We start from the raw sequence: 48196 nt of genomic DNA on the forward strand, positions 1-48196 counted from the left end.
ACAGGGCGCGGGGCCGCATGCGCGTCGGAGCGCGCATGCTTCGTGGTCTGACTTGCTGCGGTTGTCCGAGCGGAGCGCGCCTTGGCGCGCGGAGTCGAGTTCCGCAGCAGGCCCCGCGCCCGCGCATCGCAGGTTGCCCCAGCGCCTGCAGGCGCTGGGGTCACGGACAGCAGGGCGTGCTTCTTTTGCCTACTTTTCTTGCACGCGCAAGAAAAGTAGGTCGCCCGCCGGGGCGAAATCCCGGCCTCTGTCCTTCAACCCATCAGCCTGCCAAAAATCACCAAAGCAGGATGCACCTGGCATCCTGCGCCCCCTCACTTCACCGGCACGATCCTCACACTCGCCACCCCACCCGCATCCGCCGCCACCGCCGCAAACACGCGGCGATGCAGCTCGTCGTAGGCCACGCCGATGATCTTGGGCCAGCCGCTCACCAGCACGCTGGTCTCGCCCTTGGGGCTGACCTGGAACAGCTTGCCGCCCGAGCCGCCGAAGAACAGCGTGCCGTCCGATGCGGCGGTCATCAGGTCGATGCCGTCGAGCGTGGTGAACGTGGCCACGACCTTGCCGTCGGCCAGGCCCGCCGGCTGCGCGCGCACCTTGCTCAGGGCGTAGGACAGCACATTGCCGCTGTTCTGGTCGCTGACATACAGCGTGTCGCCCACCACCGCCAGGCCCACGGGCTTGCCCAGGCCGGTGACCAGCTCGCGCTCGCTCGCCTGCGTGCCGTTCAGAGCCAGCTGGCTCACCGCGCCCGTGCCGCCCTTGATGAACCAGCCGTCCAGCAAGGCGCCGTCGGGCGCCGTGGTGATGCCGATGCGGCGGCGCTGCGGGTCGGTGCCCGCCAGGTTGACGGCATTGCCGCCCTTGGGCACGGCCACCACCGCGCCATCGGTGCCGAAGCCGAAGCGCGTCACGTAGAAAGTGCCGTCAGGCGTGCGCGTCAGCTGCCCCAGCGTGGCGCCGCTGGCCGGCGCCGCCGGCAGCGCCGCATAGGCCGGGAAGGATTTGCCGCCGTCCCACACGCGGATGCTGTTGGCCGTGTCGTCGGTCAGGTACAGCTTGGCTTCGGACTTGTCCCAGTAGAGGCCGTTGAGCTTGGCCGCCACCGGCAGCGTGGTCGGGCCACGGTCCACATCGCTGCCCCCGCCGCCGCAGGCCGACAGCGCGACGAAGCTGGACGCCAGGCCTGCCAGCAGCCAGCGGCGCAGCACGGAGGGGGAACGCCGGATCGAAATGAATTTCATAGTCTCCTCAACAATTTGAATTTGGTTCCTAAAATGCCATCGTTATTATATTTTGGAATAGCGATGTTGCCCCATGATACCGTCGATACGAAGCGCCGCAACAAGGCGCGCGCATCCCGCCTGCGATGGCGCTGGCTGGCCTGCTGGCCCATCGCGGTGGCGGCCATCGCGGGCTGTGGCGGCGGCTCCGGCCCCGCAGCGAACCCGCCGGCCGCCGAACCCTGGAGCTGGAACCTGCCGGCCGGCTGGAACCCGCCCGTGGTGCCGCCCGACAACCCGATGAACGCTGCCAAGGTGGAGCTGGGCCGGCGCCTGTTCCACGACGTGCGGCTGTCGGGCAACGGCACGCAGTCCTGCGCGAGCTGCCATGCGCAGGCCAGCGCCTTCACCGACAACCGGGCGCTGGCGCGCGGTGCCACCGGCGAGGTGCACCCGCGCAATGCCCAGCCGCTGGCCAACGTGGCCTACCACACCACGCTGAACTGGGCCGACCCCACGGTGACGACGCTGGAGCAGCAGTTGCTCGCGCCGCTATTCAACGCCCACCCGGTGGAGCTGGGCGTGAACGATGCCAACCGCGCCGAGGTGCTGGCCCGGCTGCGCCGCGACCCGGACTATCCGCCGCGCTTCGCGGCTGCGTTCGCCGGCGCGCCCGAGCCGCTGAGCTGGGACCATGTGGCCAAGGCCATCGCGGCCTTCGAGCGCACGCTGGTCTCGGCCGACAGCCGCTACGACCGCCACCTGGCCGGGCAGGCCACGCTGACGGAGGCCGAGGCGCGCGGCATGCGCCTGTTCTTCGGCGAGCGGGCGCTGTGCTCGCGCTGCCATGGCAGCCCGAACTTCAACGACCAGTTCAGCACGGCCGCGGCGCCGGCAGGTACCGCGCCCTTCCACAACACGGGCCTGTTCAACATCGGCGGCACCGGCGCCTACCCCGAGCCCAACCGCGGCGTCTACGAGCTCACCAAACAGATCGAGGACATGGGCCGCTTTCGCGCCGCGAGCCTGCGCAACATCGAGCTGACCGCGCCGTACATGCACGACGGCAGCCTGGGCACGCTCGAGGCCGTGCTCGCGTTCTATGCCGACGGCGGCCGCAACGTGGGCAATGGCCTGTATGCGGGCGACGGCCGGCTCAACCCGTACAAGGACCCGCTGATCTCGCAGATCCGCATCGACGCGCAGGACCAGGCCGACCTCGTGGCCTTCCTCAAGACGCTGACGGACCACACGTTCGTCAGCAACCCGCAGTTCTCCGATCCCTTTGCCGCGCGGTCATCAAAAAGATGAGCTGCTGGCGCTTGCTATTTCTTGGATTCAAATATATTTCATATTGAATCCATTGAAATAAGAGCGCTAGAAGCTCTCATTTTTGAAGTCCACCGGCCCGCGCTAGACTGCCCCGCATGCAGCACATCCTTGTCTATTCCGATTCGCTGTCGTGGGGCATCGTCCCCACCACGCGGCAGCGCCTGCCCTTCGACCAGCGCTGGCCGGGCGTGTTCGAGAACACGCTGTGCGCCGCCGGCGGCAGGGTGCGCGTCATCGAGGACTGCCTCAACGGCCGCCGCACCGTCTGGGACGATCCCTTCAAGCCCGGCCGCAACGGCCTGCAGGGACTGGCCCAGCGCATCGAGATCCACTCGCCGCTCGCGCTGGTGGTGCTGATGCTCGGCACCAACGACTTCCAGTCCATGCACCCGCACAACGCCTGGCACGCGTCGCAGGGCATCGCGGCGCTGGTCGCGGCCATCCGCGGCGCGCCCATCGAGCCGGGCATGCCGGTGCCGCCCATCCTGGTGGTGGCGCCGCCGCCCATCCGCACGCCGCAGGGCCCGATCGCGCCCAAGTTCGCCGGCGGCGATGCCAAGTGCCAGCGCCTGGCGCCCGCCTACGCCCAGGTCTGCGAGCAGCTCGGCTGCCCTTTCGTCGATGCCGGCGCCATCACCAACTCCAGCAAGGTGGACGGCGTGCACCTCGATGCCGACCAGCACCTCGCGCTGGGCCGGGCGCTGGCCGAAGCGGCCCGGCCGCTGCTGGCCGCGGGCTAGGGCCTGTTAACACTAAAACCGGGAGTGCGAAGGATGAATGCCGGGATGCAGCGCTAGGCGCGGCACCCCGCCAATAGCGAGCTATTGGCGGGGTGCCGTAAAACCGCGATCCGCCGGGGCCGCCCAGGTCGGCATTCGTCCTTCCCTTCGGGTTGCCCCGCCGTGGGGCGTCTGCTTTGTCGCTCGGCATCCCCAATAGCTGCGGCTATTGGGAATACCAAGCTTCGCGCATCCATCCCCACGGCGGGGCAACGCATCTCCCGGTTTTAGTGTTAACAGGCCCTATTCGCGCCCGTCCCCGCGGCCCGAGGCCAGCAAGGCCGCCACGCCCAGGGCGCCCACCGACAGCAGCCCCAGCGCCTGCCACGGCGAAACGGCGCGGGACAGGTCAGGGCCTGCCTCGTCCGCTCCACCCGGCGCGTAGACCTCCCGGCGCTTCCACATCTCGCCATAGGCATTGCCGCCGGTGACGCCTATATCCCGCAGGCCGGCGGCCCCGAAGGGCTTGCGCTTGATGGCGACGACCCGCTCGCCCAGCGTCAGGCAGTGGATGGCGGGCGATTCGGGCAGCGACAGGCCGGGACAGAGCCTGCGCACGGCTTTGGCCTCCATCTTTACCGCCGAGCCGGTGATCAGGTCCTCCGCCTCGCAGGTGCTGGCCAGCGCCTTGCCGAACAGCGCCGGCCCGGTCGGGCACAGGGCCGTGGCGCCGTAGTACGAGCGCTGCACGTTCGCGCACACCATCTCGATGGCCCGCGCCAGCGCGGCATGGCGGGGCGGCATGAAGAACAGGCCATTGCTGGCATCCCAGGGCGAGGACCACAGGAAGTCGCGGAACACCACGGGCTTGCCCGCGGCGATGGGCAGCGGGTGCAGCAGGCAGTACGAGACATCGGCATAGATGCCGCCCGACTCATGCAGCAGGCAGTAGCGCGCCAGGTCGGCCTGGTAGGCATAGGGCCTGAGCGCATCGAAGGCGCGCAGCACCTCGGCCGAAAAGCGCTGCCGCAGCAGCTCGCGAATCTCGTCCCGGCCCCAGATGCGCTGCGCCAGGCCGGGATGCGCCCGGGCGAAGGACGCGGTGTTCTCCCGCACCAGGGCCGGCAGGCTCCGCGCCTCATGCCGGCGGTCGCGGATGAGGATGTGGGTCAGCTCCATGCGGGCTCAGGCCGCCACCGGCTGGCAGTGGCGCTGGTTGCGCTGCTCCCAGTCGCGCAGCCGCTCGGCGTTGCCCGCCTCCATGGCGGCAGTCAGCGGCTGCGAGGCCGCGCCCACCACGGTGGACACGAGGATCTTGGGATGGCTGAGGCTGGCGGCGTTGTCCAGCTCCGCTTCGCTGGAGCCGCGGTGCGGCAGCCGGATGTCCATCAGCACGATATCGCCGGCCTGCACGCCGACGGCGCGGATGTCCGCCCCCGGACCGGGCTCGGCGCAGGCGTCGTCGTCCAGCGCGATGGGAACCAAGTGCTGGCCGGGCCGCACCCGCAGGCTCTTGCCGTCCTGCAGGTACCAGAGGATCTTGTAGACGCCGCCGCCCGCGTCGCCCCAGCACATGTCCGCCGTGAGGTAGCGCTGGTACCGGCCCCGCAGCAGGTCGACATGCCATTGCTGCGAGCGGTTGACGGTGATGTCGCTGAGCCCGATGGCGCGCATGGAGCCGGCCGCCGCGGCCGCGCAGAGGATCTGCTGCAGTCCGGCATGACCGCACAGCAAGGGCTCCAGATGGGCCAGCTCGGGATAGCGGTGGAAGCCCGCCAGATGGCCGGAGGCCGGATGGGGCCGCGTGTTGCGCAGCAGGTGAAAGTGATCCAGCACGCTCGCCCGGGCCTGCTCCACGGCGGCGGCCGGATAGGCGCCACGCACCACCACATAGCCATCGCGCACCAGTTGCCGCGACGCCGCATCGATGTCGAATGCCTGCATGTACCCCTGCCCGACCCTGTCTTGCCCTGTGTGACCGGCACACACCGCCGATGGTCGCGGCCGGTTTGCAGGCCGGGCCGCGCGCATGGTGCAATTTTAGGGTGCGCGCCCGTATTTTTTACAATTTGGCACGTCTTATTTTGAGGGCGGATGGGACTGCCGCGCCATGGCCCGCCAGGCTCAGCGGCCAACTGCAAAAGCAAGAGCTGCTCGCGCTTTATCCATCTGATCTTCTGATATTTTTCATACCAGAATAACCATCGGACAAGCGCGAGCAGCTCTCTTTTCGATAGCACGTCCCGCCCGGCAGGCGGCCGCCGCTATTCCACGCGGAACACCGCGTTCGGCTTGAAGCCCAGGTCGGCCGCCTTGCCCTTCTTGGCGCGGCTGGTCTTGGCGTTGTTCAGGCTGCGGATCTCCAGCGTCTCCTCGCGCGCCTTGCCGCCGCGGCCCATGCCTTCGATGCGGATGCTGCGGGTGTACGCCGCGGCGCCGGCCAGGCGGTCGCTGCCCTCCAGGTCGATCAGCTTCAGGCCCTTGCCGCCGTTGGCCATATGGTTCAGCTCGGCGATGTCGAAGGTGAGGATGCGCCCGCCCACCGAGGCGCAGGCCACGTGGGTGGCGTCGGGCAGCTCCACGCTGCCGTTGGTGCCGGCCACGTGCGAGGGGCGGCACAGCTCGTCGCCGTCGGCCAGCGTGACGAAGGCCTTGCCGCCCTTCTGGCGCGAGACCATGTTCTCCACCAGCGCGGTGAAGCCGTAGCCGCCGCTCGATGCCAGCAGCAGGCTGGCCGACAGCGGGCCGGCAAAGTAGTAGAGGATGCGCGTGCCGGCCTCCAGGTCCATCAGCGTGGTGACGGGCTGGCCGTCGCCGCGCCCGCCGGGCAGTTGCGCCACGGCGATGGAGTACACGCGGCCGTTGCTGCCGAACACCAGCAGCTGGTCGACCGTGCGGCACTCGAAGGTGCCGTACAGCGCGTCGCCCGACTTGAAGCCGAAGCTGTCCGGCGCATGGCCGTGGCCGGTGCGCGCGCGCACCCAGCCCTTCTCGGAGACGACGACGGTGACGGGCTCGTCCACCACCTTCACTTCGGCGACGGCCTTCTTCTCCTCCTGGATCAGCGTGCGGCGCGCGTCGGCGAAGGTCTTGGCGTCGGCCTCGATCTCCTTGACCATCAGGCGCTTGAGCGAACTCGGGTTGGCCAGGATGTCGTCGAGCTGGCCCTGTTCCTTGCGCAGCTCCGACAGCTCCTGCTCGATCTTGATGGCCTCGAGCCGCGCCAGCTGGCGCAGGCGGATTTCGAGGATGTCCTCGGCCTGGCGCTCGCTCAGGTCGAAGCGCGCCATCAGCGCCGGCTTGGGCTCGTCGCTGGCGCGGATGATGGCGATCACCTCGTCGATGTTCAGCAGGATGAGCTGGCGGCCTTCGAGGATGTGGATGCGGTCCAGCACCTTGGCCAGGCGGTGCTGCGAGCGCCGCGTGATCGTGGTCTGGCGGAAGGCGATCCACTCCTCCAGCATCTGGCGCAGCGACTTCTGCGTGGGCCGGCCGTCCAGGCCCACCATCGTCAGGTTGATGGGCGACGAGGTCTCCAGGCTGGTGTGGGCCAGCAGGCAGGTGATGAGCTCGGACTGCGGCGTCCTGCCGGTCTTGGGCTCGAAGACCAGGCGCACCGGCGCGTCCTTGCTGGACTCGTCGCGCACGCCGTCCAGCACCGACAGCACCGTGGCCTTGAGCTGGTTCTGCTCCTGCGTCAGCGCCTTCTTGCCGGTCTTGATCTTGGGGTTGGTCAGGTCCTCGATCTCCTCGAGCACCTTCTGCGACGACACGCCCGGCGGCAACTCGTTGACCACCATCTGCCACTGGCCGCGCGCCAGCTCCTCGATGCTCCAGCGCGCGCGCACCTTGATCGAGCCGCGGCCGCTGCGGTAGGCGTCGGCGATGTCGCCGGCCGACGAGATGATCTGGCCTCCGCCCGGGTAGTCCGGGCCGGGGATGATGGCCAGCAGCTCCTCGTCGCTCAGCTGCGGCTTCTTGACCAGGGCCACGCAGGCGTCGGCCACCTCGCGCAGGTTGTGGCTGGGGATCTCGGTGGCCAGGCCCACGGCGATGCCGCTGGCGCCGTTGAGCAGCGCGAACGGCAATCGCGCCGGCAGCTGGCGCGGCTCGTCGGTGGAGCCGTCGTAGTTGGGCACGAAATCGACCGTGCCCATACCGATCTCGTCGAGCAGCAGGCTGGTGATGCGCGACAGCCGCGCCTCGGTGTAGCGCATGGCCGCCGCGCCGTCGCCGTCGCGGCTGCCGAAGTTGCCCTGGCCGTCGATCAGCGGGTAGCGCTGGTTGAAGTCCTGCGCCATGCGCACCAGCGCGTCGTAGGCCGACTGGTCGCCGTGCGGGTGGAAACGGCCCAGCACGTCGCCGACCACGCGCGCGCTCTTGACGGGCTTGGCCGCGGTGTTGCGGTTGGGGCCGCTCCAGCCCAGGCCCATCTGGTCCATCGCGAACAGGATGCGGCGCTGCACGGGCTTGAGGCCGTCGCATACGTCGGGCAGCGCCCGGCCCTTGACGACGGAGAGCGCGTATTCGAGGTAGGCGCGCTGGGCGTATTGCCCCAGGTCGAGGCGGTCGCCGTCGTCGGGCGCAGCCGGCGCGGCCAGGTCCAGGATGTTTTGATCACTCATGATTTGATAGCTGTTAGCGCTTGCTGTGCTTGCGCCAGAGTGGATTTTTATTCAAACTTTGCTGGTGCACGATCAGATGTCGACTTCCACGTCGTCGCCATGCAGCTCCATCAGGTCGCGGCGCGCGGCGGCCTCGCCCTTGCCCATGAGCTGGGTCATGACGAGCTGGGTCTGCACCAGGTCGGTGGCGCCCAGCATGATGGGCAGCAGGCGGCGCGTGTCGGGGTTCAGCGTGGTTTCCCACAGCTGCTCGGCGTTCATCTCGCCCAGGCCCTTGAAGCGGCTGATCTGGCATTTCTCGCGCGCCACGCCGTCCTTCTCGGCCTTGTCGAGGATGGCGACGAGCTCGCCGTCATCCAAGGCGTAGAGCTTGGCGGCCGGCTTCTTGCCGCGCGCGGGCAGGTCCACGCGGAACAGCGGCGGCCGCGCCACGTAGACATGGCCGGTGTCGATCAGCTTGGGGAAGTGCTTGAAGAACAGCGTGAGCAGCAGCACCTGGATGTGCGAGCCGTCCACGTCGGCATCGCTCAGGATGCAGATCTTGCCGTAGCGCAGACCGCTGAGGTCGGGTTCGTCATTCGGGCCGTGCGGATCGACGCCTATGGCCACCGAGATGTCGTGGATCTCGTTGTTGGCGAACAAACGGTCGCGGTCCACCTCCCAGGTGTTGAGCACCTTGCCGCGCAGCGGCAGCACGGCCTGGGTTTCCTTGTCGCGGCCCATCTTGGCGCTGCCGCCGGCCGAGTCGCCCTCGACCAGGAAGACCTCGTTGTAGGCGATGTCGCGGCTCTCGCAGTCGGTGAGCTTGCCGGGCAGCACGGCCACGCCGCTGCCCTTGCGCTTTTCCACCTTCTGGCCGGCCTTCTGGCGCGTCTGCGCGGCCTTGATGGCGATCTCGGCGAGCTTCCTGCCGTAGTCCACGTGCTGGTTCAGCCACAGCTCCAGCGCCGGGCGCACGAAGCCGCTGACCAGGCGCACCGCGTCACGCGAGTTCAGCCGTTCCTTGATCTGGCCCTGGAACTGCGGGTCCAGCACCTTGGCCGACAGCACATAGCTGGCGCGGGCGAACACGTCCTCGGGCATGAGCTTGACGCCCTTGGGCAGCAGCGAATGCAGCTCGATGAAGCTCTTGACGGCCTGGAACAGCCCGTCGCGCAGCCCGCTCTCGTGCGTGCCGCCGGCGCTGGTCGGGATCAGGTTGACGTAGCTCTCGCGCACCGGCTGGCCTTCCTCGGTGAAGGCCACGCACCAGGCAGCGCCCTCGCCCTCGGCGAAGTTGTCGTCGTTCTTGCCGGCAAATTCCTCGCCCTCGAACAGCGGGATCACCGGGTCGCCGTTCAGCGTCTGCAGCAGGTAGTCCTTGAGGCCGCCCTTGTACTGCCAGGTCTGGGTGTCGCGCGTCTTCTCGTTGATGAGCGACACGCTCACGCCCGGCATCAGCACCGCCTTGCTGCGCAGCAGGTGCACCAGCTCGCCCATGGGCAGGTGGGCGGATTCGAAATACTTCGCATCGGGCCAGACACGCACCGTCGTGCCCTGCTTACGGTCGCCCGCGGCCTGGACGCGCTTCTTGAGCGGCTCGACCACGTCGCCGCCCGAGAAGGCCAGCGTCGCCGCCTGTTCCTCGCGGTAGCTGGTCACTTCGAGCCGCGTCGCCAGCGCATTGGTGACCGACACGCCCACGCCGTGCAGGCCGCCCGAGAAGCTGTAGGCGCCGCCCTGGCCCTTGTCGAACTTGCCGCCCGCGTGCAGCCGGGTGAAGACCAGCTCCACCACCGGCGCCTTTTCCTCGGGGTGCAGGCCGAAGGGAATGCCGCGGCCGTCGTCCTCCACGCTCACCGAGCCGTCGGCGTGCAGGCAGACGCGGATCTTCTTGCCGAAACCGGCCAGCGCCTCGTCGGCCGAGTTGTCGATCACCTCCTGGATGATGTGCAGCGGGTTGTCGGTGCGGGTGTACATGCCCGGCCGCTGCTTGACGGGCTCCAGCCCCTTCAGCACGCGGATCGAGGCTTCCGCGTAGTCACTGGTCTGCGTAGTCTTGGTTGCCATGGGGCGGCATTGTAGTGGCTTCCTTGGCGAATAGCTGTATGGAAAACCAGTTAACAATTCCCTGGCGACAGCAGATTTGTAGGGAAGCAGCAACAATCCGCCCATTCACCTTCCGATGCTGATAGCCATGTCCCATCCGACACCCCAACTCTCCCTGGCCCGCGTGCTGCTGTGCGGCGGCGCCGTGGTCACGCTCTCGATGGGCATCCGCCACGGCTTCGGGCTGTGGCTGCAGCCCATCACCCAGGAGATGGGCTGGACGCGCGAGTCCTTCGCGCTGGCGCTGGCGATCCAGAACCTGTCCTGGGGCCTGATCGGCATCTTCACCGGCATGCTGGCCGACCGCTTCGGCGCCACCCGCATCCTACTGGCCGGCGCCCTCTGCTACGCGCTGGGGCTGGCGGGCATGGCCTGGTCGCCGAACACGCTGGTGTTCTCGCTCACCGCGGGCCTCTTGATCGGCATGGCGCAGACGGGCACGACCTATTCGGTGATCTACGGCGTGATCGGCCGGCAGATCCCGGCCGACAAGCGCTCCTGGGCCATGGGGGTGACGGCGGCGGCGGGCTCGTTCGGCCAGTTCTTCATGGTGCCGGTGGAGGGCCAGCTCATCGCCGGCCTGGGCTGGCGCAACGCGCTGATCGGCTGCGCGGTGATCGTGCTGGCCATCGTACCGCTGGCGCTGGCGCTGCGCGAGCCGGGCTTCCAGGCGCGCCGCGCGGCCGCCCACAGCGGCCCGCGCCAGTCCATCGCCCACGCCTTTGCCGAGGCGCTGCGCAACCCCAGCTTCCTGCTGCTGACGGCGGGCTACTTCGTCTGCGGCTTCCAGGTCATGTTCATCGGCGTGCACATGCCCAGCTACCTCAAGGATTCGGGCCTGCCGCCGCAGGTGGCCAGCTACTCGCTGGCGCTGATCGGGCTGTTCAACATCTTCGGCACCTACCTGGCCGGCTCGCTGGGCCAGCGCGTGCCCAAGCGGCACCTGCTGTCGACCATCTATTTCACGCGGGCGGTGGCGATCGTGCTCTTCCTGTTGGCGCCGCTGTCGCCGTGGTCGGTCTATGCGTTCGCGGCGGTGATGGGTTTCCTGTGGCTGTCCACCGTGCCGCTGACCAACGGCATCATCGCCCAGGTCTTCGGCATCCAGCACCTGTCCATGCTCAGCGGCATGGTGTTCTTCAGCCACCAGATCGGCAGCTTCCTGGGCATCTGGCTGGGCGGCTACCTGTACGACCACACCGGCAGCTACGACTCGGTGTGGTACGTGGCGATCGCGCTGGGCGTGTTCGCCGGCCTGGTGAACCTGCCGGTCAAGGAAGCGCCTGTACAGCGCGTGCCGGCCGCGGCATGATGCGGCCATGAGCACGCCCACCACTTCGCCCCCGCGCTGGCGCCGCGCCGCCGCAGCGGCCGCTATCGCACTGGTGCTGGCGGGCGTCTTCCTGCTCTACACCCGGCCCGAGTTCATGCTGCGCATGGCCGACCATGTCTGGGCCTGCTTCTGAGCGGATTTAGATAAAAACAGGCTCCAGCGCTTACCAGATAAGCGCAAGTAGCTATCAATTTCAGAGAAATGCATTCCCACCCCGTGCCCTCGCCCTGGATCGTCCGCTTCGCCGCCCAGTTACCGCCGCAGGGCCGGGTGCTGGACGTGGCCTGCGGCAGCGGCCGCCATGCCACCTACCTGCAGGGCCTAGGCCACCACGTCACCGGCGTGGACCGCGACGCCGCCGCCATCGAGGCGCTGCAGGCGGGCCTGGCGGGGCGCCTGAACCGTTTCATCTGCGCCGACATCGAGAACGGCCCCTGGCCCTTCGCCGGCGAGCCGTTCGACGCGGTGGTCGTCACCAACTATCTGTGGCGCCCGCGGCTGCCTGACGTGCTGGCCGCGGTGGCGCCGGGCGGCTGGCTGCTGTACGAGACCTTTGCCCAGGGCAACGAGGCCTATGGCAAGCCCTCGCGCCCCGACTTCCTGCTGCGCCCGGGCGAATTGCTGGAGCACTGCGCCGCCGCGGCCGGCTGGCAGGTCGCGGCCTACGAGCATGGCCATCTGCCGTCGCCCGACCGCGTCGTGCAAAGGATTGCCGCCAGGCGCATGCAAAATGGCCGGCCATGAACTTCCGCACCTTCCTGATCGCCATGGCAACCCTCCCCCTCGCCGCCTGCGCCGTGCAGCCCGCAGCACCCGCGCAGCCCCTGTCGCCCAAGGTGGGCATGGCCAATCCCGCGTCGGTGTACTGCCAGCAGCTGGGCGGCCGCTCGGTGACCGTGAAGGAGGCCGCCGGCGAGCGCGGCGTCTGCCATCTACCCGACGGCACGGTGATCGACGAATGGGAGCTGTTTCGCCGCGACCATGCCCAGGACGGCAAGCGCTAGGGCGGCGGAGCCGCTATCTTCTTTACCCGCCTGCTGCTCACCGTTACGCCAACCAAGGTTTGAAACACATGTACGGCACGCGCCACTCGTTAGAATGCGCTTTTCTGTAGAACCACTGTGGACATGACCTCTTCCAGCGTTCCCCTCACCGGCAGCATAGTCGCGCTCATCACTCCCTTCCTCGCCGATGGCAGTGTCGACTACCCGAGCCTGCGAAAACTGATCGACTGGCACATCGCCGAGGGCACCGACTGCATCGGCGTCGTGGGAACGACCGGCGAGTCGCCGTCCGTCACGGTGGAAGAGCACATGGAGATCATCCGCGTGTCGGTGGAGCAGGCCAACAAGCGCGTGCCCATCATGGCCGGCTGCGGCGCCAACTCCACCCACGAGGCCATCGCCCTCGCCAAGTACGCCAGGAGCGTGGGCGCGGACAGCCAGCTGCAGGTGGTGCCCTACTACAACAAGCCCACGCAGGAAGGCCAGTACCAGCACTTCAAGGCGATTGCCGAAGCGGTTGGCGACCTGCCCATCTACCTGTACAACGTGCCCGGCCGCTCCGTGGCCGATATGCAGCACGACACCGTGCTGCGCCTGGCCGAAGTGCCCGGCATCATCGGCATCAAGGAAGCCACCGGCAACATCGAGCGCGCGCAGTGGCTGATCCGCGACGTGCCCGCCGGCTTCGGCGTGTACTCGGGCGACGACCCGACCGCCGTCGCGCTGATGCTCTGCGGCGGCCACGGCAACGTCAGCGTCACCGCCAACATCGCGCCCCGCGCGATGAGCGACCTGTGCAAGGCCGCCATCGCCCGCGACGCGGTCCGTGCCATGGACATCCAGAACCGCCTGCTGCCGCTGCACAAGGCGCTGTTCCTCGAAGCGAACCCGATCCCGGTCAAATGGGCCGCGGCCCGCATGGGCCTGTGCGGCCCGGCGCTGCGCCTGCCGATGACCGAGCTGAGCGCCGCGCTGCGCCCCGCCGTCGAGGCCGCCATGCGCGAGTCGGGGCTGCTGTAAGCCCTGGGCATCGCCTACCGTCCCCCCTCACAAGGATGAGAGAAGTGAAACCGATTGCGAAACTGGGCCTGCTCGGCCTGACCCTGAGCCTGGCCGCGTGCGGCAGCAGCAGCTTGCTGGAAGGCGAAAAGATCGACTACAAGAGCGCGAGCAAGGCGCCCTCGCTCGAAGTCCCCCCCGACCTGACCCAGCTCTCGAAGGACACGCGCTACGTCGTGCCCGGCGGCACGGTCTCGGCCGCCGCCTACCAGGTGCAGCAGGACAACCGTCCCAAGGGCGTGAGCAACACCGCCGTCAGCAACCTCGGCGACGTGCGCATCGAGCGCGACGGCAACCAGCGCTGGCTGGTGGTGGACCGTCCCGCGGACGGCCTGTGGACGCCGGTCAAGGACTTCTGGCAGGAAAGCGGCTTCAACCTGGTCATCGACAAGCCCGACGTCGGCATCATGGAGACCGACTGGGCCGAGAACCGCGCCAAGCTGCCGCAGGACTTCATCCGCCGCTCGATCGGCAAGATCTTCGACTCGGTCTACTCCACCGGCGAGCAGGACAAGTTCCGCACCCGCCTGGAGCGCCGCGCCGACGGGAAGACCGAGATCTATGTCAGCCACCGCGGCATGCAGGAGGTCTATACCAACCAGCAGAAGGACAGCACGGTCTGGCAGAACCGCCCGACCGATCCCGAGCTGGAGACCGAATTCCTGCGCCGCCTGATGGTCAAGCTCGGCGTGAGCGAGGAGCAGTCCAAGGCCATCGCCGCCGCACCGATGGCACCGGTCTCCACCGCCACCATCGGCCAGGCCAATGGCGCGCCGGTGCTGCAGATCAGCGAATCCTTCGACCGCGCCTGGCGCCGCGTGGGCCTGGCGCTGGACCGCACCGGCTTCACCGTCGAGGACCGCGACCGCAGCCAGGGCACGTACTACGTGCGCTACGTGGACCCGACCACGTCCAGCAAGGAATCCGGCTTCTTCTCGAAGCTGTTCAAGCGCAGCGCCGATGCGCCCGATCCGATCAAGTACCGCATCCTGGTCAAGGACGCGGGCGGCAACAGCACGGTGTCGGTGCTCAACGCCACCGGCCAGCCCGAGACCTCGGCGAACGCGCAGCGCATCGTCAAGGTGCTGGCGGACGACATGAAGTAAGCCCCAGCGGCACCCGCCCCCACCACGCCACGCACTTCGGTGCGTGGCGTTTTTTCATCAAAAAGCAGAGCGCCTGGCGCTTGCTGGTGTTGGGTCAGAGGCCGATTTGATGAATATTTCGCCCAAAGAAAAGCCCGCGCAATGCGCGGGCTTGTGCAATCCAGGGGCCCTGCGGCCCCGTTCGATCACTTCTTCTCGGTAGCTTCCTTGGCGGCGTTCGCAGCGTTGGCGGCTGCATCGGCAGCGGCCTTGGCGGCGTCAGCGGCAGCAGCACCTGCGTCCTTGGCGGCTTCCTTGGTGGCGTCCACGGCAGCGGCGGCAGCATCCTTGGTGGCTTCAGCAGCGTTCGAAGCAGCAGCGGAGGCATCCTTGGCTGCGTCCTTGGCGGCATCGGCAGCGGCGTTTGCAGCGTCCTTGGCAGCTTCGACGGCAGGTGCGGGAGCCGCAGCAGGTGCCGGTGCAGGAGCAGCAGCTTCTTCCTTCTTGCCGCAAGCGGCCAGGGCCACGGCGGTGATCAACGATGCGAGAACGAGGGACTTTTTCATTGCATTTTTCCTAGTGACGATGAGATTCCGAAGTACCGACCCCAGCGTGCTTGCGGCGCGCTGGGGTCTGCATACGGCTCGCTGCAAATTATAGGGAGGGCGCGTCAATTCCGAGTATCACCATGTTTGAAAAATTGTTGCCTCAAGCCAACAGAACCAGGGGCGCGAGCCATTGACCTGCAGGGCCAAGGCTCGCTGCAAAGCGGGTGTCATGCCGGCACGGCATGCGCCCAGCCGTCCTCGCACCATTGCGACAGCAGCGACAGCGCATCGTCGCTGGCGCCGGACACATCGCTGCGCGACAGCCGGCGCTGGTCGGCCAGCCGGCGCATCAGCGCGAAGTCGCGGCCCGCGGCGCGGTAGCTCTCGCCGTTGATGAAGACATGGTGCTCGTCGTACATCATGCGGGTGCGCCGGTCCAGCTCCACCGCCTCGAGCATGCGGGGCGAATCCTCGGGCTCGAACCAGACGTTGAACTTGGGCTCGGTCAGCGATTCGCCCAGCGCCCGGGCCAGCGCCAGCGGCTCGGCCAGCTTCTTCTCGAGCGCCTGGCGGGCAAAATCCAGCATGTCGGCGGGAATCTCCCCCGGATTCGCCACCGCCGGCTGCTTCGGGTCCTTGTACAGCGCCGACGCGGGCAGCGCGCCCGGCTCGCCGTCGCCGTCGTCGTCCGACAGGCGCGCCAGCAGGTCGCCGGCCAGCTCGTGCTGGGCAGGCGCGCGAAAGCCGATGGAATACGTCATGCACTCGCCCTCGGCCACGCCGTCGTGCGCATAGCGCGGCGGCAGGTAGAGCATGTCGCCGGGTTCGAGCAGGTACTCCTCCTCGGGCTCGAAGTCGGCCAGGATCTTCAGCGGAATGCCCTCCTTCAGCGCCAGCTGCTTTTGCTTGGCTATGCGCCAGCGCCGCTGGCCGTGCGCCTGCAGCAGGAAGACGTCGTAGCTGTCGAAGTGCGGGCCCACGCCGCCGCCGTCCGACGCATAGCTGATCATCAGGTCGTCGAGCCGCGCCGCGGGCACGAAGGCAAAGCGCTGCAGCAGCTGGTGCACCGCGGGCCGGTGCAGGTCCACGCCCTGCACCAGCAGGGTCCATTCGCGGGTCTTGAGCGCGGGCAGCGCCTTGCGGCCCAGCGGCCCGTGCTTGACGCTCCACTCGCCGCCGCGGTTCTGGATCAGGCGCGACTCCACGCCCTCCTCGCCCGCCAGCGCGAACAGCTCGGCGCGCGGCAGCGGCAGGTCCAGCGCCTTCCAGTCGGTGACCGCGCCGCGCACTAGCAGGGGCTTCTTCTGCCAGTACTTGCGCATGAACTGCGCGGGGCTGATGCCGCCGAGCAGGGGCAGAGCTTGTTCAATATCCATGGAAATCTTTCGTCATCACCGGCCAACCACGGCCGAACTGCGACAATTCTCCTATGGAAATCACTGAACAATGCGTGGTCGCGCTGACCTGGACCCTGAAAGACAGCCTGGGCGAGGAACTGGACGTGCTGGACGAGCCGGTCGAGTTCCTCGTGGGCGGCAACGACCTGCTGGCCCGCGTCGAAGAAGCGCTGCAGGGCCACGCCGCGGGCGACAGCCTGCAACTGAACCTGGAGCCCGAGGACGCGTTCGGCGACTATGACGAGGAACTGGTCTTCCTCGAGTCGCGCACCCTCTTCCCGCCCGAGCTGGAGGAAGGCATGACCCTCGAAGGCCATGCGCTGCCCGCCGGCACCAACCCCGATGCGCCGCGCGACGCGCTCTTCACCGTGACCGAACTCTACCCCGAGCACGTGGTGCTGGACGGCAACCACCCACTGGCCGGCATCGGCCTGCGCCTGGCGCTGAAGGTGGAAGGCGTGCGCGAGGCCACCGAGGCCGAGATCGGCGCCGGCACCTGCGGCACGGGCTTCTTCCGCGTGGCGCCGCAGGCCCCGGGCAACGATCTACTTCACTGAACCCACCGCGGGCGCATGCGCCGCAAACCAGGCATCCACCTCGGCCTGGAATGCCGGCTGCACGGCCATCTGCGGCTCGGAATGCAGGGCCTGCGCCGCGGCATCGCCCCCTTCGGCGGGCGCCAGCTCCTGCTCCCACTGCCGCACCAGCCGGCTGGCCTGCCCGAAGGCCGCCGTCAGGCTGCTGCTGCGCGGCAGGCTCTCCTGGAACAGCGCGCGGCCGAAATAGGTGAAGTCGTTCTCGTCGGCGCAGCCGAACGAGGTGCGGTCGGCCCGTGAAGCGGTGATCACCCAGGTCGTCGGCCCCTGCAGCGGCGCGATAAAGCCGCCCGAATAGCAGGCCGACACCACGACCACCCGTTTGCGGATGCCGGATGCCTTGAGCAGGTCTGCGAGCTTTTGCGCGGACAGCTGCGGCAGCCGCATCCCTCGCATGCCGATCTGCAGCTCGTGCGCCTGCGAGCCATGGCTGGTCAGGAACACGAACAGCAGGTCGCGCTCGCGGTCCATGTGCTGGGCCAGCGCGCCCAGCGCCCGCTCGATGCTGGCATTGGTGGCCAGCGGTAGGCGCCGGACCGAACTGCGGCTGTTGGCCAGCACCAGGCTGCGGCCCTGGGTATCGAAGCGCCGGGCGAACGCCTGGTTCACATACTCCACCTCGCGCCGGAACACCTCCTGCGTGCCGTCCCCGGCCACGAACAGCGCATACATCTCCACCTGCGCCGGGTCGTGAGGCCGCAACGTGGCCATCTGCCCCGCCAGCAGCGCATTCTGCGCATACAGCGCGGCCTGGTTGTTGGCCTCGGCCTGCGCCGGGCTGTCGTCCTCTTCCGGCAATTCCGCCCCGACCGCCGCCACGCGCCGGCTGCCCCGCCAGCTGCCGGACTGCGCCGGCCCGCCTTTGGCGGGCGTGAGCGTGCCCCGGCCCTGCGGCTCGCCGCGTGCGAACTCGCCGCGGTACACATCGCCGTTGGCGCGCGCCAGCACTCCGGAGCCATGGGCCTTGCCAGCCACCAGCGGGCCCGTGTAGCGGTCGCCATTGGGATAGGCCACCGTGCCCTGTGCAGGCATACCCGCGCTGAAATCGCCGTGCAGCACCGTGCCGTCGGGCAGGCGCAGCTCGCCCTCGCCCTTGGGCCGGTTGCCCAGCATCTCGCCCTTGAACACCGTGCCGCCCGGGTAGTGCGCCTCCATCACGCCGTCGGGCAGGAAGTTCTTGAACGGGCCGCTGATCACCAGCCCGTCGGCATCGGTCAGCCGGCCGGGGCCGGTGAACTGCCCCTGCCGGAAGCTGCCCTGGTAGCGCAGCCCGAAGCTGTCGGTCAGCACGCCCTGGCCGTCGTATTCGCCGTCGCGGAACCCGCCCTCGTAGCGCGTGCCATCCTGGCCCGCATAGCGCCCCGGGCCATTGAGTTCGCCGTCGTGGAACTGCCCTTCATACACGCCGTAGGCCACCGTGAGCTTACCCGGGCCGTCCATGTGGCCCCGGTGGAACCGCCCCTCGAAGCGGCGCGTGCTGCTCCACTCAATGCGCCCCTCGCCCTCCAGCAGGCCGTCCTTCAGCCCGCCGTGGTAGCGGCCGCCATCGGGCAGGACCACCGCGGGCGTGGCGACGCCCGGCGCTGGCTGTGCCGGCGCGGCGCCCATGGCACAGAGCAGTGCCACCGCCAGCGCGGCGTGGCGCAGCCAGGGCCTGCGGACAGGCTCGATCAATGCATGCATGAATACTCCTCGGACCTCTCGCCGGCATTGTGAGCGATCTTCGCAAAACCAGGGAAGCGCATTAATTTCTGTATTGACAGAAATTAATGACCGCTTAGAATCAGCCGCATGGAACTGAGTTCGATCCAACGCCAATTCGTGCTGCACTGGGGTGAGATGGGGTCGCTGTGGGGCGTGAACCGCACCGTGGCGCAGATCCATGCGCTGCTCTTCGTGCATGGCCAGCCGCTCAACGCCGAGCAGCTCAGCGAGACCCTGGGCGTGGCCCGCTCCAACGTGAGCAACAGCCTGAAGGAGCTGCAGGCCTGGAACCTGGTGCGGGTCACCCACATCCTGGGCGACCGGCGCGACTTCTTCGAGACCAGCGTCGATGTGTGGGAGCTGTTCCGCACCATCGTGCGCGAGCGCAAGGAGCGTGAGTTCGACCCCACGACGCGCATGCTGGCGGCTCTGGTCAACAGCCCCGAGTTCGCGCAGGAGAGCGCCGACGCGCAGGACCGCATCCGCTCCACGCTCGACCTGATGCACAAGCTTGGCAGCTGGGCCGACGAGATGCTGCGGCTGTCGCCCGGCACACTCGACAAGATCCTGAGCCTGGGCGCCAGCGTGCAGCGCTTCGTGCGGGGCAGCGGGGCGAACCCGGCAGCCGCCGCCGAGCTGCGCAACGAATAGGACGATGGAACCGGCAGGACGCATCCTGCCCTTTTTTTACGTATTTATTTCTGTTTTGACAGAAATAACAAAATGAAAGGAATGGACATGCGCACCACCCAGTTTCCGCTGACCGTCTACTACGACGCCGGCTGCCGCTTCTGCAATGCCGAGATGACCAACCTGATGCTGCGCAACGTGCAGGACCGGCTGCGTTTCGTCAACTGCGCCGAGCCGGGCTTTGCCGGCGGCCCGGCGCCGCGCGACGAGCTGATGCGCGCCATCCACGGCGTGGATGCGCAGGGCCAGGTCTTCATCGGCGTCGAATGCCTGTCGCGCGCCTACCAGGGCGTCGGCCTGCCATGGGTGCACAGCCTGGTCAACCTGCCGGTGCTGCGGCCGCTGCTGCAGCGGCTGTACCCCGTCGTGGCGCGCAACCGCTACCGGCTGCCGCAGTGGCCGATCGCGCTGGTCTTCGAGGTGGCCGCACGCCGCGCCGCCGAACGGGCTGCCCGGCGCGCCGAGCGCTGCGCGCAGGGGCGCTGCGATATGGACGACGGCAACACGTAAGGAGATTGCCATGACTGATACCACCTCAACTTCCGCCGGCCGCACCGTGCTGCTGTGCGGCGCCCAGGGCTTCATCGGCCATAACCTGGCCCGCCGCCTGCAGCAGCGCGGCTACCAGGTACGCGCAGCCAGCCGCCGCAGCCAGCCGCCGGTGGACTTTGCCCGCATGCGCAGCGCCGCCGACTGGCGCCCGCACCTGCAGGGCGTGGACCTGGTGGTCAACGCCGTCGGCAGCCTGCGCGGCACGGCGCAGGCGCCGCTGTCCGCCGTCCACGCCCAGGCGCCCATGGCCTTGTTCGACGCCTGCGCCGAGCTGGGCATCCGGCGGGTGCTGCAGCTGTCGGCGCTGGGCGTGGAAGGCAACGACACCGACTACGCCCGCACCAAGCGCGAGGCCGACCGGCACCTGCAGGCGCTGGTGGCCGCCGGCCGGCTGGGCGGCGCCATCGTGCGCCCCAGCATCGTGATGGGTGCGGGCGGCGCGAGCACGCAACTCTTTATGCGGCTGTCGCTGCTGCCGGCGCTGCTGCTGCCGCAGCCCATGCTGCACCGGCAGATCCAGCCGCTGGCCGTGGGCGACCTGGCCGATGCGATGCTGAACCTGCTGGAATCGGGCCACACCGGCCTGGTGGAGCTGGGCGGGCCCGAGCGCCTGTCGATGGCCGGGCTGATCGCCAGCCTGCGCCGGCAGCGCGGCCTGCGCCCGGCCCTGGTGCGCGCCCTGCCCGACTGGATGAGCCACACCACCGCGCGGCTGGGCGACGCGGTGCCGGCCTCGCCCTGGTGCAGCTCGGCGCTGGAGCTGGCCTCGCACGACAACTGCTGCGACCCGGCGCCGCTGCGCGAATGGCTGCGGCGCGAGCCCCTGGCGCCCGCCGAGCTGCTGCGCAGCATGCAGCATGATTAAAAACCGGCCCTAAGGCTTATCCAACAAGCGCAAGCAGCTATGAAAAACAGAGTACCCGACGAGCTGCGCTGGCTGCACGGGAGCGTGGTCGCGGTCTGGCTGACCACCGCCGCAGTCAGCCTGCAGCAGTGGCACGGCCAGAGCAGCGCGCTGCTGCAAGCGGCCGGCGTGCCAGGCCAGTGGCAGGGCTGGCTGATCGGCGGCGGCGCGGCCGTAGACCTGCTGCTGGGCCTGTGGCTGTGGCGGCGCCCGTCGCGCCTGGCCTGCGGCGCCGCGCTGGCCGGCATGGCGGCGATGACGGTGGCCGCCACCGCGCTGCTGCCCGGCCTGTGGCTGCACCCGCTGGGGCCGCTGACCAAGAACCTGCCGATCGCCGCCGCCTTGATGCTGTTGATGAAGAAAGCCGAACCATGAACGCCTACCTGCTGCTCAAGACCCTGCACATCCTCTCCAGCGTGCTGATGGTGGGCACCGGCTTCGGCTCGGCCTTCTATATGTTCTTTGCCAACCGCAGTGGCAGCGTGCAGGCGCAGGCTGTGGTCAGCCGCCTCGTGGTGCGCGCAGACTGGTGGTTCACCACGCCGGCCGTCATCGTGCAGCCGCTGTCGGGCCTGGCGATGATGCACCTGGCCGGCTGGCCCTGGCACACGCCGTGGCTGGTGCTGTCGATGGGCCTGTATGCGCTGGCCGGCGCCTGCTGGCTGCCGGTGGTGGCCATGCAGGTGCGCATGGCCGGCCTCGCCAGTGCCGCCGCCGCGCAGGACGCGCCCTTGCCGCCCACATACCGCCGGCTCGCGCAGCGCTGGGAGTGGCTGGGCTACCCGGCCTTCATCGCCATGCTGGCGGTCTACTACCTGATGGTGAACAAGCCGGCGCTGTGGGGCTGATGGCGCAAGCGCCATCAAAAACATAGCTGGTAGCGCTTTCTTAGCCTTGTATTTCAATGGTTTTCATATTGAAATCTAATACCAACAAGCGCCAGCAGCTATCAATTCAATATCACAAGCCCAGCGCGCGCAGATCAAGCCGGCCACCCTGCAGCGGCGGGCACCAGTAATAGGCGTTGGTCACAGGGCGCGACATCTGGAACAGGCCGTCGACAATGCCGTCCTCCTCGCCCGCCATGCGGCGCATTTGCGCCTCGAAGGCGTACAGCGTGCAGCCGAAGCCGGCAAACACGGTGCCGACGGCGTCGCTGCCATCGGCCTGCACCTGCCACCACGGCATGTTGCGGCGCAGGATGAAGGCCTCGGGGTCGAAGCTCTCCTGCGCCGTGCGCTTGGCGTGGGCCGATTCGGGTGCGTCTTCCAGCTCCTCGTTGTCGGACAGGCGGCGGCCGATCATGTGGTCCTTCTGCAGCGCGCCCATGCGGTCGAAGGCCGCCATGTCGTGCACCCACTGCTGCACGGCGAAGTAGCTACCGCCGTCCAGGCCCTCGCCCTGCCCGCGGGCGATGGCGGCCTGCGCGGCGTCGTCACCCTTGGGGTTCTCGGTGCCATCCTCGAAGCCGGTCAGGTCGCGCACCACGTCCTTGCCGTTCCAGCCGTGGCGAAAGCAGTCCAGCACCTGCACGTTGGCGAATGCCGGCGCCAGCAGCTTCGCCAGCTGGCGCGAGAGCTTGAGCAGGTCGCCCTGCTCGCCGGCGCGCAGCCACAGGCACAGCGCATGCGGGGTCAGCGGCAGCTCTCCGTGCGGCCCCTTGATGACCGGAAAGCTGCGCAGCCCCGGCACCGACACGCCCAGCAGCCGGGCGAGCGATTCGCCCACAGCCACCACGGCCTGCTCGCCGTCGCACCAGTCGCGCAGGCGCTGCAGCGCGGCGCGCACCGCGGCCGCATCGCCCTGCGCATCGCAAAAAATATAGCGGCTGACATTGGGCAGCCCTGCCAGAATCCCCGGCTGGCAATTCGTTGCAGTCATCGTGTTCGCATCCTCTTCGTTGTCGTGGTAGACCGGACCGCAGCAGCATAGCCGATCCAGGGCCCGCTAACGCCCGGCATTGTGCAGGGCCGCCACGGCGTCGTCCACGCTCCAGGCCGCATACGCGCTGGCCGGCAGCGCGGGCAGGTTCACGCGCTCAAGCAGTTCGCGCACAGCATCCTTGGTGCGCGCCAGCACCAGCGGCAGCCCGAGCTGCTGCAGGTGCGCGGCGAACTCGGCCAGCGCCTCCACGCTGGTGCCGTCGAGGTCGGGCGACTCCTCCAGGCTCAGCACCACGGCGCGCAGGCCCGCGCCGCGCTGGGCCTCGACGCGTTCGCGGATGGCGGCAAAGATCGCATCGGCGTTGCCGAAGAACAGCGGCGCCTCGGGCCGCGCGATCAGCAAGCCCAGCACCGCCACCGCCTCGGGGTGGCGCGCGGTGTCCACATAGTCGCGCGACTGCGGCAGATGCCCCAGCCAGCTCACGCGCGGCTCGGCAAAGCGCCTGAGCAGCATGGCGATGCTGACCGCAATGGCCAGCAGCAGGCCGTCGAGCACGCCTAGCAGGATCACCGCGGCAAACGCCGCCAGCACGACGAAGCGGTCGCGCCGCCAGGCGAAGTACGGCCGCACGGCCACGGGGTTCAGCGTATGGGCCACGGCATGGATGACGATGGCCGCGAGCAGCGGCTGGGGAATGCGCTCCATCCACGGCAGCAGCTGCCACACCAGCAGGCCCACCACGGCGCAGGCGATCAGGCCCGCGGCCTTGCTGCGCGCGCCCGCCACCTCGTTGGCCGAGCTGGCCGAATACCCGGCCCCCACCGGCAGGCCCTGGAACAGCGCCGACAGCGCATTGGCCGCGCCCAGCGCCAGCAGGTCGCGGTTGGGCGAGACCGCATCGCCATGGCGCAGCGCCAGGCTGCGGATGGAGCTGTACGACTCGGCATACAGGATCAGCGCCAGCGCCATGGCCAGTTGCCCCGCGCGCAGCCAGTCGGCCAGGGCCAGCGCCGGCACCTCGGGCCGGCTGCCGCCCAGGGCCAGCGTGCCCACGGCCGGGATGCCCCAGGCCCGGCCATAGCCCAGCGCATCGAGCGCAATGCCCGCGGCGATCACCAGCAGTGCGCCCGGCACCGCCTTCCAGCGCGCGAGCAGGCGCAGCACCAGCAGCGCCGCCAGCAGCATCGCCAGGCCATAGGGGTTCCACTGCCGCCACTGGCCCAGCAGGTCCCAGGCATGGTGCAGGAAGTCGCTGTGCGCCGGATGCACGCCCACGGCCAGCGGCAGCTGCTTGACCACGATGGTCAGCGCCAGCCCCAGCGCAAAGCCGCGCAGCACCGGCTTGGCGATGAACTGCGAGACCGCGCCCAGGCGCGCCAGCCCGGCCAGCGCGAAGATCGCCCCGGCCACCAGCACCATGGCCACGCCCATCAGGTGGCGGTGCCCGTCGCTCACATGCAGCACCGAGGCCGTGGCCGCCGCCAGCACCGCGGCCGACGACGACGTGGACGAGACGATGGCAAAGCGGCTGCTGCCCAGCAGCCCATAGGCCAGCAGGCCGGCGAACAGCGCCACCACGCCGGCCTGCGGCGGCATGCCGGCAATGCCTGCGTAGGCCACGGCCTCGGGCAGCAGCAGCCCGGCGATCGACAGCCCGGCCACCCAGTCCGCCCCGGCGGGAAGCACAGGCGCACGCATGTCTCAGGCCCTGGCGGCGGCAGGCTCATCCACACCGGACCAGCCCGGCAGAAAGCGCGCCCGAGGGCTGCGCGCCAGGGCCACGGCGGACACCACCGCGGCCTGCGGCAGCCCTTGGCCGTCGACGCCGCGCAGCGCCCCCTGGTCGAAATGCGGGCGGAAGAAGTCCGCCCACAGAAACTCGGTGAACGGCGTCGCATCCTTGGCGTAGCCGCCGGCCTTGCGCACCTCGCCGGCCAGGCTGCGGTAGGGATCGTCCTTGAGCTGCGACAGGCGCTTGGGGATGGATGCGAACTCGTGGCGCCGGCCTTTTTCGTCGTAGGGATGCGCCCAGTGGTGGAACTCCATCAGCCGCCAGAACAGGCCGGTCTCTACCTCGCTGAAGTCGGCCAGCTGCATCACCCAGACCTGCGCCACCTGCTCCTGCGTCAGCGCCTGGCCCAGGTGGTGGTGGTCGACGATGTAGAAGCGCCCGCGCGGCCCGCGCACCGCCGGGAACCAGTGGCTTTGCAGCAGCTTGCCGCGGGCCTTGGGCTTGAGCTGCGCCCACTGCGCGCGCTTGACGGCCACCTCGGCCGCGCCCACCGTCATCTGCGTGGGCCGCAGATCGGCGAGAGCAGCCTGTTCCATATGCTGCTGGGCGGGCATGTGCGTCTCCTGCAGAGCCTGTGATGCGCCATTGTGTGCCATGGCCTGCAGGCGGCACCAGCGGACGCTGCAAACCTTTGCAAAGGCGGGAAACGGTGACCCAGCCTAGGGCCGCTGCGGCGGCGCCAGGTCCATCTCCAGGCGGAACAGTTCGCCCCGGTAGGTGACGTGGGCCAGGTAGATGACGCGCCGGTCCCGGTCGGTGAAGACGCGGCGCACCTCGGCCACCGCATCGCCCACGTGCATGTTCAGCAGCCGCGCCACGTCCATGTCGGCATTGCCGATCGTCAGCACCTGGCGGGCCTGCGCGATGCCGCCCTGCCCGCGCTGCGCCAGCAGCGGGATGACGGCTTCGCTGCGGTAGCGCTCGGGCGCCGTGCGGAAGATGGCCTCGTCGAGGTAGATCTCGATCACGCAGTAGGGCTCGTCGTGCTCGGAATGCACGCGCCGCATGTACACGTAGCGCTCGGCCGGCGTGCCGTCGTCCGCATGCAGCGGGGCTTCGGACAGCGATTCGTTGATGGTGACGATGCGCGGCCGCGTGTCCTGGAAGGCCTGCGCCAGCGCGTCCACCGAAGCATGCACGGTCTGCCACTCACGCTGCCAGCGCCGCTGCGGCGGGGTGCCGGTGACGAAGGTGCCCTTGCCGCGCTGCGGCGACACCAGGCCTTCGCGCGCCAGCAGGTCCACCGCCTGCCGCACGGTGACCCGGGCGACGCCGAACTCGGCCATCAGGGCTTCCAGCGACGGCAGCTTCTCGCCGTGCTTCCACAGGCCGCGCGCAATGCGCCGGCGCATCAGGTCGGCAATCTGCAGGTAGAGCGGAACAGCGGTATCGGAGAAGGACATGGGCGTCGAAAGCGGCGGGCTGGGCGAGGTCGGTGGCGTGCGGCCCATCATAGGTGCGTTGCCAGCGGCGGCCCGGCGACTCCAGGGAAAACACCCATAGTTTAAACATCCTATCTATAGAACTATATAACTTAATCCTTCCACAACCGCCTCGACTTCAGCGCCCGCCCCTCCATGCCATCCGCACACACCGCCGCCGCCACAGCCTGGGACTACATCATCATCGGCGCAGGCTCCGCCGGCTGCGTGCTGGCCAACCGCCTGAGCAGCGATCCCAGTTGCCGCGTGCTGCTGCTGGAGGCCGGTGGCCGGGCAGGCAGCTTCTGGCTCAAGCTGCCGGTGGGCTACTTCCGCACCATCTACGACCCGCGCTTTTCCTGGCAGTTCGCCACCGAGCCGCAGCCCGAGACCGGCAACCGCGCCATCGTCTGGCCGCGCGGCAAGGTGCTGGGCGGCTCCAGCGCCATCAACGGCCTGCTCTACATCCGCGGCCAGCACGCCGACTACGACGACTGGGAACGACTGGGCGCCACGGGCTGGGGCTACCGCGACGTGCTGCCCTTCTTCAAGCAGTCGGAGCGCTACGACGGGGCGCCTTCGCCCTACCACGGCGTGGAAGGCGAGCTGGGCGTCTCGGACCTGCGCAACGACCACCCCTATTGCCGCGCCTGGCTGCAGGCCGGGCAGGAGGCCGGCTTCGCGGCGACGGACGATTTCAACGGCGCGCACGATGCGGGGCTGGGCGCCTACCAGCTCACGCTGCGCGGCCGCTGGCGCTGCAGCGCGGCCGACGCCTTCCTGCACCCCATCGCCGCGCGGCCCAACCTCACCATCGCCACGGGCGCCTTGGTCAGCCGCATCGCCATCGAGCATGGCCGGGCCGTGGGCGTGGAATGGGCCCAGGGCGGCGAGCGCCTGCAGGGCCGCGCCGGGCAGGAGGTGATCCTGGCCGCCGGCGCGCTGCAATCGCCGCAGATCCTGCAGCTCTCGGGCATAGGGCCGGCGGAGCTGCTGCGGCGCCACGGCATCGCGGTGCAGGTGGATGCGCCCGAGTGCGGGCGCAACCTGCAGGACCACTACCAGGCCCGGGTGATCGTCAAGCTCAAACACCGGCTCTCGCTCAACGACGACATCCGCAACCCGCTCAAGCTCGCGCAGATGGGCGCGCAATGGGCCCTGGGCCAGCGCGGGCCGCTGACGGTGGGCGCGGGGCAGGTCGGCGGGCTGGTGTGCAGCGAGCACGCCGAAGGCGGCCGCCCCGACCTGCTGTTCAACGTGATGCCGCTGTCGGTCGACAAGCCGGGCGATCCGCTCCATGCGTTCTCGGGCTTCTCGGCCTCTGCGGCGCAGTGCCGGCCGCGGTCCATGGGGCAGGTCGAGATCCGCTCGGCCGACCCGGCGGCGGCGCCACGCATCGTCACCAACTACCTGACCGACCCGCACGACGCCAGGGTGCTGGTCTCGGGCCTGGAGATCCTGCGGGACATCTACCAGCGCCCCAGCTTCCGCGGCCTGCTGGCCCAGGACGAATACGCGCCGGGGCACGCGCTCCGGTCCAAGGCCGAGCTGGAGCAGTACGCGCGCCACAAGGGCGGCACGGTGTTCCATGCCAGCGGCACCTGCCGCATGGGCTCGGACGAGCGCGCCGTCGTCGACCCGGCGCTGCGCGTGCGCGGCATAGACCGGCTGCGCGTGGTCGATGCCTCGGTCATGCCGCGCATGGTTTCTACCAACACCAATGCCGCCGCCATCCTCATCGGCGAAAAGGGCGCGGCGCTGATCCGCGCCGCTGCCTGAGCCCCACCCGACCTGCACCCCAGCCACCCAAGGAGACCGATCTTGAGCTTCCGACACACCATCGCGGCCCTGTGCGCCGCAGGCGCCGTGCTGGCGCCGCTGGCCGCCGGGGCGGCAGGCGATGCCGCCTACCCGGCCCGGCCCATCACCTTCATCGTGCCCTTCCCGGCCGGCGGCGTGATCGACGCCACCGCGCGCATGCTCGCGGAGAAACTGCAGGTGCAGCTGAAGACCCCGGTGCTGGTCGACAACCGCCCCGGCGCGGGCGGAACCATAGGCACGGCGCTGGCCGCGCGCGCCGCGCCCGACGGCTACACCTTCCTCATCGGCGATGCGGCGACGCAGATCTACAGCCCGGCCATCTTCAAGAACGTGAAGTACGACCCGGTCAAGAGCTTTGCGCCGATCGGCCAGATCAGCTACGGCCCGCTGGTCGTGCTCGTGGGCCAGCGCAATCCTGCCAAGTCCATCGCCGAGCTGATGGAGGAGATCAAGGCCGGCGGCGAGAAGATCGACTACGCCAGCAACGGCAACGGCAGCACGCCACACCTCGCCACGGAGATGTTCAAGCAGGTGACGGGCTTCAAGAGCACGCACATCCCCTTCAACGGCGGCCCGGCCGCGATGACGGCGCTAGGCGCGGGCGATGTCGCCTATTCCATCAACCACATCCCGCTGGCGATGAGCATCATCGCCACCAGCCGGGTCAAGCCGGTGGCGACCACCGGCGCCAAGCGCTCGCCCGTCTTCCCCGACCTGCCCACGCTGGGCGAAATCGGCGTCAAGGGCTACGATGCCTATTCGTGGATCGGCCTCTTCGCGCCGGCCGACCTGCCCGCGGCCCTGCAGCAGCGCATGTCGGCCGAACTCCGCACCGCCCTGCAAGACCCCGAGCTGCAGAAGAAGATGGCCGCGCAGGGTGACGAGGCGCTCTACCGCAACCCGGACGAGCTGCGCCGCTACGTGGCGGCCGAGTCCGCGCGCTGGGTGCCGCTCATCCATTCCACAGGCATCGCGCTGAACTAATGCCAGCCCTCTCCCCACCCAAGCCCATGGCCCAGCCCACCGACACCGCCTTCCAGATCGAGAAGATCGACGTCTTCGTGCTGCGCGTGCCGGCTGATCCGCCGGTGCAGACCTCGTTCGGCACCATGAAGGACCGCCCTGCCGTGCTGCTGCGCGTGGTGGACCGTGACGGGGCCCATGGCTGGGGCGAGATCTGGAGCAACTTCCCGACCGTCGGGGCGGAGCACCGCGGACGCATGGCCGCCACCTACCTGCCGCCGCTGGCCTGCGGCCGGCGCTGGGAGTCGCCCCCAGCCTGCTTCGCGGCGTTGACGGAGCAACTGGCCGTGCTCGCCATCCAGGCCGGCGAACCGGGCCCCATCCAGCAGGTGCTGGCCGGGCTGGACATCGCCCTCTGGGACTTGGTCGCGCGCCGTGCGGGCCTGCCGCTGTGGCAATTGCTGGACGCACCGCCGTCGGCCGCGCCGCCGGCCATCGCGCTGTATGCCTCGGGCATCAATCCCACCGCCCCGGAAAAGCTCGCTGCGCACAAGCTCGCCGAGGGCTACCGGGCCTTCAAACTGAAGGTGGGCTTTGGCGCGGAGCGCGATTTGCGCAACCTGGCCGCCGTGCGCGAGGCGATCGGGCCGGACCTGCCCTTCATGGTGGATGCCAACCAGGCCTGGAGCGTGGGCGAGGCCATTGCCGCCGGCCGCCGCATGGCGGGCTTTGGCCTCGGCTGGCTGGAGGAACCCGTGCGTGCCGACACCCCGAACGCCGACTGGACCCGGATCGCGCGCGAGCAGCCGCTGCCGCTGGCCGGCGGCGAAAACCTCGCCGGAGTCGCCCCGCTGGCGGCCTTTGCCGCCACGCCGGGCGTGGCCGTGGTTCAGCCCGACATCGGCAAATGGGGCGGCTTCAGCGGCTGCGTGGAGGTCGGGCGGGCCGTGCTGGCGCAGGGCAAGCGCTTCTGCCCCCACTGGCTGGGCGCCGGCGTGGGCCTCACCGCGTCACTGCACCTGAAGGCGGCCGTCGGCGGCCCCGGCTATGTGGAGGTGGACGCCAACCCCAACCTGCTGCGGGACCTCTTCGCGGGCGACGCCTTCCAGGTGAACGCTGGCCAGGTCTCGCTGCATGGCGCTCCGGGCCTGGGCATAGAGCCTGACCTTGCCGCTTGCCGCGACTACCTGACCTACCAGGCTTGAAGGTGCCTGCGCCCTACAGGTTGCCCACCATCTGCTCGGGAACCACCCACAGGTCGAACTGCTCGGCCGTCACATGGCCGCTGGCAATCGCCGCCTCGCGCAGGCTGGAGCCTTCCTTGTGCGCCTTCTTGGCAATGAAGGCCGCCTTGTCGTAGCCGATGTGGGTGTTGAGCGCCGTCACCAGCATCAGCGAGCGGCCGACCAGCTCGGCGATGCGCTCGCGGTTGGGCTCGATGCCCACGGCGCAGTGGTCGTTGAAGCTGACCATGCCATCGGCCAGCAGGCGCACGCTCTGCAGAAAGTTGTGCGCCACCAGCGGGCGGAACACGTTCAGCTCGAAGTTGCCCGAGGCGCCGCCGATGTTGATGGCCACGTCGTTGCCGAAGACCTGGGCGCACAGCATGGTCACCGCCTCGGACTGCGTGGGATTGACCTTGCCCGGCATGATGGACGAGCCCGGCTCGTTCTCGGGGATGAAGATCTCGCCCAGGCCGCTGCGCGGCCCGCTGGCCAGCCAGCGCACGTCGTTGGCGATCTTCATCATGCTTGCCGCCAGGGTCTTGAGCGCGCCGTGCGCGGACACTAGCGCATCGCACGAGCCCAGCGACTCGAATTTGTTCGGCGAGGTGACGAAGGGGTAGCCGGTGATGGCCGCCAGCTCTTTCGCCACGCCCTCGGCATAGCCCTTGGGCGCATTCAGCCCCGTGCCCACGGCCGTGCCGCCCAGCGCCAGCTCGTACAGGTGCGGCAGCGCGGCGCGCACGTGCTTCTCGCCATGCGCGAGCTGCGCCACCCAGCCCGAGATTTCCTGGCCCAGCGTCAGCGGCGTGGCGTCCTGCAGGTGGGTGCGGCCGATCTTGACGATGTCGGCAAAGGCTTCGCTCTTGGCAGCCAATGTTTCGCGCAGCCTGGCGATGGCCGGCAGCAGCTTCTGCTCGATGGCGGTGACGGCCGCCACGTGCATGGCCGTGGGGTAGACGTCGTTGCTGGACTGGCTCTTGTTCACGTCGTCGTTGGGGTGCACCAAACGCGCTTCGCCGCGCTCGCCGCCCAGCAGCTCGCTGGCGCGGTTGGCCAGCACCTCGTTGACGTTCATGTTGGTCTGCGTGCCCGAGCCGGTCTGCCAGACCACCAGTGGGAACTCGCCCGGGTGCCGGCCGGCGATGACCTCGTCGGCGGCCGCGACAATGGCCTGGGACTTCTTCTCGTCCAGCAGGCTCAGCGCATGGTTGACGGTGGCCGAAGCCTTCTTCACCTGGGCCAGCGCCCGGATGATCTCGCGCGGCTGCTGCTCGCCGCTGATGTCGAAGTTCTGCAGCGAGCGCTGCGTCTGCGCGCCCCAGAGCCGGTCTGCGGGAACGTCGATGGGGCCGAAAGTGTCTTTCTCCTGCCGAACAGCAGTCGTCATACGAAAACTCCTTGAATGCGAGCACAAACAAAGGCGGCACAGGTGGCTTGGGAGGGCATGGCGCGATCGGCACGCCGCGGCCGTTGGCTGGTGCATTCCGCCGGAACAACGAAAACGAAGTGCCGCATCTCGCCAGCATGGCTGCGGCACAGCGGCACCATGCTAGCCAGTCCGCAGAAACCATGACGGCGCGGCAGGCAACGCGGCCCTTGCCCAGGCAAACGGATGCCGGCGGACCATGGCTGAAATCCATGGTTACGATTTCGGCCGAACTCGGGCACGCGCCTGCCATGGAGGCCCGAAATAATGGCCCGGCCGCACAATAGGCAGACACAGGAGGGCGCGCGCCGGCGGCCGCTCCCGCCTATCCATCCAGACAGATCAGGAGAGAACATGCGCCGTTTCCACCTTTCCTCGGCCTTGCCCGCCAGCCTCGCAGGCATCGTGATGCTCACGGCCTCTTTCGGGGCCTCGGCACTGGAGTACCCCACCCGCAAGGCCGGACTGTGGCAGATCACCACCAACAGCACCACCGGAACCACCAAGAACCCCGAGCAGGTGACGCTGCAGTGCCTGGACAAGGCCAGCGACCAGGCACTGCAGAAAATGGGCGCCGGCATGATGGCCGGCATGAAGTGCGAGAAGAACGACAGCACCAAGGACGGCAACAAGTACATCGGCCACTCCATCTGCCAGATGGGGGCCTCCAAGCTGGAGTCGAAAAGCGTGATGTCGGGCGATTTCGAACAGGCCTACACGATGACCGTCGACTCCAGCTTCAATCCGCCGATGGCCGGCGTTTCGGGCAGCAAGACGACCATGGCCGCCAAGTGGCTCGGCCCCTGCAAGGTCGACCAGAAGCCAGGCGACGTGATCGTCAACGGGCAGAAGATGAATCTGTTGAACCTGGGCGGCGCCAAGAAGTGAGCCACGCCGCAGCCGCCGCGATTCCATCCTGGGCACCTTCGGGTGCCCTTTTCCATTCCCAATGCCGCGGTGGCCTGGCCGCCTGCGCATTCCACCCTGCGGTATTCACCCCAGTCTTCTATAAGAGTTCTCGGGCTTTGCCGGCACGGGCATCCGCCCAAGGCCGATAATTGCCGGGTTTTCCCCGCGCCACCCAGGCGCCCCATAACCCGAGAAGCTTCACGATGACCACGACCATCCGCCAGCAGGACCTGATCGACTCGATCGCAGGTGCCCTCCAGTACATCAGCTACTACCACCCCGCTGACTATATCCAGCATCTGGCCCGCGCCTACGAGCGCGAGCAAAGCCCCGCGGCCAAGGATGCGATGGCGCAGATCCTGACCAACTCCAAGATGTCCGCCACCGGCCACCGCCCGATCTGCCAGGACACCGGCATCGTCAACGTCTTCCTCAAGGTGGGCATGGACGTGAAGTGGGACGGCTTCACCGGCAGCCTGGAAGACGCCATCAACGAAGGCGTGCGCCAGGGCTACAACCACCCCGACAACACGCTGCGCGCCTCGGTCGTGGCCGACCCGCAGTTCGCCCGCAAGAACACCAAGGACAACACGCCCGCCGTGATCTCGGTGCAGATCGTGCCCGGCGACAAGCTGGACATCACCGTGGCCGCCAAGGGTGGTGGCTCGGAAAACAAGTCCAAGATGATCATGATGAACCCCAGCGACAACATCGTCGACTGGGTGCTCAAGACCGTGCCCACCATGGGCGCCGGCTGGTGCCCGCCGGGCATGCTGGGCATCGGCATAGGCGGCACGGCCGAGAAGGCGGTGCTGCTGGCCAAGGAAAGCCTGATGGAAGACCTGGACATGTACGAACTGCAGGCCAAGGCCGCCAGCGGCGCCAAGCTCGACCAGGTCGAGGAACTGCGCCTGGAGCTGTACGAGAAGGTCAACGCCCTGGGCATCGGCGCGCAGGGCCTGGGGGGCCTCGCCACCGTGCTGGACATCAAGATCAAGATGTACCCCACGCACGCGGCCTCCAAGCCCGTGGCCATGATCCCCAACTGCGCGGCCACGCGCCACGCCCATTTCGTGATGGATGGCTCCGGTCCCGTGTACCTGGAGGCGCCCTCGCTGGACCTGTGGCCCAAGATCGACTGGGAGCCGGACTACAACAAGTCCAAGAAGGTCGACCTGAACCAGCTGACCAAGGAAGAAGTCGCCAGCTGGAAGCCCGGCGACACGCTGCTGCTCAACGGCAAGATGCTCACCGGCCGCGACGCCGCGCACAAGCGCATCCAGGACATGCTGGCCAAGGGCGAGCAGCTGCCGGTGGACTTCACCAACCGCGTGATCTACTACGTCGGCCCCGTGGACCCCGTCAAGGGTGAGGCCGTCGGCCCCGCCGGCCCCACCACCGCCACGCGCATGGACAAGTTCACCGACATGATGCTGGAGCAGACCGGCCTGATCGCCATGATCGGCAAGGCCGAGCGCGGCCCGGTGGCCATCGAGAGCATCAAGAACCACAAGTCGGCCTACCTGATGGCCGTGGGCGGCGCGGCCTACCTGGTCTCCAAGGCCATCAAGGCCGCCAAGGTCGTGGGCTTCGAGGACCTGGGCATGGAAGCCATCTACGAGTTCGACGTGGTCGACATGCCCGTGACCGTGGCCGTGGACGCGGGCGGCACCAGCGCCCACATCACCGGCCCCGCCGAATGGCAGAAGAAGATCGCCAGCGGCGAATTCAAGGTGATCGAGGTGGCCTCGGCTTGAGGCGACGCCGGCGAGGATCGCGGACCCGATTTGCGGCCTGGTTCTGGGCCCCAGATGCCAGCCGCACACAAAAAGTCCTGATCCTCGGCACGCTGCTGTTGTTCCTGGGCGCGCTGCCTCCCTTCATCTGGCGGGGCTTCGTGCCCAGCCCGCAATGGATGCAGCTGGCGGCCTGGCTTAGCGGCCTGCTCACGCTCGCCAGCTGCTTGTTGCTGTGGCGGCTACACCGCCGCGGCCTGTGGCAGGCGGGCGAGCCCTGGCCCAGCATGGGCCGCGTCAAGCGCGCCTTCATGCTGCCGCTGTGCCTGCTGCTGGTCTACTTTTGCTTTTGGCTGGGCCTGGCCGGCACCCTGCCCATGGCCTACACCGCCGTGCTGGGCCAACCCGCCATCTACCCGACCCTGGCCGAAAGAAAACGCGACTCGGGCCGCTACAGCTGCACCCACCAGATCAAGCTGCGCAGCATCGACTACCTGTTCTTCGAATACTGCATCGGCAGCGAGCGCTATGGCGAACTACCCGCCCATCAGCAGATGCCGGCGCTGGTGCGGGTCAAGCGCAGCTGGTTCGGCGACAGCGTGCAGTCGCTGCGGTTGGCGGCTCCCTGAACCGATTTTTCGATCCCATGCCATTCCTGTTGATCCCGTTGCTGCTGCTGGCCGGCAGCGGCTTTGCACTCAGCCTGTCGCTGCACCTGCCCACGCTGCTGGGCTACCCGCCTCTGGTCACGCAGTGGTTGGGTGAAAAGCATACCGAGTTGCTGCCCGGCGCCATCACCGCGGGAATCTTCGTGGTCTGGCTTCCGGCAACCGTGATCGCCAACCGCATCGGCGGCGGCCGCGGCACCCGGTTCTCGTGGAAGCCGGTGCTGGCCGGTTGCCCGCCCTGGATGCTGTACGCGGTCTATGGCCTGGTCGGCTACGCCGTCCTGAATTTCTTCATCGCGCTCAGCGATGGTCCCCGCGTCAACAACCCCCATGGCGATCCGCTGCCATTCGCGCGCGTAGCCGGAGGCCATTGGCTGCTGTTCTACGGCGCGGCCTTCGCCATTTTCTGGTCGGCCCTGCAGCGCGCCGGCCTGCTGCGCAGCCGCCAGTGCCCCACCGGCCACACCGTCAGCCACGCAGACCGCTTTTGCCCACTATGCGGCCTGGCGGTGCCGGGCAGCGAGCACGACCTGCGCGAACCGCGCTGAAAAGCGCCAGGCTTTCTCGTTGCGGCAGAATCCAGGCATCGCCCCAACCAGCCAGGAGCTGCCATGCCGCTGACCGTCCTTCTCCGTTGCCGCGATCTCGAGGAGACCCGCCGCTTCTACCAATCGGTGCTGGGCTTTGGCGTCCGCGATACGGCGGAAGGCACGCTCAGCGCCGAGCATTCCGGCAGCGTGCTCATCTTCACGGCCTCCGACCTGTGGGGCAGTCCGCTCGCCTTTTCCGGCACCTTCTACTTCAGCGTGCCGGACGTGGATGGCTACTTCGCCTCGGTGCAGGACAGGGCCACCATCGCCTGGCCCGTCCAGGACATGCCCTATGGCTCCCGGGAGTTCGGCGTCAAGGACTGCAACGGCTACCACCTGGCCTTCCGCCGCGCCAGTTGATGAGCTCCGCCCTTTCACCCCGGCTGGCGAGGATCGTTGACGCACTGCCGCTGCGCCCGGGCATGCGTGTGCTCGAGATCGGCTGCGGCCCGGGTGCCGCCGCCCGGGCCGTGTTGCAGCGGATCGGCACTGGCCACGTGCTGGCGATCGACCGCTCCGCCACCGCCATTGCCCAGGCCGTGGCCGGCTCTATCGCAGAGCTGGCTTCGGGGCGGCTGGAATTTCGCTGCGTCGCCGTGGAGGATTTCGCGCTGGCCGACGGCGAGCCGCCCTACGACCTCGCGTTCGCGGTGCGGGTCGGCGCGCTGGACGGGCGCCATCCCGAGGCGGGCCGCGCTGCCTTCGTGCGGCTGCGGCAAGCGCTGGAGAAGGACGGGCGGCTGTTCATCGACGGCGGCGATCCGCTGAAAGAAATTGCGCTGGGCCCGGCCTGACGCGTTCCCCATGCAGATCGAATGCACCCGCCACCTCGATGCCAGCGAGCCCGATGAAGATGGCGGGCATGACTATTACTACGAGTACGACATCTACCGCTTCACCGATGGTGCGCTGTGCCTGGTCGCCCGCAGCTACACCGACGAGCCGGACGAGGCGCACTTCCTGAACCTGCTGGAGCACGGCCAGTTGCGGCTGCTGGCCGATGCCGATCTTGCGCACCCCTTGCTGCTGGCGGCGCGGGCCCATCTGCTGGCCACCGGCAAGACCCGGCTGCACTGGCTCAGCGGCCGGGGCCAGGGCTACGAGCCCCTGCCCTAGCCCATTCCCGCGTGCGCCAACGGGCATTGGCCGTGCGGCCAGGCGCAGGCGTTAGGATTTTCGGATCTGCACGCGGTGCAGCCACCAGATACCAAGGAGATGAGGATGAAGGGTTCCTGCCTGTGCGGCGCCATCGAAGTCACGGCCCAGAGCCACCACGAGGCCGGCCTGTGCCACTGCAGCATGTGCAGGCGCTGGACCAGCGGGCCGATGTTCGCCGTGCATTGCGGCCCGGACGTGCAGTTCAGCGGCGATGCGCCCGCCGTCTACCGCTCGTCCGACTGGGCCGAGCGGGGCTTTTGCGGCAAGTGCGGCACGCATCTGTTCTACCACCTGCTGCCCGCCAACGAGTACGTGCTGTCGGTCGGGCTGTTCCAGGACGAGCCCTTCCACCTCGCCAGTGAGATCTTCATCGACGAGAAACCGGCGTACTACGAGCTGAGGAACGAGACCCGCAAGCTGACGGGCCAGCAGGTCTTCGACCAGTACGCCACCGGCGACTGAGGGCTGACCCAGCGGCCCGAATCAAGCGCCGGGCGCGAGGCACTGTGCCGTGACCTCGCTCATCGCGCAGGCGCCCAGCATGGCCATGTTGCGGTCCACCTCCTCGCGCAGCAGCGTGATGGCATGGTCGACACCGGGGGCGCCGCCCACCGCCGCCGCGTACATGAAGGGGCGGCCCAGGAACACCATGCGCGCGCCCAGCGCGACGGCCTTGAGCACGTCGCCGCCGCGGCGGACGCCGCTGTCCATCATCACCACGGTGCGATGCCCCACCTGGTCCACGATGCGCGGCAGCAGGGTCAGCGGGGCGGCCGCGCCGTCCAGCTGCCGGCCGCCGTGGTTGGAGACGATGATGCCGTCCGCGCCCATGCTCGCGGCGGTCGCGGCGTCGGCCTCGTTCAGGATGCCCTTGATGACCAGGTGGCCCGGCCAACGCGCGCGGATCCGCTCCAGGTGCTGCCAGTTCAGGTGGTCCCGGCCCGTGGTGTCACGGATGGCGGAGCTGGACAGGATGGGCGCGCCGCGCGTGGCGAACGAGTTCTCGAAATGCGGCATGCCATGCAGCGCCAGCGTGCGCAGGAAGGTACCGGCCAGCCAGCGGGGCCGCGCCAGCCCGTCCCAGGCCAGCCGCAGCGAGGGGCGCAGCGGCATCGAGAAGCCGGTGCGCACATTGTTCTCGCGGTTGGCCCAGACGGGAATGTCGACGGTGACCACCAGCGTGCCGAAGCCGGCCGCCTGCACGCGGTCGATCAGCCCGTCGATGCGGCTGGCGTCGCCCGGCAGGTAGGCCTGGAACCAGGTGCCGGGGGCCGCCCGTGCCACCTCTTCCATGGGGATCAGCGAGGTGCCGCTCATGATGGCGGGGATGCGCGCGCTGGCCGCCGCCTGCGCGAGCACCAGGTCGCCACGGTAGGCCGAGATCGCACTGATGCCGACCGGCGCTATGCCGAAAGGGCTGTCCCAGGTCTGCCCGAACAGCGTGGTCTGCTGGCTGCGGCGGGAGACATCGACCATCACCCGCGTGCGGAAGCCGTGCCGGGCAAAGGACTGCCGGTTGGCCTGCAGCGAGGCGTTGTCCTCGGCCGCGCCGGCGATGTAGCCGAACAGCGGCCGTGGCAGGTGCCGCCGCGCCGCGGCCTCGAAATCGTCCAGCGACAAAATGCGCTGCAGCCGGCGCGGCAGGCCGCGGCGCTGGCCATAGGCAGCCTGGGCGGGGGCCTGCGGGGCGGAAAGGGTGGAAGCAGTCATGGGCTTACTGGGCGAAGGTGCCGCGCAGGCGCATCAACTCGCGGTGCAGTTGCTCATTGCGCTCGAACGGCGCGCGGCCATGCACGTAGAAGTAGTTGTTGAGCACCACCAGGTCGCCCACGGGCAGGCCCACGGTGCGGGTGCCGGGCGAGCTTTCCATCGACTCGGACAGGGCCTGCAGGTAGGCGGCCTGGGCGCCGTTGGCGGGCTGCACGAACTGGTCGATGAACGAGATCGAGAGGCCAAACTCGCCGAGGAAGAACACCGGCCGCTCCACCCGGTCGCTCACGTTCTTGGAGCCGGGGGCCTTGTAGAGCATGGGCTGCGAGCCCAGCGGGTCCTGCACGAAGCGCTCGCACTCGCTCCAGTCGTCCAGGTGCAGGAAGCGCGATTCGCCGCCGGCCGCGTGCTGCTCGGCGAACTTCATCATCAGCAGCCAGTCCGTGGCCTCGGAGACGAAGGTGCCGTCGGTGTGCATGGTGAACAGGCGGTAGGCCTGGCGCAGGTAGGAGTCGCTGGCGTCCGTGTGCTTGACGAGGAAGCGCGCGTAGTAGGCGCCGGACATGGAGTCGTGGTTGCTCGGCCCCAGCAGGTGGCCGATGGCCGTGCCGAACTTCACGAAGTCGGCGCTGTCCTCGCTCACGCCCTCCAGCCCCAGCGTGAAGCCGCCGTGCCGGCGGTCTTTGACGATGCGTACCAGCGTGGCCGCGAAGTCCTCGCCCAACCGCGCCACCAGCGCGCGGGCCAGGTGAAAGCGCATGAAGGGCACGTACTCCAGGTTCTGCACGTCGATGTGGCGCACATCGTCCAGGAAGCCGGCCAGCGCCTGCGCGTCCAGGTGCAGGTGCAGCAGGCGCGGGTGCTCGGGATGGGGGCTGATCTCGTAGCGGGCTTTCTGGCTCAGGTGCTGGGGCAAGGTGGCGTTCATCGGTGGCTCCTCAAAAAAGATGCCTCCATTGAAGCCGAGTTGTTTGATAGCATCCATAGGTTTAAATTTATTCTTTTATTCAATTTAAAGATTAAAAACCACCAATGCTGACCTACCGACAACTGGAGCACTTCGTCGCCGTCGCGCAGGAGCTGCACTTCTCGCGCGCCGCCGACCGGCTGGGCATCGCCCAGTCGGCCGTCAGCGTGCAGATACAGCAGCTGGAGCGGGAGCTGGGCGTGCGCCTGCTGCAAAGGCACAAGCGCGCGCCCATCACGCTGACCGACGCGGGCGAGCTGCTGTACGCCGAGGCCGTGGCCGCCCTGCGCCACATGGAGCGGGCGCAGCAGGTCGGGCTGCTGGCGGCGCAGGGCCTGGGCGGGCATGTGCGGCTGGGCTACGTGGCCTCGGCCGTCACCTCGGGCCTGCTGACGCGCATGCTCGGGCACTTCCGGCCCGGGCACGAGCAGGTCCACATGCAGGTCATCGCCATGGAGACGCCGCGCCAGCTGCAGGCGCTCGAATCCGGCGAGATCGACGTGGGCCTGGTGCGCACCCGGCGCCGCTATCCCGACGGGGTGGAAACGGCCGTGGTGCACAGCGAGCCGCTGATCGTGGCCATGTCCGAGAACCACCCGCTGGCCCGCAAGCCCTCGCTGAAGGCCGCGGACCTGGGCAACCAGACCTTCATCGCCCCGCAGTTCAACGAGACCGAGGGCTTTGCCGAGGTGCTGGCGCGGCTGGCCGCCGTGGCGGGCTTCTCGGCCACCGCGACCTACCGCGTGAACGACTTCATCACCGCCACCAGCCTGGCCGCCGCGGGCTACGGCATCGTGGTGCTGCCCGAGTCCAGCCGCCTGTTCAGCCAGCCCGGCGTGACCTTCCGGCCGGTCAGCGACTTCCGCGAAACGGTGTCGCTGGCCCTGGCCTACCGCCGGCGCGAAGGTTCGCCCGCGGTGCGTGCCTTCGTGACCGTCGCGCGGCAGTGCGACTCCACTACCATGTAGGCCGAAAGCCTTTCCGACCCTCCGCCCCGCCATGGACACCCAGCCCCTTCCCTTCTCCCAGGCCTGCGAGAACAACCGCGCGCCCATCCTGGCCGTGCTGCAGGCCGCGTTCGCCGACCGCAGCCATGTGCTGGAAATCGGCTCGGGCACCGGCCAGCACAGCGTGTACTTTGCGCCGCGCCTGCCGCACCTGGTCTGGCAGACCAGCGACCTGGCCGAGAACCACCCCGGCATCGCCGCCTGGCATGCGGCGCACCCGGCGCCCAACCTGCGGCCGCCGCTGCACTTCGACCTGCTGGCGGATGCCTGGCCCGCCACGGCAGAGGCTGGTGCAGGCGCCTACGACGCGGTCTTTTCCAGCAACACCGCCCACATCGTGGGCTGGCCGCTGGTGCGGCGCATGTTCGCGCTGGTCGGCGGGCACCTGCCCCCGGGCGGGCAGTTCGCGCTCTACGGCCCGTTCAACTACGGCGGCGACTACACCAGCGACAGCAACCGCGCCTTCGACCAGTGGCTGCGCGAGCGCGATGCGCGCAGCGGCATCCGGGACTTCGAGGACATCGTGGCACTGGCCGCCCAGCAGGGACTGGCGCTGGAACACGACCACGCCATGCCGGCCAACAACCGGCTGCTGGTGTTCGTGCGGCAAGATCTGTGATGCAAAAAAGATAGCTTCTGGCGCTCATCCACAGCCATTTTCAATATCAAACATATTTACAACCCAAGAATGGAAAGCGCCAGCAGCTATGATTATTGACAACCACCCGAACGATCCATGGCACTCTTCCTGAAATGCCTGCTGGGCGCCGCGGCCGTGCTGCTGATCGCGCTGCTGTCCAAGTCCAAGAGCTTCTTCATCGCCGGCCTGGTGCCGCTGTTTCCCACCTTTGCGCTGATCGCGCACTACATCGTGGGCAGCGAGCGCAGCGCGGCCGACCTGCGGGCCACGGCGCTGTTCGGCCTGTGCTCGCTGCTGCCGTATGCGGTCTACCTGCTGGCGGTGTACTGGCTGAGCGTGCGGCTGACGCTGGCCGCCACGCTGACCTGGGCGACCGTGGCCTGGGCGGTCTGCGCGGGCCTGCTGCTGCTCGTGTGGACGCGGGCGCACGCCGGCGCGCTGTAGCCGCATGCCCGCCGCCCCGCTGCCCGCCTTGCTGGCCGAGATCCGCGCCTGCACGGCCTGCGCCGACCTGCCGCTGGGGCCGCGCCCCGTGGTGCAGGCCGGTGCCACGGCGCGCATCCTGATCGCGGCCCAGGCGCCGGGCCGCAAGGTGCACGAGACCGGCATCCCGTTCAACGACGCCAGCGGCGAGCGCCTGCGCGCCTGGTTGGGCCTGCCGCCGGAAATCTTTTACGACCCGGCGCGCGTCGCCATCGTGCCCATGGGCTTCTGCTTTCCCGGCACCGGCCGCTCGGGCGACCTGCCGCCGCGCCCCGAGTGCGCGCCGCTGTGGCGCGCGCAGCTGCTGGCCGAGCTGCGGCAGTTGAGGCTCACGCTGGTCATCGGCCGCTACGCGCAGGCCTGGCACCTGCCCGGCGCCGGCGGACAGACGCTGACCGAGGTGGTCGCCGACTGGCCCGCGCGCTGGCCCGCCACCGTGGCCCTGCCCCACCCCAGCCCGCGCAACAACCTATGGCTCAAGCGCAATCCCTGGTTCGAGGCCGAGCTGCTGCCGGCGCTGCGGCCGCTGGTGCAGCAGGCGCTGGCCGCCTAGAACTTGTCTTAGAACTTGTACTTCACCATCAGCGTGGCGTTGCGCGGCGCCTGGTAGGTGATCTGGCCGTAGGCGTCGAACATGCCGTAGTACTTGCGGTTCGTGACGTTGTTGACGTTGAGCTGCGCCGACAGCTGCGGCGTGAATTCGTAGCGCGCCATCAGGCTGGCGAGCGCATAGGCGCCCTGCTCCACGCGCTGGGTGGCGCCCTGCGGATCGACGGCGTTGGTGTAGGTGCTGCCCTGCCAGGTGACGCCGCCGCCCACCGTGAGCGCGCTCCAGGCGCCGGGCAGGCGGTAGGTGGTGAACAGCCGCAGCAGCTTGCGCGGGTAGAGGCTGTTCACGTCCGTGCCGTTCACGTCCTTCAGGCGGAACTGCGTGTAGCCAGCGCTGACGTTCCAGCCCCGCGCCAACTCGCCGGCCAGCTCCAGCTCGAAGCCGTTGCTGGTCGCGCCGTCCGAGACGCGGTAGGCGGTCTCGGGCAGGCCGCCCAGGCCGGGGATGGTCTCCGTGGTGGCCACGGCCAGGTTCTTCTGCTTGATGTGGAACACGGCCGCCGCCGCATTGACGCGGCCGTCCAGGAATTCGCCCTTCACGCCGGCCTCGAAGCTCTTGCCCTTGATGGGCTCGATGTAGCTGCCGGTGATGTCGCGCGCGTTCTGCGGCTGGAAGATGTCGGTGTAGCTGCCATACAGCGACAGCTGTTTGCTCACGTCGTAGACCAGGCCGGCATAGGGCGTGATCTCGCCGCTTTGCTTCAGGCGGTAGGGGTTGCTATAGCGCTCGTCGCCGGTCTTGGTGTAGTTGGTGACGCGCGTGCCCAGGATCAGCTTGAGCGGATCGCTGAGGTTGAAGCGCGCCGCGCCGTAGAGGGCGTCCTGCCGGGTCTCGCTCTGGCCGTAGTACTCCAGCGAGCCCCAGGCCGGCTCGGGGTAGGCGCCGCTCCAGTTGTTGAAGTCGCTGGCCATGCCGAACGACGGTGTGGCGGCGCGGTCGTCGGCGTGGAAGCGCTGGCGCGAGCTGCTCAGGCCGAACGCCAGCTCGTGCTCGCGGCCGAAGAGCTGCACGGTGCCGCTGGCCTGGGCGCCGATGTCGTCCTGCTTGGTGCGCACCTTGTACGAGGCGGCGAAGGCCGACATGCCCAGGCCGGTGGCCATGCTGGGCGCGCCCGACAGGTACAGCAGGTGCGAGTCGGCCTTGCGGTCGCTGTGGTTGTAGCTCAGCTTGAGCTTCCAGTCGTTGGCGAGCCGGTGCTCCAGCGATGCGAAGTAGCTGTTGTGGTCGGTGTTCCAGCGCGCCCAGTCGGCGGCGGTGGACTTGGAGACATCCCAGTCGGTGCGCATGCCCTCGCTGTACCAGACGGGCAGGCCGCCCCACATCGGGCGGCGGGTGTCGAACTTCTGGCTGCCGAAGCCGGCCGTCAGCAGCGTGCTCGGCGTGAGGTCGGCCTCGAAGGTGGCGAAGAGCGTGCCGTTCTTGGTGCCCAGGCCGCTGACGTGGCTGTCCTTGTCGGCAAACTCGCCGACGATGCGGGCGCGCACCGTCTTGGCCTCGTTGAGCGGCGTCGACAGGTCGACCAGGGCGCGGCGCTGGTTCCAGCTGCCGGCCTCCAGCTCGACGCTGCCGGTCAACTCCTTGCTGCTGGCGCGCTTGCGCACCAGGTTGATGGCCGCCGACGGGTCGCCCGCGCCGGTGGTGAGGCCCGTGGCGCCGCGCACCACTTCCACGCGGTCGTAGGTGGCCAGGCTGGTGAAGATCTCGCCCGAGCTCCACGGCTGCTCCCAGGTGGAGGGCACGCCGTCGATCAGCAGGGTGTTGATGTTGAAGCCGCGCGCGGTGAACTGGCCGCGGCTGGTCTCGTACTGGTTGACGAAGACGCCGGGCGTGTTGTTCACCACGTCGGTGATGGTGCGCAGGCTCTGGTCCTCGATGCGCTGCTGGGTCACCACGCTCATCGATTGCGGCGTTTCGCGCAGGCTCAGGCCCAGCGGCGTAGCGGTACGGGACACCCCGGTCGTCGTGTACGAGCCCGTGCCCTCCGTGGTCTCGGTCTGCCCGCTGGCCTCGACGGTGACGGCGGGCAGCGTGCTCTCCGCCTCCTGCGCTGCAGCGAGCAGCGGAATGGCCATGGCCATGCACACGGTGAACTGCTTGAGCGGGCCGCGCGGGTCGGTGGAGGGGAATGGCTGATGGGCCCTGGTCATTGGTGGTCCTGCTGGAAATGCTGCTGAAAGGTGCTGCCGGGAAAGTCAAAATCCCGATGCCCTTCCCGCGCTGCCGCACGCCGAATTCCACAGGGATTCAAACACAATTGAGAATCATACTCATTTACATTAAAGAAATGTAATCCACGGCGGCACTGTTGGCGACAAGCAACGGCCGGCGCGACCGGCGCGAAACTTGGAATGCAGGCTAGGGCAGCAGATCCTGCGCGCGCAGCTTTGGCGTTTCATAGACGGAATCCTCCGCCGGGTAGCGCAGCCCGTCGATGCCCTTTTCCTTGGCCAGGGCCCATATGACGCTTTCGCCGGCCGGCAGCGTGCTCGGCTGGGCGGCATAAAGCGGGTCGTCGAACGCGGCCTTCGGCGACACAAAGGTCCAGCCGCGCGCGCGGAAGGCCGCGATGACCTCGGGCAGTGCCGCCGCATTGAGCCCGCTGGTGTGCAGCAGCATCACGTGGGCGGGGCTGCGCCCCAGCACCTGCCGGGCCAGGCCGTCGTAGTAGGTGGCCCGGTCGAGCAGATGCGCGACGTAGGCCGCCTTCACCCGCGCGGCCTTGCCGTGCTCGCCCCGGCCGGCAAACGCCGCATAGACCTGGTTGTAGTACCAGTCGCTGGCGTCGATGGACACCGGCGCCGGCCGGTAGCCATGGGTCTGCATCCACGCCCGGATGCCGTCGCGCTTCTCGCGGGTGTCGCCCTCCTTCAGGTACGGAAAGCGCAGCCGCGGGCTCCAGGCGGGAAGGTGGCGCAGCACCTGGTCGGCCTGCTCCACGTCGTGGATGAAGTCCGCCAGCGGTATCGCCGCCAGGCTGCGGTGCGTGGACGTGTGGTTGCCCACGCCGTGCCCCGCGCGAGACCAATCCGCGATAAGGGCCAGCCCCTCGCCCGTTCCCGTGCGCGCCAGCGATGGGAAGACCATGGCCGTGATGCCCGCCTCCTTCAGGTGGGCCAGCATCCGGGCATTCCAGTCCTTCGCCTCAAGCTGCGTATTGGGGTTCAAGCCATCGTCGAACGTGAGGCTCAGCGTCTGGGCCCAACCGGCCGATGCGAGCAACATCACGGGCAACACCAGGAGCCTGCGCCATCCACCTTGCATGAAAAATCCCCTATCCATCCAATGGTGTCGATAGTAGCAAGCACCTCCGCGCGCGCTTTGCAAGCGGAATTGAAAATGCCTTGATCCTCAGCCCTGGCGCTTGAACCAGTCCAGCAGGCCCTGCAGGCGCTCGCCGGCCGGGTGGCTGGGCAGGAAAACCGCCCAGTAGCTCGGCCCCGGCAGCGCGACCGGGGACAGCAGCGCCAGCGCACCGTCTTCCAGCAAGGGCCCGACCAGCACCCGCGAAGCCAGCACGGCCCCCTGCCCCGCCAGCGCGGCATCGAGCGCATGGATTTCCTCGGAGAAGACCTGGCTGGGGCGCGGCGCCGGTCCGCCGGCCCGCACGTGGGCCAGGGCCTGCCAGCGCGCCCAGTCGGGCGCATGGGCCGAGGGTGATCTCCAGCGGTAGTGCAGCAGGGGCAGCGCCAGGATCTGCTCCGCCGACAGTTCGGTGCCCGGCGCGACCAGGCCGGGCGCGCACACGGGCACGAAGCTGTCGGGAAACAGCCGGTGCCACTCGGCGCCGGCGCCCGGCTTCTCGGCATAGCGGATGGCCATGTCGATGCCCGAAGCGTGCAAGTCCGTCGGTCGGTCGTCGGCCTCGACCACCACCTCCAGCCCGGTCTGCGCGCGCAGCTGCGGCAGGCGCGGCATCAGCCAGCGGCTGGCGAAGGCCATGGTGACCGACAGGCGCAGCGGCCCGCCCGGGCCGTCCACCGCCAGTGCCTCGATGCCGGCGGCGATGCTGTCGAGCGCATCGCGCAGCACGGGAAAGAGCTTTTCGCCCGCGGCCGTCAGCCGCAGCGGGCGCGGGTAGCGGCGAAACAGCTCCACGCCCAGCAGGTCTTCGAGCTGCCGCACCTGGTGGCTGATGGCCGTGGGCGTCAGGTGCAGTTCCTGCGCCGCGCGGGTGAAGTGCAGGTGGCGGGCCGCGGCCTCGAAGGCGCGCAGGCCGTGCAGCGGGGGAAGCTTTCGCAAAGGCTGGCACTCCGGTTTCACGATGAATCTCATTCATCATAGCCCTGAAATATCAGCGTTGGTCAAGCCGGCGGCCGGTCCCTACAGTGGCGCCATCGCAACCACTTCAGGACCATAGCCATGACCACCTTGCTGCGCATCGACGCCAGTGCCCAACTCGAGGCACGCTCCCTCACCCGCCGGCTGACCGGCCTGTTCACCGACACCTTCCTGCAGGCCGAGCCCGGCGCGCGGGTCATCGTGCGCGACGTGGGCCACACGCCCATTCCTGCGATCGACCACCGCTTCATCCACGCCGCTTTCACGCCGCCCGCGGCGCGCGAAGCCTGGATGCACGAGCGCCTGGCCCTGTCCGACCAGCTGGTGGACGAGGTGAGGCAGGCCGACGTCATCGTGATGGGCGCGCCCATGTACAACTACGGCCTGCCCACGGCGCTCAAGGGCTGGATCGACCACGTCGCCCGCATCGGCGAAACCTTTTCCTTCGACCTGGCGCGCGGCGACTACCCCATCGAGCCCACGCTCTCGGGCAAGCGGCTGGTGGTGCTGTCGGCACGGGGCGAGTTTGGCTTCCAGCCCGGCGGCCCACGCGCGCACCTGAACGCGCTGGACCCGGCCCTGGCGGCCTGCGCGCACTATTTCGGCGTGGCCGCCGGCGCGATCGACACCGTGGCCATCGAGTACCAGGAATTCAAGGACGCCCGCCACGACCAGTCGGTGATGGCCGCACTGCGCAGGACGCGCGAGCTGGCCCTGCGCCTTACGGCGGATTCCACAATAGATGAGCACTCCGCGCTTGCTATGTAAGTATTTCAATATGAAATCCATCTGAAATCATTTAATAGCAAGCGCTAACAGCTATTCTTTTTGATAATCCAGGCCAGAAAAAAGCCCTCCGAGGAGGGCATTTCTTCGTATCCGTGCAGCAGCGCTGCAGCAGACTGGCTTAGCCGCCCTTGTGGGTGCGCTTGCCGGGGTTCTTCTTGCTGCGGGTGGCGGTGCCACGGGCGCGGCTGGCCTGCTGGCCACGGCCGGGGGTGGGCAGCGACTTGCCATTGGGCAGCGGCGGCTGGGGAGTGAACTTGCGGTCGGCTTCGGTAACGATCTTGTTGCCCATCTTGACACCTCGTGAAAAATGCAAAAGCCGCTATTAGGCCATAGTTGCCGGGCGCTTCCGGGAAACGGCGGGCAATCCCGGTGACTCCCCCTGGTTTTACCGGGATGGCCGGCGTGGTTTTGGCGCCAAAGGGCACAACTGGATGCAGCTTTTGCCTACATGGCGGGCCCTCTGGTACTTGTAAATTTTTGGGCATACGCTACGCTTTTTGAAAGCACAATGACGACTGCCCGAGAACGGAGAAAGGCTGCACATGAAGGCGGAAGACGAACCCCAAACCCAAACCCGCGGCAACAGCCGGCTGTGGATTCCCGCCGTGCTGGTGGGCCTGTCCGCGCTGGCCACCTACCTGGTGGTCGCCGGCCGCAGCGGCGGCCGGCAGGAGCCGGCGCTGCCCGTCGTACCGGTGGCCGATTTCGACGTGGACCGCTTCCTGGGCGACTGGTACGAGATCGCCCGCATCGAGCAGGGCTGGGGCCGGCCGCTGATCCGCACGCGGGTGGAGTACAGCCTGGCCGACAGCGGCGCGCTGGAGATCGTCAGCCGGGGCTTCCACCCCGGCACCAACCGCTGGGCCGAGTCGCGCGGCAGCGCGCGCTTTGTCGAGACCCCGCCCACCGGCGCGATGAAGGCCTCGTTCTTCGGCCCGTTCACCGAGGACTACCACGTGGTCGCGCTCGACCCGGACTACCGCTGGGCGATGATCATGGGCGACGCGCCCGAGTCGTTCCGGCTGCTGTCGCGCTCGCCGGTGCTGGACGGCGACCTGGCCGACATGCTGATCGACCAGGCCGTCGCCATGGGCGTGGACGCCGACCGCGTGCACTGGGTGATGCAGGACGGCGTGAACCCGACCGGCGGCTGGTGAAGCAACCCTGCCCTCCAAAAGGCCGCCTCCGGGCCAATGCCAGTCAGATAACGCTGACTGGCATTTTTTTCGTTGGGAACTTGTTCGCTCGGTTCTTGA

General features: G+C 68.6%; 50 protein-coding genes. 31 read left to right on the forward strand and 19 right to left on the reverse strand.

The window, feature by feature from the left end; translation table 11 throughout:
* Positions 1–314: 314 nt before the first annotated feature.
* A complete protein-coding gene (locus ACYVKR_RS13280) occupies positions 315–1247 on the reverse strand; it encodes an SMP-30/gluconolactonase/LRE family protein (protein WP_460481391.1) in 933 nt (310 codons plus the stop codon).
* A gap of 63 nt (positions 1248–1310) precedes the next feature.
* On the opposite strand from ACYVKR_RS13280, the gene ACYVKR_RS13285 reads away from it, so the two are divergent.
* Both ACYVKR_RS13285 and ACYVKR_RS13290 read left to right on the forward strand, forming a co-directional pair.
* Positions 1311–2537 carry an MbnH family di-heme enzyme gene (locus tag ACYVKR_RS13285; RefSeq protein ID WP_460481392.1) on the forward strand — a complete coding sequence of 409 codons (1227 nt, stop codon included), beginning with the start codon at positions 1311–1313 and terminating at the stop codon, positions 2535–2537.
* Positions 2538–2653: 116 nt separating this feature from the next.
* Positions 2654–3298, forward strand: a complete 645-nt coding sequence (locus tag ACYVKR_RS13290; protein WP_460481393.1) for an SGNH/GDSL hydrolase family protein — start codon at positions 2654–2656, stop codon at positions 3296–3298.
* A gap of 282 nt (positions 3299–3580) precedes the next feature.
* On the opposite strand, the gene ACYVKR_RS13295 is transcribed toward ACYVKR_RS13290, so the two are convergent.
* The 4 genes from ACYVKR_RS13295 to ACYVKR_RS13310 all read right to left on the reverse strand — a co-directional run bounded on the left by ACYVKR_RS13295 (position 3581) and on the right by ACYVKR_RS13310 (position 9951).
* Entirely contained in the window at positions 3581–4456 is an 876-nt protein-coding gene (locus ACYVKR_RS13295) for a glycosyltransferase family 32 protein (RefSeq protein ID WP_460481394.1), read from the reverse strand.
* Positions 4457–4462: 6 nt separating this feature from the next.
* Positions 4463–5221: a phytanoyl-CoA dioxygenase family protein gene (locus tag ACYVKR_RS13300; RefSeq protein ID WP_460481395.1), complete on the reverse strand. Its 759-nt coding sequence runs from the start codon at positions 5219–5221 to the stop codon at positions 4463–4465.
* Positions 5222–5541: 320 nt separating this feature from the next.
* Complete coding sequence (gene parC, locus ACYVKR_RS13305) at positions 5542–7902, reverse strand: DNA topoisomerase IV subunit A (RefSeq protein ID WP_460481396.1); 2361 nt, start codon at positions 7900–7902, stop codon at positions 5542–5544.
* Between the two features lie 72 nt (positions 7903–7974).
* On the reverse strand, positions 7975–9951 hold the full coding sequence (locus ACYVKR_RS13310; protein WP_460481397.1) for a DNA topoisomerase IV subunit B: 1977 nt from the start codon (positions 9949–9951) through the stop codon (positions 7975–7977).
* A 127-nt stretch (positions 9952–10078) separates the two neighbouring features.
* Between ACYVKR_RS13310 and ACYVKR_RS13315 the strand changes: the two genes are divergently transcribed.
* From ACYVKR_RS13315 to bamC, 6 genes are all read left to right on the forward strand, one after another.
* Positions 10079–11302, forward strand: coding sequence for an MFS transporter (locus ACYVKR_RS13315; RefSeq protein WP_460481398.1), 1224 nt, complete (start codon positions 10079–10081; stop codon positions 11300–11302).
* Positions 11303–11309: 7 nt separating this feature from the next.
* Complete coding sequence (locus ACYVKR_RS13320; RefSeq protein WP_460481399.1) at positions 11310–11456, forward strand: hypothetical protein; 147 nt, start codon at positions 11310–11312, stop codon at positions 11454–11456.
* A gap of 68 nt (positions 11457–11524) precedes the next feature.
* A complete protein-coding gene (locus ACYVKR_RS13325; RefSeq protein WP_460481400.1) occupies positions 11525–12067 on the forward strand; it encodes a class I SAM-dependent methyltransferase in 543 nt (180 codons plus the stop codon).
* Complete coding sequence (locus ACYVKR_RS13330; RefSeq protein WP_460481401.1) at positions 12064–12327, forward strand: putative hemolysin; 264 nt, start codon at positions 12064–12066, stop codon at positions 12325–12327. Before ACYVKR_RS13325 ends, ACYVKR_RS13330 begins: the two co-directional genes overlap by 4 nt.
* A 123-nt stretch (positions 12328–12450) precedes the next feature.
* A complete protein-coding gene (gene dapA / locus ACYVKR_RS13335; protein WP_460481402.1) occupies positions 12451–13347 on the forward strand; it encodes a 4-hydroxy-tetrahydrodipicolinate synthase in 897 nt (298 codons plus the stop codon).
* A 35-nt stretch (positions 13348–13382) separates the two neighbouring features.
* Positions 13383–14492, forward strand: coding sequence for an outer membrane protein assembly factor BamC (gene bamC, locus ACYVKR_RS13340; protein ID WP_460481403.1), 1110 nt, complete (start codon positions 13383–13385; stop codon positions 14490–14492).
* A gap of 185 nt (positions 14493–14677) precedes the next feature.
* On the opposite strand, the gene ACYVKR_RS13345 is transcribed toward bamC, so the two are convergent.
* Together ACYVKR_RS13345 and ACYVKR_RS13350 are read right to left on the reverse strand one after the other, a co-directional pair.
* On the reverse strand, positions 14678–15037 hold the full coding sequence (locus tag ACYVKR_RS13345) for a hypothetical protein (protein ID WP_460481404.1): 360 nt from the start codon (positions 15035–15037) through the stop codon (positions 14678–14680).
* 209 nt (positions 15038–15246) lie between these two features.
* Positions 15247–16395, reverse strand: a complete 1149-nt coding sequence (locus ACYVKR_RS13350; RefSeq protein WP_460481405.1) for a JmjC domain-containing protein — start codon at positions 16393–16395, stop codon at positions 15247–15249.
* A 53-nt stretch (positions 16396–16448) separates the two neighbouring features.
* Here ACYVKR_RS13350 and ACYVKR_RS13355 point away from each other — a divergent pair, with 53 nt between their 5' ends.
* Positions 16449–16973, forward strand: coding sequence for an FKBP-type peptidyl-prolyl cis-trans isomerase (locus ACYVKR_RS13355; protein WP_460481406.1), 525 nt, complete (start codon positions 16449–16451; stop codon positions 16971–16973).
* Here the strand turns inward: ACYVKR_RS13355 and ACYVKR_RS13360 are convergent.
* Complete coding sequence (locus ACYVKR_RS13360; protein WP_460481407.1) at positions 16962–18695, reverse strand: C13 family peptidase; 1734 nt, start codon at positions 18693–18695, stop codon at positions 16962–16964. The two genes, ACYVKR_RS13355 and ACYVKR_RS13360, sit on opposite strands and share 12 nt — an antisense overlap.
* Before the next feature lie 108 nt (positions 18696–18803).
* On the opposite strand from ACYVKR_RS13360, the gene ACYVKR_RS13365 reads away from it, so the two are divergent.
* The 5 genes from ACYVKR_RS13365 to ACYVKR_RS13385 all read left to right on the forward strand — a co-directional run bounded on the left by ACYVKR_RS13365 (position 18804) and on the right by ACYVKR_RS13385 (position 21710).
* Positions 18804–19367, forward strand: a complete 564-nt coding sequence (locus ACYVKR_RS13365) for a GbsR/MarR family transcriptional regulator (protein ID WP_460481408.1) — start codon at positions 18804–18806, stop codon at positions 19365–19367.
* Positions 19368–19454: 87 nt separating this feature from the next.
* Positions 19455–19916, forward strand: coding sequence for a thiol-disulfide oxidoreductase DCC family protein (locus ACYVKR_RS13370; RefSeq protein ID WP_460481409.1), 462 nt, complete (start codon positions 19455–19457; stop codon positions 19914–19916).
* 10 nt (positions 19917–19926) lie between these two features.
* Positions 19927–20823 carry a Rossmann-fold NAD(P)-binding domain-containing protein gene (locus tag ACYVKR_RS13375; RefSeq protein WP_460481410.1) on the forward strand — a complete coding sequence of 299 codons (897 nt, stop codon included), beginning with the start codon at positions 19927–19929 and terminating at the stop codon, positions 20821–20823.
* Between the two features lie 39 nt (positions 20824–20862).
* Positions 20863–21237: a DoxX-like family protein gene (locus tag ACYVKR_RS13380; RefSeq protein WP_460481411.1), complete on the forward strand. Its 375-nt coding sequence runs from the start codon at positions 20863–20865 to the stop codon at positions 21235–21237.
* Positions 21234–21710 carry a DUF2269 family protein gene (locus ACYVKR_RS13385; protein ID WP_460481412.1) on the forward strand — a complete coding sequence of 159 codons (477 nt, stop codon included), beginning with the start codon at positions 21234–21236 and terminating at the stop codon, positions 21708–21710. Before ACYVKR_RS13380 ends, ACYVKR_RS13385 begins: the two co-directional genes overlap by 4 nt.
* 112 nt (positions 21711–21822) lie before the next feature.
* Here ACYVKR_RS13385 and ACYVKR_RS13390 read toward each other — a convergent pair whose 3' ends face one another.
* The 4 genes from ACYVKR_RS13390 to ACYVKR_RS13405 form a co-directional block, all read right to left on the reverse strand.
* Positions 21823–22743, reverse strand: a complete 921-nt coding sequence (locus tag ACYVKR_RS13390) for a Dyp-type peroxidase (protein ID WP_460481413.1) — start codon at positions 22741–22743, stop codon at positions 21823–21825.
* A gap of 66 nt (positions 22744–22809) precedes the next feature.
* Positions 22810–24444 (reverse strand): SulP family inorganic anion transporter, encoded by a 1635-nt coding sequence (locus tag ACYVKR_RS13395; RefSeq protein WP_460481414.1) that lies wholly within the window; start codon positions 24442–24444, stop codon positions 22810–22812.
* Positions 24445–24447: 3 nt separating this feature from the next.
* A complete protein-coding gene (locus ACYVKR_RS13400; protein ID WP_460481415.1) occupies positions 24448–25092 on the reverse strand; it encodes a ParB-like protein in 645 nt (214 codons plus the stop codon).
* Between the two features lie 105 nt (positions 25093–25197).
* Entirely contained in the window at positions 25198–25941 is a 744-nt protein-coding gene (locus ACYVKR_RS13405; RefSeq protein ID WP_460481416.1) for a GntR family transcriptional regulator, read from the reverse strand.
* Between the two features lie 174 nt (positions 25942–26115).
* Here ACYVKR_RS13405 and ACYVKR_RS13410 point away from each other — a divergent pair, with 174 nt between their 5' ends.
* Genes ACYVKR_RS13410 through ACYVKR_RS13420 form a run of 3 tightly spaced genes read left to right on the forward strand, consistent with a single transcriptional unit; the run spans position 26116 to position 29948 of the window.
* Complete coding sequence (locus ACYVKR_RS13410) at positions 26116–27738, forward strand: GMC family oxidoreductase (RefSeq protein ID WP_460481417.1); 1623 nt, start codon at positions 26116–26118, stop codon at positions 27736–27738.
* Positions 27739–27780: 42 nt separating this feature from the next.
* Positions 27781–28764, forward strand: coding sequence for a Bug family tripartite tricarboxylate transporter substrate binding protein (locus ACYVKR_RS13415; protein WP_460481418.1), 984 nt, complete (start codon positions 27781–27783; stop codon positions 28762–28764).
* Positions 28764–29948, forward strand: a complete 1185-nt coding sequence (locus ACYVKR_RS13420; RefSeq protein WP_460481419.1) for a mandelate racemase/muconate lactonizing enzyme family protein — start codon at positions 28764–28766, stop codon at positions 29946–29948. Before ACYVKR_RS13415 ends, ACYVKR_RS13420 begins: the two co-directional genes overlap by 1 nt.
* A gap of 13 nt (positions 29949–29961) precedes the next feature.
* Here ACYVKR_RS13420 and fumC read toward each other — a convergent pair whose 3' ends face one another.
* Positions 29962–31356: a class II fumarate hydratase gene (gene fumC / locus ACYVKR_RS13425; protein WP_460481420.1), complete on the reverse strand. Its 1395-nt coding sequence runs from the start codon at positions 31354–31356 to the stop codon at positions 29962–29964.
* 393 nt (positions 31357–31749) lie between these two features.
* On the opposite strand from fumC, the gene ACYVKR_RS13430 reads away from it, so the two are divergent.
* The 8 genes from ACYVKR_RS13430 to ACYVKR_RS13465 all read left to right on the forward strand — a co-directional run bounded on the left by ACYVKR_RS13430 (position 31750) and on the right by ACYVKR_RS13465 (position 36918).
* The gene (locus ACYVKR_RS13430) at positions 31750–32283 is read left to right on the forward strand and encodes a DUF3617 domain-containing protein (RefSeq protein WP_460481421.1); all 534 of its coding nucleotides are present in this window, start codon (positions 31750–31752) and stop codon (positions 32281–32283) included.
* A 224-nt stretch (positions 32284–32507) separates the two neighbouring features.
* A complete protein-coding gene (locus tag ACYVKR_RS13435; RefSeq protein WP_460481422.1) occupies positions 32508–34061 on the forward strand; it encodes a fumarate hydratase in 1554 nt (517 codons plus the stop codon).
* 140 nt (positions 34062–34201) lie between these two features.
* Complete coding sequence (locus ACYVKR_RS13440) at positions 34202–34669, forward strand: hypothetical protein (RefSeq protein WP_460481423.1); 468 nt, start codon at positions 34202–34204, stop codon at positions 34667–34669.
* Positions 34670–34686: 17 nt separating this feature from the next.
* Complete coding sequence (locus ACYVKR_RS13445) at positions 34687–35256, forward strand: hypothetical protein (protein WP_460481424.1); 570 nt, start codon at positions 34687–34689, stop codon at positions 35254–35256.
* Between the two features lie 63 nt (positions 35257–35319).
* Positions 35320–35658 (forward strand): VOC family protein, encoded by a 339-nt coding sequence (locus ACYVKR_RS13450; RefSeq protein ID WP_460481425.1) that lies wholly within the window; start codon positions 35320–35322, stop codon positions 35656–35658.
* Positions 35658–36092, forward strand: a complete 435-nt coding sequence (locus ACYVKR_RS13455; protein ID WP_460481426.1) for an SAM-dependent methyltransferase — start codon at positions 35658–35660, stop codon at positions 36090–36092. Before ACYVKR_RS13450 ends, ACYVKR_RS13455 begins: the two co-directional genes overlap by 1 nt.
* A gap of 10 nt (positions 36093–36102) precedes the next feature.
* Complete coding sequence (locus tag ACYVKR_RS13460) at positions 36103–36414, forward strand: hypothetical protein (protein WP_460481427.1); 312 nt, start codon at positions 36103–36105, stop codon at positions 36412–36414.
* Between the two features lie 105 nt (positions 36415–36519).
* Complete coding sequence (locus ACYVKR_RS13465; RefSeq protein WP_460481428.1) at positions 36520–36918, forward strand: GFA family protein; 399 nt, start codon at positions 36520–36522, stop codon at positions 36916–36918.
* A gap of 21 nt (positions 36919–36939) precedes the next feature.
* On the opposite strand, the gene ACYVKR_RS13470 is transcribed toward ACYVKR_RS13465, so the two are convergent.
* Positions 36940–38166 carry an alpha-hydroxy acid oxidase gene (locus tag ACYVKR_RS13470; RefSeq protein ID WP_460481429.1) on the reverse strand — a complete coding sequence of 409 codons (1227 nt, stop codon included), beginning with the start codon at positions 38164–38166 and terminating at the stop codon, positions 36940–36942.
* 4 nt (positions 38167–38170) lie between these two features.
* Entirely contained in the window at positions 38171–39094 is a 924-nt protein-coding gene (glaH, locus tag ACYVKR_RS13475; RefSeq protein ID WP_460481430.1) for a Fe(II)-2OG oxygenase family protein, read from the reverse strand.
* 104 nt (positions 39095–39198) lie between these two features.
* Between glaH and ACYVKR_RS13480 the strand changes: the two genes are divergently transcribed.
* From ACYVKR_RS13480 to ACYVKR_RS13495, 4 genes are all read left to right on the forward strand, one after another.
* Positions 39199–40101 (forward strand): LysR family transcriptional regulator, encoded by a 903-nt coding sequence (locus ACYVKR_RS13480; RefSeq protein WP_460481431.1) that lies wholly within the window; start codon positions 39199–39201, stop codon positions 40099–40101.
* A gap of 31 nt (positions 40102–40132) precedes the next feature.
* The gene (locus ACYVKR_RS13485; RefSeq protein WP_460481432.1) at positions 40133–40759 is read left to right on the forward strand and encodes a class I SAM-dependent methyltransferase; all 627 of its coding nucleotides are present in this window, start codon (positions 40133–40135) and stop codon (positions 40757–40759) included.
* A 117-nt stretch (positions 40760–40876) separates the two neighbouring features.
* The gene (locus ACYVKR_RS13490; protein WP_460481433.1) at positions 40877–41224 is read left to right on the forward strand and encodes a GlpM family protein; all 348 of its coding nucleotides are present in this window, start codon (positions 40877–40879) and stop codon (positions 41222–41224) included.
* A 4-nt stretch (positions 41225–41228) separates the two neighbouring features.
* Positions 41229–41816 carry a uracil-DNA glycosylase family protein gene (locus tag ACYVKR_RS13495; protein WP_460481434.1) on the forward strand — a complete coding sequence of 196 codons (588 nt, stop codon included), beginning with the start codon at positions 41229–41231 and terminating at the stop codon, positions 41814–41816.
* An 8-nt stretch (positions 41817–41824) separates the two neighbouring features.
* Here the strand turns inward: ACYVKR_RS13495 and ACYVKR_RS13500 are convergent, their stop codons facing one another.
* From ACYVKR_RS13500 to ACYVKR_RS13510, 3 genes are all read right to left on the reverse strand, one after another.
* The gene (locus tag ACYVKR_RS13500; protein WP_460481435.1) at positions 41825–44020 is read right to left on the reverse strand and encodes a TonB-dependent siderophore receptor; all 2196 of its coding nucleotides are present in this window, start codon (positions 44018–44020) and stop codon (positions 41825–41827) included.
* 208 nt (positions 44021–44228) lie between these two features.
* On the reverse strand, positions 44229–45095 hold the full coding sequence (locus ACYVKR_RS13505) for a polysaccharide deacetylase family protein (protein WP_460481436.1): 867 nt from the start codon (positions 45093–45095) through the stop codon (positions 44229–44231).
* Positions 45096–45221: 126 nt separating this feature from the next.
* The gene (locus ACYVKR_RS13510; RefSeq protein ID WP_460481437.1) at positions 45222–46112 is read right to left on the reverse strand and encodes a LysR family transcriptional regulator; all 891 of its coding nucleotides are present in this window, start codon (positions 46110–46112) and stop codon (positions 45222–45224) included.
* Between the two features lie 120 nt (positions 46113–46232).
* On the opposite strand from ACYVKR_RS13510, the gene ACYVKR_RS13515 reads away from it, so the two are divergent.
* Positions 46233–46919, forward strand: coding sequence for an FMN-dependent NADH-azoreductase (locus ACYVKR_RS13515; protein WP_460481438.1), 687 nt, complete (start codon positions 46233–46235; stop codon positions 46917–46919).
* A 139-nt stretch (positions 46920–47058) separates the two neighbouring features.
* On the opposite strand, the gene ACYVKR_RS13520 is transcribed toward ACYVKR_RS13515, so the two are convergent.
* Positions 47059–47229, reverse strand: a complete 171-nt coding sequence (locus ACYVKR_RS13520) for a hypothetical protein (protein WP_460481439.1) — start codon at positions 47227–47229, stop codon at positions 47059–47061.
* A 253-nt stretch (positions 47230–47482) separates the two neighbouring features.
* On the opposite strand from ACYVKR_RS13520, the gene ACYVKR_RS13525 reads away from it, so the two are divergent.
* Positions 47483–48097, forward strand: a complete 615-nt coding sequence (locus ACYVKR_RS13525; RefSeq protein ID WP_460481440.1) for a lipocalin family protein — start codon at positions 47483–47485, stop codon at positions 48095–48097.
* Positions 48098–48196: the final 99 nt, after the last annotated feature.

The sequence above is a fragment of the Comamonas humi genome (genome assembly GCF_054782535.1).

Bases quoted from the DNA above. Each gene is read 5' to 3' on its own strand.
- ACYVKR_RS13395 (WP_460481414.1), bottom strand. From the start codon at position 24,444: ATGCGTGCGCCTGTGCTTCCCGCCGGGGCGGACTGGGTGGCCGGGCTG.
- ACYVKR_RS13310 (WP_460481397.1), bottom strand. From the start codon at position 9,951: ATGGCAACCAAGACTACGCAGACCAGTGACTACGCGGAAGCCTCGATC.
- ACYVKR_RS13410 (WP_460481417.1), top strand. From the start codon at position 26,116: ATGCCATCCGCACACACCGCCGCCGCCACAGCCTGGGACTACATCATC.
- ACYVKR_RS13390 (WP_460481413.1), bottom strand. From the start codon at position 22,743: ATGACTGCAACGAATTGCCAGCCGGGGATTCTGGCAGGGCTGCCCAAT.
- ACYVKR_RS13345 (WP_460481404.1), bottom strand. From the start codon at position 15,037: ATGAAAAAGTCCCTCGTTCTCGCATCGTTGATCACCGCCGTGGCCCTG.
- ACYVKR_RS13450 (WP_460481425.1), top strand. From the start codon at position 35,320: ATGCCGCTGACCGTCCTTCTCCGTTGCCGCGATCTCGAGGAGACCCGC.
- ACYVKR_RS13495 (WP_460481434.1), top strand. From the start codon at position 41,229: ATGCCCGCCGCCCCGCTGCCCGCCTTGCTGGCCGAGATCCGCGCCTGC.
- ACYVKR_RS13285 (WP_460481392.1), top strand. From the start codon at position 1,311: ATGTTGCCCCATGATACCGTCGATACGAAGCGCCGCAACAAGGCGCGC.
- ACYVKR_RS13525 (WP_460481440.1), top strand. From the start codon at position 47,483: ATGAAGGCGGAAGACGAACCCCAAACCCAAACCCGCGGCAACAGCCGG.
- ACYVKR_RS13350 (WP_460481405.1), bottom strand. From the start codon at position 16,395: ATGGATATTGAACAAGCTCTGCCCCTGCTCGGCGGCATCAGCCCCGCG.
- ACYVKR_RS13445 (WP_460481424.1), top strand. From the start codon at position 34,687: ATGCCATTCCTGTTGATCCCGTTGCTGCTGCTGGCCGGCAGCGGCTTT.
- ACYVKR_RS13405 (WP_460481416.1), bottom strand. From the start codon at position 25,941: ATGTCCTTCTCCGATACCGCTGTTCCGCTCTACCTGCAGATTGCCGAC.
- ACYVKR_RS13520 (WP_460481439.1), bottom strand. From the start codon at position 47,229: ATGGGCAACAAGATCGTTACCGAAGCCGACCGCAAGTTCACTCCCCAG.
- ACYVKR_RS13355 (WP_460481406.1), top strand. From the start codon at position 16,449: ATGGAAATCACTGAACAATGCGTGGTCGCGCTGACCTGGACCCTGAAA.
- ACYVKR_RS13370 (WP_460481409.1), top strand. From the start codon at position 19,455: ATGCGCACCACCCAGTTTCCGCTGACCGTCTACTACGACGCCGGCTGC.
- ACYVKR_RS13455 (WP_460481426.1), top strand. From the start codon at position 35,658: ATGAGCTCCGCCCTTTCACCCCGGCTGGCGAGGATCGTTGACGCACTG.
- ACYVKR_RS13420 (WP_460481419.1), top strand. From the start codon at position 28,764: ATGCCAGCCCTCTCCCCACCCAAGCCCATGGCCCAGCCCACCGACACC.
- fumC (WP_460481420.1), bottom strand. From the start codon at position 31,356: ATGACGACTGCTGTTCGGCAGGAGAAAGACACTTTCGGCCCCATCGAC.
- ACYVKR_RS13325 (WP_460481400.1), top strand. From the start codon at position 11,525: ATGCATTCCCACCCCGTGCCCTCGCCCTGGATCGTCCGCTTCGCCGCC.
- ACYVKR_RS13280 (WP_460481391.1), bottom strand. From the start codon at position 1,247: ATGAAATTCATTTCGATCCGGCGTTCCCCCTCCGTGCTGCGCCGCTGG.
- ACYVKR_RS13315 (WP_460481398.1), top strand. From the start codon at position 10,079: ATGTCCCATCCGACACCCCAACTCTCCCTGGCCCGCGTGCTGCTGTGC.
- ACYVKR_RS13430 (WP_460481421.1), top strand. From the start codon at position 31,750: ATGCGCCGTTTCCACCTTTCCTCGGCCTTGCCCGCCAGCCTCGCAGGC.
- ACYVKR_RS13435 (WP_460481422.1), top strand. From the start codon at position 32,508: ATGACCACGACCATCCGCCAGCAGGACCTGATCGACTCGATCGCAGGT.
- ACYVKR_RS13515 (WP_460481438.1), top strand. From the start codon at position 46,233: ATGACCACCTTGCTGCGCATCGACGCCAGTGCCCAACTCGAGGCACGC.
- ACYVKR_RS13470 (WP_460481429.1), bottom strand. From the start codon at position 38,166: ATGACTGCTTCCACCCTTTCCGCCCCGCAGGCCCCCGCCCAGGCTGCC.
- ACYVKR_RS13490 (WP_460481433.1), top strand. From the start codon at position 40,877: ATGGCACTCTTCCTGAAATGCCTGCTGGGCGCCGCGGCCGTGCTGCTG.
- ACYVKR_RS13480 (WP_460481431.1), top strand. From the start codon at position 39,199: ATGCTGACCTACCGACAACTGGAGCACTTCGTCGCCGTCGCGCAGGAG.
- ACYVKR_RS13290 (WP_460481393.1), top strand. From the start codon at position 2,654: ATGCAGCACATCCTTGTCTATTCCGATTCGCTGTCGTGGGGCATCGTC.
- ACYVKR_RS13300 (WP_460481395.1), bottom strand. From the start codon at position 5,221: ATGCAGGCATTCGACATCGATGCGGCGTCGCGGCAACTGGTGCGCGAT.
- dapA (WP_460481402.1), top strand. From the start codon at position 12,451: ATGACCTCTTCCAGCGTTCCCCTCACCGGCAGCATAGTCGCGCTCATC.
- bamC (WP_460481403.1), top strand. From the start codon at position 13,383: ATGAGAGAAGTGAAACCGATTGCGAAACTGGGCCTGCTCGGCCTGACC.
- ACYVKR_RS13500 (WP_460481435.1), bottom strand. From the start codon at position 44,020: ATGACCAGGGCCCATCAGCCATTCCCCTCCACCGACCCGCGCGGCCCG.
- ACYVKR_RS13320 (WP_460481399.1), top strand. From the start codon at position 11,310: ATGAGCACGCCCACCACTTCGCCCCCGCGCTGGCGCCGCGCCGCCGCA.
- glaH (WP_460481430.1), bottom strand. From the start codon at position 39,094: ATGAACGCCACCTTGCCCCAGCACCTGAGCCAGAAAGCCCGCTACGAG.
- ACYVKR_RS13465 (WP_460481428.1), top strand. From the start codon at position 36,520: ATGAAGGGTTCCTGCCTGTGCGGCGCCATCGAAGTCACGGCCCAGAGC.
- ACYVKR_RS13400 (WP_460481415.1), bottom strand. From the start codon at position 25,092: ATGCCCGCCCAGCAGCATATGGAACAGGCTGCTCTCGCCGATCTGCGG.
- ACYVKR_RS13330 (WP_460481401.1), top strand. From the start codon at position 12,064: ATGAACTTCCGCACCTTCCTGATCGCCATGGCAACCCTCCCCCTCGCC.
- ACYVKR_RS13360 (WP_460481407.1), bottom strand. From the start codon at position 18,695: ATGCATGCATTGATCGAGCCTGTCCGCAGGCCCTGGCTGCGCCACGCC.
- ACYVKR_RS13375 (WP_460481410.1), top strand. From the start codon at position 19,927: ATGACTGATACCACCTCAACTTCCGCCGGCCGCACCGTGCTGCTGTGC.
- ACYVKR_RS13380 (WP_460481411.1), top strand. From the start codon at position 20,863: ATGAAAAACAGAGTACCCGACGAGCTGCGCTGGCTGCACGGGAGCGTG.
- ACYVKR_RS13365 (WP_460481408.1), top strand. From the start codon at position 18,804: ATGGAACTGAGTTCGATCCAACGCCAATTCGTGCTGCACTGGGGTGAG.
- ACYVKR_RS13505 (WP_460481436.1), bottom strand. From the start codon at position 45,095: ATGTTGCTCGCATCGGCCGGTTGGGCCCAGACGCTGAGCCTCACGTTC.
- ACYVKR_RS13485 (WP_460481432.1), top strand. From the start codon at position 40,133: ATGGACACCCAGCCCCTTCCCTTCTCCCAGGCCTGCGAGAACAACCGC.
- ACYVKR_RS13295 (WP_460481394.1), bottom strand. From the start codon at position 4,456: ATGGAGCTGACCCACATCCTCATCCGCGACCGCCGGCATGAGGCGCGG.
- ACYVKR_RS13460 (WP_460481427.1), top strand. From the start codon at position 36,103: ATGCAGATCGAATGCACCCGCCACCTCGATGCCAGCGAGCCCGATGAA.
- parC (WP_460481396.1), bottom strand. From the start codon at position 7,902: ATGAGTGATCAAAACATCCTGGACCTGGCCGCGCCGGCTGCGCCCGAC.
- ACYVKR_RS13385 (WP_460481412.1), top strand. From the start codon at position 21,234: ATGAACGCCTACCTGCTGCTCAAGACCCTGCACATCCTCTCCAGCGTG.